58 protein-coding genes and 1 tRNA gene (1 of these 59 running past the window's edge) are annotated in these 57,671 nt (G+C 38.2%); 35 read left to right on the top strand and 24 right to left on the bottom strand.

The window, feature by feature from the left end; translation table 11 throughout:
- The 5 genes from MKL32_RS07130 to dapD form a co-directional block, all read right to left on the bottom strand.
- On the bottom strand, positions 1–8 hold the beginning of the coding sequence (locus MKL32_RS07130) for a diphthine--ammonia ligase (RefSeq protein ID WP_151834227.1). 679 nt of this gene lie to the left of the window's left edge; 8 of the gene's 687 nt are visible here — the first part of the coding sequence; its start codon is at positions 6–8; its stop codon lies beyond the left edge, outside the window.
- 90 nt (positions 9–98) lie between these two features.
- Positions 99–515 carry a hypothetical protein gene (locus MKL32_RS07125; protein WP_004913510.1) on the bottom strand — a complete coding sequence of 139 codons (417 nt, stop codon included), beginning with the start codon at positions 513–515 and terminating at the stop codon, positions 99–101.
- Positions 516–545: 30 nt separating this feature from the next.
- On the bottom strand, positions 546–1,214 hold the full coding sequence (gene queC / locus MKL32_RS07120; RefSeq protein ID WP_017397575.1) for a 7-cyano-7-deazaguanine synthase QueC: 669 nt from the start codon (positions 1,212–1,214) through the stop codon (positions 546–548).
- Between the two features lie 70 nt (positions 1,215–1,284).
- Positions 1,285–1,995 carry a 7-carboxy-7-deazaguanine synthase QueE gene (queE, locus tag MKL32_RS07115; protein WP_136695031.1) on the bottom strand — a complete coding sequence of 237 codons (711 nt, stop codon included), beginning with the start codon at positions 1,993–1,995 and terminating at the stop codon, positions 1,285–1,287.
- A 103-nt stretch (positions 1,996–2,098) separates the two neighbouring features.
- Complete coding sequence (gene dapD / locus MKL32_RS07110; protein WP_004913502.1) at positions 2,099–2,920, bottom strand: 2,3,4,5-tetrahydropyridine-2,6-dicarboxylate N-succinyltransferase; 822 nt, start codon at positions 2,918–2,920, stop codon at positions 2,099–2,101.
- 290 nt (positions 2,921–3,210) lie between these two features.
- On the opposite strand from dapD, the gene carO reads away from it, so the two are divergent.
- Positions 3,211–3,957, top strand: a complete 747-nt coding sequence (gene carO / locus MKL32_RS07105; RefSeq protein WP_004953045.1) for an ornithine uptake porin CarO — start codon at positions 3,211–3,213, stop codon at positions 3,955–3,957.
- Positions 3,958–4,060: 103 nt separating this feature from the next.
- On the opposite strand, the gene MKL32_RS07100 is transcribed toward carO, so the two are convergent.
- The 6 genes from MKL32_RS07100 to MKL32_RS07075 form a co-directional block, all read right to left on the bottom strand.
- Positions 4,061–4,984, bottom strand: coding sequence for a CysB family HTH-type transcriptional regulator (locus MKL32_RS07100; protein WP_004953047.1), 924 nt, complete (start codon positions 4,982–4,984; stop codon positions 4,061–4,063).
- Positions 4,985–5,060: 76 nt separating this feature from the next.
- The gene (locus tag MKL32_RS07095; protein ID WP_270900351.1) at positions 5,061–6,131 is read right to left on the bottom strand and encodes a sulfate/molybdate ABC transporter ATP-binding protein; all 1,071 of its coding nucleotides are present in this window, start codon (positions 6,129–6,131) and stop codon (positions 5,061–5,063) included.
- Positions 6,132–6,142: 11 nt separating this feature from the next.
- Positions 6,143–7,036: a sulfate ABC transporter permease subunit CysW gene (gene cysW / locus MKL32_RS07090; RefSeq protein ID WP_004959754.1), complete on the bottom strand. Its 894-nt coding sequence runs from the start codon at positions 7,034–7,036 to the stop codon at positions 6,143–6,145.
- Positions 7,033–7,866 (bottom strand): sulfate ABC transporter permease subunit CysT, encoded by an 834-nt coding sequence (gene cysT, locus MKL32_RS07085; protein WP_126131786.1) that lies wholly within the window; start codon positions 7,864–7,866, stop codon positions 7,033–7,035. Before cysT ends, cysW begins: the two co-directional genes overlap by 4 nt.
- A gap of 78 nt (positions 7,867–7,944) precedes the next feature.
- Positions 7,945–8,547 carry an RBBP9/YdeN family alpha/beta hydrolase gene (locus MKL32_RS07080; RefSeq protein ID WP_099948324.1) on the bottom strand — a complete coding sequence of 201 codons (603 nt, stop codon included), beginning with the start codon at positions 8,545–8,547 and terminating at the stop codon, positions 7,945–7,947.
- Between the two features lie 82 nt (positions 8,548–8,629).
- Positions 8,630–9,637, bottom strand: a complete 1,008-nt coding sequence (locus MKL32_RS07075) for a sulfate ABC transporter substrate-binding protein (RefSeq protein WP_004913484.1) — start codon at positions 9,635–9,637, stop codon at positions 8,630–8,632.
- Between the two features lie 251 nt (positions 9,638–9,888).
- On the opposite strand from MKL32_RS07075, the gene pabC reads away from it, so the two are divergent.
- From pabC to tmk, 3 genes are read left to right on the top strand one after another with little or no spacing between them, the layout of a single operon-like run.
- On the top strand, positions 9,889–10,701 hold the full coding sequence (gene pabC / locus MKL32_RS07070) for an aminodeoxychorismate lyase (RefSeq protein ID WP_004959746.1): 813 nt from the start codon (positions 9,889–9,891) through the stop codon (positions 10,699–10,701).
- Positions 10,702–10,703: 2 nt separating this feature from the next.
- Positions 10,704–11,780 (top strand): endolytic transglycosylase MltG, encoded by a 1,077-nt coding sequence (gene mltG, locus MKL32_RS07065; RefSeq protein WP_270900350.1) that lies wholly within the window; start codon positions 10,704–10,706, stop codon positions 11,778–11,780.
- A complete protein-coding gene (tmk, locus tag MKL32_RS07060; protein ID WP_270900366.1) occupies positions 11,780–12,379 on the top strand; it encodes a dTMP kinase in 600 nt (199 codons plus the stop codon). The genes mltG and tmk overlap by 1 nt, the downstream gene beginning before the upstream one ends.
- 220 nt (positions 12,380–12,599) lie before the next feature.
- Here tmk and nadB read toward each other — a convergent pair whose 3' ends face one another.
- Positions 12,600–14,237: an L-aspartate oxidase gene (nadB, locus tag MKL32_RS07055; protein ID WP_171191614.1), complete on the bottom strand. Its 1,638-nt coding sequence runs from the start codon at positions 14,235–14,237 to the stop codon at positions 12,600–12,602.
- 376 nt (positions 14,238–14,613) lie between these two features.
- On the opposite strand from nadB, the gene MKL32_RS07050 reads away from it, so the two are divergent.
- From MKL32_RS07050 to MKL32_RS07000, 11 genes are all read left to right on the top strand, one after another.
- Positions 14,614–15,990 carry a Do family serine endopeptidase gene (locus tag MKL32_RS07050; RefSeq protein ID WP_075696285.1) on the top strand — a complete coding sequence of 459 codons (1,377 nt, stop codon included), beginning with the start codon at positions 14,614–14,616 and terminating at the stop codon, positions 15,988–15,990.
- 115 nt (positions 15,991–16,105) lie between these two features.
- A complete protein-coding gene (locus tag MKL32_RS07045; RefSeq protein WP_075696286.1) occupies positions 16,106–16,564 on the top strand; it encodes an acyl-CoA thioesterase in 459 nt (152 codons plus the stop codon).
- A 161-nt stretch (positions 16,565–16,725) separates the two neighbouring features.
- Entirely contained in the window at positions 16,726–18,543 is a 1,818-nt protein-coding gene (gene lepA / locus MKL32_RS07040; protein WP_004913460.1) for a translation elongation factor 4, read from the top strand.
- Between the two features lie 21 nt (positions 18,544–18,564).
- The gene (lepB, locus tag MKL32_RS07035) at positions 18,565–19,428 is read left to right on the top strand and encodes a signal peptidase I (protein WP_004953077.1); all 864 of its coding nucleotides are present in this window, start codon (positions 18,565–18,567) and stop codon (positions 19,426–19,428) included.
- 23 nt (positions 19,429–19,451) lie between these two features.
- Positions 19,452–19,832 carry a DUF4845 domain-containing protein gene (locus MKL32_RS07030; RefSeq protein ID WP_004959732.1) on the top strand — a complete coding sequence of 127 codons (381 nt, stop codon included), beginning with the start codon at positions 19,452–19,454 and terminating at the stop codon, positions 19,830–19,832.
- Positions 19,798–20,496, top strand: a complete 699-nt coding sequence (gene rnc, locus MKL32_RS07025; protein WP_004913454.1) for a ribonuclease III — start codon at positions 19,798–19,800, stop codon at positions 20,494–20,496. The genes MKL32_RS07030 and rnc overlap by 35 nt, the downstream gene beginning before the upstream one ends.
- Positions 20,497–20,500: 4 nt before the next feature.
- The gene (gene era, locus MKL32_RS07020; protein WP_270900349.1) at positions 20,501–21,526 is read left to right on the top strand and encodes a GTPase Era; all 1,026 of its coding nucleotides are present in this window, start codon (positions 20,501–20,503) and stop codon (positions 21,524–21,526) included.
- A gap of 24 nt (positions 21,527–21,550) precedes the next feature.
- A complete protein-coding gene (locus MKL32_RS07015; protein WP_262578636.1) occupies positions 21,551–21,754 on the top strand; it encodes an NF038104 family lipoprotein in 204 nt (67 codons plus the stop codon).
- A 9-nt stretch (positions 21,755–21,763) separates the two neighbouring features.
- Entirely contained in the window at positions 21,764–22,471 is a 708-nt protein-coding gene (gene recO / locus MKL32_RS07010; protein WP_087540053.1) for a DNA repair protein RecO, read from the top strand.
- A gap of 54 nt (positions 22,472–22,525) precedes the next feature.
- Positions 22,526–23,254, top strand: coding sequence for a pyridoxine 5'-phosphate synthase (gene pdxJ / locus MKL32_RS07005; RefSeq protein WP_270900348.1), 729 nt, complete (start codon positions 22,526–22,528; stop codon positions 23,252–23,254).
- Between the two features lie 4 nt (positions 23,255–23,258).
- Positions 23,259–23,915, top strand: coding sequence for a tRNA-(ms[2]io[6]A)-hydroxylase (locus tag MKL32_RS07000; protein ID WP_262578640.1), 657 nt, complete (start codon positions 23,259–23,261; stop codon positions 23,913–23,915).
- A gap of 97 nt (positions 23,916–24,012) precedes the next feature.
- Here MKL32_RS07000 and MKL32_RS06995 read toward each other — a convergent pair.
- Positions 24,013–24,088 (bottom strand) — tRNA-Asn (locus tag MKL32_RS06995).
- Positions 24,089–24,323: 235 nt separating this feature from the next.
- On the opposite strand from MKL32_RS06995, the gene MKL32_RS06990 reads away from it, so the two are divergent.
- A complete protein-coding gene (locus MKL32_RS06990) occupies positions 24,324–24,746 on the top strand; it encodes a hypothetical protein (protein WP_004953089.1) in 423 nt (140 codons plus the stop codon).
- A 59-nt stretch (positions 24,747–24,805) separates the two neighbouring features.
- Here MKL32_RS06990 and MKL32_RS06985 read toward each other — a convergent pair whose 3' ends face one another.
- On the bottom strand, positions 24,806–26,038 hold the full coding sequence (locus MKL32_RS06985; RefSeq protein WP_004953091.1) for a pyridoxal phosphate-dependent aminotransferase: 1,233 nt from the start codon (positions 26,036–26,038) through the stop codon (positions 24,806–24,808).
- Between the two features lie 212 nt (positions 26,039–26,250).
- Here MKL32_RS06985 and MKL32_RS06980 point away from each other — a divergent pair, with 212 nt between their 5' ends.
- Positions 26,251–26,433 carry a hypothetical protein gene (locus tag MKL32_RS06980; RefSeq protein WP_270900347.1) on the top strand — a complete coding sequence of 61 codons (183 nt, stop codon included), beginning with the start codon at positions 26,251–26,253 and terminating at the stop codon, positions 26,431–26,433.
- Positions 26,434–26,502: 69 nt separating this feature from the next.
- Here the strand turns inward: MKL32_RS06980 and MKL32_RS06975 are convergent, their stop codons facing one another.
- Positions 26,503–28,134, bottom strand: coding sequence for a S8 family peptidase (locus MKL32_RS06975; RefSeq protein ID WP_204378801.1), 1,632 nt, complete (start codon positions 28,132–28,134; stop codon positions 26,503–26,505).
- A gap of 260 nt (positions 28,135–28,394) precedes the next feature.
- Positions 28,395–29,183 carry an A1S_2505 family phage non-structural protein gene (locus tag MKL32_RS06970; RefSeq protein ID WP_204378800.1) on the bottom strand — a complete coding sequence of 263 codons (789 nt, stop codon included), beginning with the start codon at positions 29,181–29,183 and terminating at the stop codon, positions 28,395–28,397.
- Positions 29,184–29,406: 223 nt separating this feature from the next.
- Here MKL32_RS06970 and MKL32_RS06965 point away from each other — a divergent pair, with 223 nt between their 5' ends.
- The 9 genes from MKL32_RS06965 to proB all read left to right on the top strand — a co-directional run bounded on the left by MKL32_RS06965 (position 29,407) and on the right by proB (position 39,713).
- The gene (locus MKL32_RS06965; RefSeq protein ID WP_204378799.1) at positions 29,407–30,099 is read left to right on the top strand and encodes an SDR family NAD(P)-dependent oxidoreductase; all 693 of its coding nucleotides are present in this window, start codon (positions 29,407–29,409) and stop codon (positions 30,097–30,099) included.
- A gap of 84 nt (positions 30,100–30,183) precedes the next feature.
- Positions 30,184–32,208 (top strand): excinuclease ABC subunit UvrB, encoded by a 2,025-nt coding sequence (uvrB, locus tag MKL32_RS06960; protein WP_004913427.1) that lies wholly within the window; start codon positions 30,184–30,186, stop codon positions 32,206–32,208.
- A 120-nt stretch (positions 32,209–32,328) separates the two neighbouring features.
- Positions 32,329–32,913 (top strand): lipocalin family protein, encoded by a 585-nt coding sequence (locus tag MKL32_RS06955; RefSeq protein ID WP_270900346.1) that lies wholly within the window; start codon positions 32,329–32,331, stop codon positions 32,911–32,913.
- A gap of 103 nt (positions 32,914–33,016) precedes the next feature.
- Positions 33,017–33,964, top strand: a complete 948-nt coding sequence (gene rarD, locus MKL32_RS06950; RefSeq protein WP_204378798.1) for an EamA family transporter RarD — start codon at positions 33,017–33,019, stop codon at positions 33,962–33,964.
- Positions 33,965–34,211: 247 nt separating this feature from the next.
- Positions 34,212–35,669, top strand: coding sequence for a glyceraldehyde-3-phosphate dehydrogenase (locus tag MKL32_RS06945; RefSeq protein ID WP_004953105.1), 1,458 nt, complete (start codon positions 34,212–34,214; stop codon positions 35,667–35,669).
- Positions 35,670–35,807: 138 nt separating this feature from the next.
- Positions 35,808–36,551: a hypothetical protein gene (locus tag MKL32_RS06940; protein ID WP_004959703.1), complete on the top strand. Its 744-nt coding sequence runs from the start codon at positions 35,808–35,810 to the stop codon at positions 36,549–36,551.
- Positions 36,551–37,231, top strand: a complete 681-nt coding sequence (locus tag MKL32_RS06935) for a hypothetical protein (protein ID WP_004913418.1) — start codon at positions 36,551–36,553, stop codon at positions 37,229–37,231. The genes MKL32_RS06940 and MKL32_RS06935 overlap by 1 nt, the downstream gene beginning before the upstream one ends.
- A 115-nt stretch (positions 37,232–37,346) precedes the next feature.
- The gene (cgtA, locus tag MKL32_RS06930; protein WP_004913416.1) at positions 37,347–38,564 is read left to right on the top strand and encodes an Obg family GTPase CgtA; all 1,218 of its coding nucleotides are present in this window, start codon (positions 37,347–37,349) and stop codon (positions 38,562–38,564) included.
- A 15-nt stretch (positions 38,565–38,579) separates the two neighbouring features.
- A complete protein-coding gene (gene proB / locus MKL32_RS06925; protein ID WP_004913414.1) occupies positions 38,580–39,713 on the top strand; it encodes a glutamate 5-kinase in 1,134 nt (377 codons plus the stop codon).
- A 42-nt stretch (positions 39,714–39,755) separates the two neighbouring features.
- On the opposite strand, the gene MKL32_RS06920 is transcribed toward proB, so the two are convergent.
- Together MKL32_RS06920 and MKL32_RS06915 are read right to left on the bottom strand one after the other, a co-directional pair.
- Positions 39,756–40,433 (bottom strand): HAD family hydrolase, encoded by a 678-nt coding sequence (locus MKL32_RS06920; RefSeq protein WP_004913411.1) that lies wholly within the window; start codon positions 40,431–40,433, stop codon positions 39,756–39,758.
- Positions 40,400–41,608 carry a DUF1615 domain-containing protein gene (locus MKL32_RS06915; protein ID WP_042890592.1) on the bottom strand — a complete coding sequence of 403 codons (1,209 nt, stop codon included), beginning with the start codon at positions 41,606–41,608 and terminating at the stop codon, positions 40,400–40,402. Before MKL32_RS06915 ends, MKL32_RS06920 begins: the two co-directional genes overlap by 34 nt.
- An 82-nt stretch (positions 41,609–41,690) precedes the next feature.
- On the opposite strand from MKL32_RS06915, the gene dusB reads away from it, so the two are divergent.
- Positions 41,691–42,716, top strand: a complete 1,026-nt coding sequence (dusB, locus tag MKL32_RS06910; RefSeq protein WP_004913406.1) for a tRNA dihydrouridine synthase DusB — start codon at positions 41,691–41,693, stop codon at positions 42,714–42,716.
- A 59-nt stretch (positions 42,717–42,775) separates the two neighbouring features.
- On the opposite strand, the gene oxyR is transcribed toward dusB, so the two are convergent.
- The 4 genes from oxyR to rubA all read right to left on the bottom strand — a co-directional run bounded on the left by oxyR (position 42,776) and on the right by rubA (position 46,146).
- Positions 42,776–43,681, bottom strand: coding sequence for a LysR family transcriptional regulator OxyR (oxyR, locus tag MKL32_RS06905; RefSeq protein ID WP_004913403.1), 906 nt, complete (start codon positions 43,679–43,681; stop codon positions 42,776–42,778).
- 6 nt (positions 43,682–43,687) lie between these two features.
- Positions 43,688–44,632, bottom strand: a complete 945-nt coding sequence (estB, locus tag MKL32_RS06900; protein WP_004913400.1) for an esterase EstB — start codon at positions 44,630–44,632, stop codon at positions 43,688–43,690.
- A gap of 89 nt (positions 44,633–44,721) precedes the next feature.
- Positions 44,722–45,903 (bottom strand): rubredoxin reductase RubB, encoded by a 1,182-nt coding sequence (gene rubB, locus MKL32_RS06895; RefSeq protein WP_004953119.1) that lies wholly within the window; start codon positions 45,901–45,903, stop codon positions 44,722–44,724.
- Between the two features lie 78 nt (positions 45,904–45,981).
- Entirely contained in the window at positions 45,982–46,146 is a 165-nt protein-coding gene (gene rubA / locus MKL32_RS06890; RefSeq protein WP_004678010.1) for a rubredoxin RubA, read from the bottom strand.
- 348 nt (positions 46,147–46,494) lie between these two features.
- On the opposite strand from rubA, the gene MKL32_RS06885 reads away from it, so the two are divergent.
- From MKL32_RS06885 to MKL32_RS06855, 7 genes are all read left to right on the top strand, one after another.
- The gene (locus MKL32_RS06885) at positions 46,495–46,932 is read left to right on the top strand and encodes an SRPBCC family protein (RefSeq protein ID WP_204378797.1); all 438 of its coding nucleotides are present in this window, start codon (positions 46,495–46,497) and stop codon (positions 46,930–46,932) included.
- 159 nt (positions 46,933–47,091) lie between these two features.
- Positions 47,092–48,618, top strand: a complete 1,527-nt coding sequence (gene lysS, locus MKL32_RS06880) for a lysine--tRNA ligase (RefSeq protein WP_204378796.1) — start codon at positions 47,092–47,094, stop codon at positions 48,616–48,618.
- Positions 48,619–48,791: 173 nt separating this feature from the next.
- Entirely contained in the window at positions 48,792–50,225 is a 1,434-nt protein-coding gene (locus tag MKL32_RS06875; RefSeq protein WP_270900365.1) for a capsule assembly Wzi family protein, read from the top strand.
- Between the two features lie 328 nt (positions 50,226–50,553).
- Entirely contained in the window at positions 50,554–51,462 is a 909-nt protein-coding gene (gene cysD / locus MKL32_RS06870; protein ID WP_004913386.1) for a sulfate adenylyltransferase subunit CysD, read from the top strand.
- A gap of 82 nt (positions 51,463–51,544) precedes the next feature.
- Positions 51,545–53,158 carry a sulfate adenylyltransferase subunit CysN gene (gene cysN / locus MKL32_RS06865; RefSeq protein ID WP_270900345.1) on the top strand — a complete coding sequence of 538 codons (1,614 nt, stop codon included), beginning with the start codon at positions 51,545–51,547 and terminating at the stop codon, positions 53,156–53,158.
- A 203-nt stretch (positions 53,159–53,361) separates the two neighbouring features.
- Positions 53,362–53,877 carry a hypothetical protein gene (locus MKL32_RS06860; RefSeq protein WP_004913382.1) on the top strand — a complete coding sequence of 172 codons (516 nt, stop codon included), beginning with the start codon at positions 53,362–53,364 and terminating at the stop codon, positions 53,875–53,877.
- A gap of 60 nt (positions 53,878–53,937) precedes the next feature.
- Complete coding sequence (locus tag MKL32_RS06855) at positions 53,938–54,201, top strand: ribosomal protein L7/L12 (RefSeq protein WP_270900344.1); 264 nt, start codon at positions 53,938–53,940, stop codon at positions 54,199–54,201.
- 30 nt (positions 54,202–54,231) lie between these two features.
- Here the strand turns inward: MKL32_RS06855 and MKL32_RS06850 are convergent, their stop codons facing one another.
- On the bottom strand, positions 54,232–55,557 hold the full coding sequence (locus MKL32_RS06850; RefSeq protein WP_004913375.1) for a hemolysin family protein: 1,326 nt from the start codon (positions 55,555–55,557) through the stop codon (positions 54,232–54,234).
- Positions 55,558–55,731: 174 nt separating this feature from the next.
- The gene (locus MKL32_RS06845; RefSeq protein ID WP_004913372.1) at positions 55,732–56,721 is read right to left on the bottom strand and encodes a LysR family transcriptional regulator; all 990 of its coding nucleotides are present in this window, start codon (positions 56,719–56,721) and stop codon (positions 55,732–55,734) included.
- Between the two features lie 168 nt (positions 56,722–56,889).
- Here MKL32_RS06845 and MKL32_RS06840 point away from each other — a divergent pair, with 168 nt between their 5' ends.
- On the top strand, positions 56,890–57,636 hold the full coding sequence (locus tag MKL32_RS06840) for an IS5 family transposase (protein WP_004912080.1): 747 nt from the start codon (positions 56,890–56,892) through the stop codon (positions 57,634–57,636).
- Positions 57,637–57,671 lie beyond the last annotated feature (35 nt).

Genomic DNA, 57,671 nt, shown 5'->3' with positions numbered 1-57,671 from the left:
TCGTACATGAATTTAGTCAATTTCTTTAGGTGGTTCAAATATTAACAGAACTAAAAAAAGCCTGCATAAATGCAGGCTTTAATCTGAACCATACAAGCTTACTTTTTAGGAGCTTGTTGCTGAGCAGCTTTCATTGCTTCTTCAGTTAATTTTTCTAACTTAGATACCAAAGGGGCGCCTAAGCAAGCTTGTAAATCTTTATTTTGCTGTTGGACAAACGCTAAAGAACTAGGGCTTTTCTTGGCATTAATTGCACTTTGAATTTCCCATTTTTGTGCTTCAGTTACTTTACCTTGTGCATCAATTTGGCAACTACAGAATTTACTTACTTCCGCAGAGGTTAGTTTTCCACCTTTAGCTGTTTGATCTTTACATACGTTGACTAATGCAGATTTTACATTGGTACTTTTATATGCTGCTTGTAATGGATTATCAGCTGCATGAGATGCTGTAGCAAAAAGAGCCGCAGCTGACATCATTGTTGAAAGAATAATATTTGATTTAGAAAACTTCATATAATGTACCTAATTTTTACCTTATATCGTTTATTCCGCATAGCGCGTAGGATCCGCGACACCTGCTTCGATAAAACCTTGCTGACGTAAACGACAACTGTCGCATTTGCCACATGCACGTCCTTGAGCATCTGCCTGATAGCAGGATACCGTTTGGCTATAGTCTACGCCATGTTCGATGCCTAAGCGTATAATATTCGCTTTGGATAAATGTAACAGAGGTGTTTCAATTTTAAGAGGTTTTCCTTCAACACCAGCTTTTGTTGCAAGTCTTGCAAGATTGGCAAAAGCGTCAATAAATTCTGGGCGACAATCTGGATATCCTGAATAATCAACAGCATTTACACCAATAACAATGGCTTCAGCGTCAAATACCTCGGCTGCTGCAAGAGCATAGGATAGAAAAATTGTGTTACGTGCTGGAACATAAGTTACAGGAATACCTTCTTGTAATTGTTCAGGTACATCAATGTTATGATCTGTAAGCGCGGAACCGCCTAAATTACCCAAATCGATATTAATTACACGATGTTCAACACCTGCTCGTTGTGCAAGTGCCTTAGCTGCATCAAGCTCAGTTGTAGAGCGTTGACCATACATAAAACTTAAAGCGATACAGTCATAGTTTGCTTGTGCCCAAGCGAGACATGTTGTCGAGTCTAAACCGCCAGACAATAATACGATGGCACGAGAACGCATATTATTTTCCATTATTCAACCTAAAATTATTCGTAGATGATTTGCCTCATTTGAGACAGTCACAAGATCATTAGCGACCAGATTCATCATTCCATAACAGCTTATGTAACTGTAATTGGAAGCGAACAGGGAGATGGTCATCTAAAATCCACTGAGCTAAATCACGTGCAAGAGCAGGCAGAGCAACAGTACCTTTTTCTACCGCGAAAGCAGGAGAGAACCATACTGTACTGACTTTATCTTGCAACTGGAAATTTTCCAGTTGTTGTTTAGACCATTCATAGTCGGCACGATTACAGATCACAAATTTAATCTGATCATGCTGTGTTAGATAGTCGAGATTGGTAAGTAAATTACGATGATCTTCATTAGACGTTGGTGTCTTTAGATCTAATACTTTCGAAACACGGGGATCGACTTTAGAAACATCTAAAGCTCCGCTTGTCTCAAGCGAAACGTCAAAACCGAGATCACACAAGCGTTGAAGTAATACAAGACAATTCGGCTGTGCAAGTGGTTCGCCACCAGTGACACATATATAAGGTGTTTTAAACTGGCTTGCTGTTTCAATGATATCTTCAAGTGATTGACGCTCGCCACCTTCAAAAGAGTACGTGGTATCACAATAGCTGCAACGAAGAGGGCAACCAGTTAAACGAATGAAGACAGTGGGTAAGCCAAATGTATTCGCTTCGCCTTGCAAAGAATAAAAAATCTCAGTGATACGCAAACCAGCAGCAGGATCAGAGACAGGAATTGCAGAGGAACGTAAGGAAGTCATAAAGAGTTACCACAAAATCAGCAAGCTATTAAAAAACAAAAATCTCTACGATCAGTGATAATCGTAGAGACGAGGAGCAGTATAAGCTCCGTGGTATTACATCTTAGTCAGCACGTAATAAATCATTTAAACTTGTTTTAGCACGTGTTTTCGCATCAACTTTTTTCACGATGATTGCTGCGTAAAGGCTATAAGTTCCACATTTAGAAGGAAGGCTTCCCGCAACTACAACTGAACCAGCAGGTACGCGACCATAGTGAATTTCGCCAGTTTCACGATCGTAGATCTTAGTCGATTGACCGATGAATACGCCCATAGAGATTACAGAGCCTTCACCAACAATTACGCCTTCTACAATTTCAGAACGTGCGCCGATGAAGCAGTTGTCTTCAATGATCGTTGGGTTTGCTTGTAATGGCTCTAATACACCGCCAATACCTACACCACCAGATAAATGTACATTTTTACCAATTTGCGCACATGAACCAACAGTTGCCCAAGTATCAACCATTGTACCTTCATCAACATATGCACCGATGTTGACATAAGATGGCATCAAGATCACATTTTTAGCTTGGAAGCTACCACGGCGAGCAACAGCTGGAGGAACTACGCGTACACCTGCTGCTTTAAATTGCTCTTCAGTCCAACCTGAATATTTAGTTGCAACTTTGTCATAAAACTGTAGATCACAAGCTTCAATAGGCTGATTGTCATTGAGTTTAAAAGAAAGTAAAACTGCTTTTTTTAACCATTGGTGAACAACCCACTCACCATCAATCTTTTCAGCCACACGAAGTGTACCGTTGTCTAAACCAGTTAATGCTTCTTCAACGGCTTGACGAATTTCTGTAGGGCAGTCCGTAGCTGAATAATTTGCACGGTCTTCAAATGCTTGCTCAATGATCGTAGAAAGCTGAGACATGATCTTCCTTCATCCAAAAAAATTTTGAAGATTTTACACTAAATTGAACCAAGAAGCTTTGAAAAAAGTCGTTACAATAAAGTGTTTTAAAATTAAGCAATAAAATTGTAATAAATTCGGATTTAATTGTTTTTTATCCATTATTTCGAAATATACAATTATTCTGAATTTGTATCAAAAAATAACAAAAAGTAATCAGTTTCTGTATAAAAAGATATCAATCATTCTTTTAAGATTTTATTACAGTAACAACTATACCTTAGATAAAAGTATTTTTTGAGGAGACTTCAATGAAAGCTTTGCGCGTTATTTTAGCTGCAGGTGCATTAACAGCGATTGCAGGTTCTGCTTTAGCAGCAGATGAACAAGTTGTGAAGGAATCAGGTTCTACGTTTCCTTCATACTTAGATCCAGTTTCAGTTCGTGCTGAAGTGGGTACTACAGGTTATGGTGGTGCGATTACTTATGATGCTAACCCTTATGTAGGTGTAACATTAGGTTATAACGGTGGTGACATTTCTTGGTCTGATGATGTCAAAGTAAATGGCTCTACTTACGACCTCGATATGGAAAATAATAATGTTTATTTAAACGCTGAAATGCGTCCATGGGGAACAAGTGATAATCTTTTTGCTAAATCACTGTATGTTGCCGCTGGTGTAGCGTATTTAGATAATGACTATGATTTAACTCGTAATGTTAATGCTACTCGTGCATTCCGTGTAAATAACCAAGACTTCTTAGCGGGAGCAGATGGCGTTAAGATTAATGGTAAGATGGAATACAAAAATGACATCGCACCATACTTAGGTTTTGGTTTTGCACCTAAAGTTTATAAGAATATTGGTGTGTTTGGTGAAGTAGGGGCGTACTACACAGGTAATCCTAAGGTTACTTTAACTTCAACAGGTACTGCGACTACTGAAGGTAACCAATCTCTAACAGAAGCGGTTAATGCTGAAGCTAATAAAATTGCTAATGACAACAAATATGAATGGTTGCCAGTTGGTAAAGTTGGTGTAAGTTTCAGTTTCTAAGCCGAACGAGCACATAGAGAAAACGAGCTGTAAAGCTCGTTTTTTTCGTTTAAAGATCCTTTTCCCAGATATAAAAAAATGGCGCTTTAAGAGCCATCTTTTTTTATTCCTCAGGGTAAGCGACTTTTTTAAGTGCTTTAATATCGGTTTTAGGTGAGCAAAGCGAGATAAACTCATAACCATAACCACGTAGTAAATGACCTTTTCTTACAGCAATCCACGTAGTGTTAGTACCAAAAATGTGAGTTTTTATTTGCTGTAAACGATAGTCACGTTCGGCATCATATGCGACATCATTGACGATCCCGACACCCATATTGAGTTCAACATAGGTCTTAATAACATCGGCATCTAACGCTGACATCACGATATCTGCATGCAAATGTGCATCTTCAAATGCTTTATCGATTTTAGAGCGACCTGTAAAACCTCCGTGATATGTAATCAACGGATACTCTGCTAAAAGATCGAGACTGATGTTGTCTAATTTCGTTAAAGGGTGGTCTTTAGGTGTAATAATACTGTGGTGCCATTCATAGTAAGGCACGCTTGCTAAGTTTTCCTCTGTGGTGAGAGATTCTGTCGCAATTCCAATATCAGCTTCACCTTGAAGTAGCATTTCAGCGATTTCAACAGGACTTGCTTGTTGTAAAACCAAATGCACTTTAGGAAAAAGCTTCTTAAATTGATTCACAATAGGAGGTAATACATAACGAGCTTGGGTGTGTGTCGTTGCAATTGTTAAAGTACCTTCATCAACTTTATTGAAATCGTCAGCAAGGCGTTTGATATTATCAGCATCAACTAACATGCGCTCGACAATACTCAATAAGGACTGTCCTGGTTCAGTGAGACCAAGTAATCGTTTACCTTTACGCACAAAAAGTTGTACGCCTAATTCATCTTCTAAATCTTTAATATGTTTACTGACACCAGATTGGGAGGTATAAAGTGCCGCTGAAGCTTCAGTTAAATTAAAGTTTTGACGAACTGTTTCTCGAATAATTCTGAGTTGTTGGAAGTTCATAATCATTATTTCCGCATATAGGATGAGGAACGGCTAAAGTTCCATATGGGTAGTTTAGCCGTCATCAAGTATTATTTTAAGCAACTTGCGTCGTTGGGTCTGCAAATAAATGAAGTTGAGCTGCACTAATCCAGACGGTTTGGTTTGGTCTGAATTGATGCAAATTAGCTTCTTCTACACTGAGTATAATTTCGATAGTACGCCCACTACGATCTTGTAATTCAGCGATCACTCTACCTGCAATCCAGACTTCACGTAAAAAAGTCGCTTGAACAGTATTCGGTTGAGGCTGCGCATGAATATGTAATTCATTTGGTCGAGCAAAAGCGATGACTTTTCCTTGCGGTGCTTGCAAATGATTTGGTAGTTGAATGCGATTATCTCCGATACGAATAATACCTTCATGATGTTCACCTTCAAAACGATTTGCTTGACCTAAGAAATCAAATACAAATGGTGTCGCTGGTTTTTCATAAACTTCACGAGGCGAACCAATTTGTTCTACATCACCTTTATTCATGACAATGATTTGATCAGCAACTTCTAAAGCTTCCTCTTGGTCATGGGTTACAAAGATAGAGGTGATGTGCAATTCATCATGTAGTGTGCGTAACCAACGACGCAGTTCTTTACGAACTTTAGCATCTAAAGCACCAAAAGGTTCATCCAGTAATAAAACACGAGGTTCAACTGCTAGAGCACGTGCTAAAGCGATACGTTGACGTTGACCACCGGATAGTTGTGCAGGGTAACGATCAGCTAAAAAGCCAAGTTGAACTAAATCAAGTAAACGCGTAACTCGTTTTTTAATTTCAGTTTCTGATGGACGTGTTGAACGTGGGCGAACACGTAAACCAAAAGCAATATTGTCATAGACGGTCATGTGGCGAAATAAAGCGTAATGTTGGAAAACGAAACCAACTTGTCGCTCACGTACATGAATGTCAGTTGCATCTTCACCTTCAAGCAATACTTGCCCGCCATCGGCTGATTCTAAACCTGCAATAATTCGCAAAAGCGTTGTTTTTCCGCAGCCCGATGGACCAAGTAAAGCTACTAGCTCGCCCTCTGGAAAATCTAAAGAGATATTTTTAAGCGCGTGGAATGCGCCAAAGTGTTTTTCAATATTTTTAACTTGAATACTCATTTGTACATTCCTCAGTGGCTAGATGGATTATGTTGATGTTCATTGCTTTGGTCTTGACGTATCTCTAACCAAGTTTTTAAAATCAAAGTGATGATTGCTAAGAATGCCAGTAAAGATGACACTGCAAATGCAGCACTGAAGGTATACTCGTTGTATAGAATTTCTACATGTAAAGGTAATGTGTTCGTTTCACCACGAATGTGTCCTGAAACGACCGATACAGCACCAAACTCACCCATTGCACGTGCATTACATAGAATCACACCATAGATCAATCCCCATTTAATATTTGGAAGTGTTACTTTCCAGAAAGTTTGCCAACCAGATGCACCAAGTACGATTGCAGCTTCTTCTTCTTCAGTACCTTGAGCTTCCATGAGCGGAATGAGTTCGCGTGCAACAAATGGAACAGTGATGAAAATAGTAGCTAAAACAATACCTGGAACGGCATATAGGATTTTGATGTCATTATCCATTAACCATCCGCCAACCCAACCTTGAGAGCCAAAAATTAAAACAATCATTAAACCTGCTATCACAGGTGAAACTGAGAATGGCATGTCGATAATGGTGGTCAAAATGGCTTTACCACGGAACTGGAACTTAGCTACAGCCCAAGCTGCTGCAACACCAAATACAACGTTAATCGGTACAGCAATCGCAGCAGTGATTAAGGTGAGCTTTACAGCCGATAGCGTATCTGAATCAGTTAATGCGTTTACATAGACTTCTAGACCCTGTTTAAATGCTTCGACAAAAACCAAAATTAGGGGTAGAACCAAGCAACTTAAGAAAAAGATTAATGCAATAGTAATTAGACTATAACGAACCCATGTCGGTTCTCGAGTGGCATCTCTTGCTTGTAATTTGAGTGCCAAAGCATTGCTGTTTGTATTCAAACTCATTGTGCAACTCTCCCTGTACGACGGCTTGCCCATGCTTGAACTAAATTAATTAAAAATAAGATGGCAAATGAGAGAATGAGCATGACTACAGCGATCGTTGTTGCGCCTGCATAATCATATTCTTCTAAACGAGAAATGATCATGAGGGGAGCAATCTCTGTTTTATACGGTTGATTGCCTGCAATAAAGATGACAGACCCATATTCACCAACACCACGAGCAAATGCTAAAGCAAAGCCTGTCAGTAACGCTGGAAATAAAATTGGAAGTATGACTTTGGTAATGGTCTGCCAGCGATTTGCACCAAGTGCAGAAGCTGCTTCTTCTAATTCAGATTCAATATCGCTGAGAACTGGTTGTACTGTTCGAACAACAAAGGGTAATCCAATAAATATCAGGGCAAGAGTAATACCAATAGGGGTATATGCAACTTGAATCCCTAACGGTTCCAAATATTGACCAATCCAACCTGTTGGAGCATATAAAGAAGTGAGTGCAATCCCTGCAACAGCTGTTGGTAGGGCAAAAGGTAAATCGACTAATGCATCGACAATTCTTTTACCTGGAAAACTATAGCGAACTAAGCACCATGCCAATAATAATCCAAAAAACACATTCACTAGCGCAGCAATCAATGCCGCACTGAAACTAAGTTGCAGTGACTTTAGGATTCGTTCTGAAGTTAAGATTTCCCATAAACCATCCCATCCGATTCCTAAAGATCGGATAAATACAGCAGATAAAGGAATAAGCACAATCAAAGATACATAAGCGAGAGTAAAGCCTAATGAGAGACCAAACCCTGGCAGCACTCGGGAACGCTGCGACATGACATTTCCTCAAAGAGAAATATTTGCTAAATAAGCAAATAAACGAAACTAAAATCAAAAAATACGGTGAAGATGGTGCTAGGCAAATTTCATATTAAAATTTGCGACCTTCATTAGAGCGGTAGGTAAGCTCTTTTTTTCAGGTAATAAATAATTCAGGATCTCAGGGAATGGACCAAACCCTGAAGCAACATTAATGTGGCCAACAGGTCCTAAATTAATTGGTGTTAATTTCCATGATTCTGCGAGCTGTAAAGCATCGACATAACCAAGCCATGGATCATTCTCACTAATTAATAACGTCGTTGGCACATCAATACTGAGTCCATGAAAATATGCTTTATAGTCAGTTAGACTATGACGAGCGAAACCTGCCTCACCAAAACGTGCTGGATTTGCGGGTGCAACCAAAACTAAATTTTTTACTTGTACATTTAGTTCAGGGTGCTCGGCGAGAGCCGCTACACTGGTTAAGCATCCAAAACTATGAGCAACGATCTGAACAGGTTCATTTACAGATGAAACAGTTTTGACAAACTGATCAACCCACTCTTGCAAGACTGGACGATCCCAGTGTTTCTGTTGAACACGAGAACTAGACATGAGTTTTTGTTGTAGCCAAGACTGCCAGTGTTGAGCCTCGCTGCCACCTACACCAGGAACAATTACGGTATGAGTCATGTCTAATCTCCTTAGAATCCTTCCCAACCTTGCTTTATGAAAGTGAGGAAGTCCCTCTTAGAAAAAGTGGGACTTAGTTGGATTATTTACCTGTGCTATTGATCTTGACGATTTGGTCGAAAATTCCACCATTATCAAAATGGGTTTTTTGTACTTTTGCCCAACCACCAAATTCTTTATCGATTGTTACTAGTTTCAGTGGTTTGAATACATTGCTGTATTTCTTTAATACCGCGGCATTGCGAGGACGATAGAAATTACGCGCTGCAATTTCTTGACCAGCAGGAGAGTACAAGTAATTCAAATATCCGCGTGCAATTTGGGCGTTACCTTTTTTCTGAGCATTTTTTTCTACTACGGCAACAGGTGGTTCAGCCAAAATAGAAAGAGACGGTGTGATGATTTCGAATTTACCTGGTTGCTCTCGAACGGCAAGGAAAGCTTCATTTTCCCAAGCCAACAACACATCACCGATACCACGTTCAGCAAATGTAGTTGTTGCGCCGCGTGCTCCCGAATCCAAAACTTTGGTTTGCTTATAAATTTGACGCACAAATTCTTGAGCTTTCGCGTCATTGCCGCCTTTTTGATGTTTTGCCCAAGCCCATGCACCTAAATAATTCCAGCGAGCACCACCCGAGGTCTTTGGATTTGGCGTGATGATTTCAACACCAGGTTTGACTAAATCACCCCAGTCTTTGATTTTCTTTGGGTTATCTTTTCGAACAAGGAATACAATCGTTGATGTATATGGCGTAGAGTTATTTGGTAATTTCTTTTGCCAGTCTGCTGGAAGTAATTTTGCATTTTCAGCAATTTCATCAATATCAGCAGCAAGTGCTAGCGTTACGACATCAGCATTTAAACCATCAATGACAGCACGTGCTTGTTTGCCTGAGCCGCCGTGTGATTGTTTGAAGTCAATATCTTGTCCTGTGCGCTGTTTCCAGTAAGCACCAAATTGTTTATTGAAATCTGTATAGAGTTCACGTGTCGGATCATAAGACACATTTAAAAACTCTTGCGCAGCAAAAGAAGAAACTGAAAGTAATGCAGCAATTACACCGACTTTGACCTGAGATAAACGCATGGAGACCCCTCAAAAATTAAATCATTGTTTGGAATATGGATGCAGCATAACTGCAGTTTTTTTGCAAAAAAAATAATTAAAATCGAATTTGATATGAAAAATTAAGAAATACATAAAAGAGATAAGTTATGCTGAATAACTGATAAATAAGAAATTTTTATTTTATGAGTGAAGTTGTTATAATTATTTAAAATCAATAGGTTATTAAAATTAATAGCTTCGATGAATGTATCCTAAAGGATCTTTAACTTATGCAATGCTATAAAAATGGGCAGTTGATTGATTCAATTCCTTTATTAGATCGTGCGTTTCACTACGGTGATGGGTGTTTCACAACAGCACGATTGGTGCATGGTGGAATGGAATTAAAAGAACTACATATTGCCCGTTTGAATTATGCTTGTAAAAATTTAAGTTTGGATGCTGATTTATCTTTTATAGACCAAGCATTAGATCAATTGCTACAACATGAAAAAAACTTGAATGGTACGTTGAAGGTTGTTATCAGTCGCGGAGAAGGTGACCGAGGATATAGTCTTCCTCTACACCCAGCCGATGTATATGTGTGGTTTTATCCTAAACAATGGCAACATTTAGAGCCTGAATGGATTGAAAGTGGTTTACTGAATCATGCTGTAGGTTTGCATATGCCTCATTTGGTTGGTTTGAAGACTTTGAATCGACTAGAGCAAGTTGTGTTGAAGCAAGAAGCCGATCAACGAGGTTGGCTAGAAGCATTAGTTACGGACGTGCAAGGGTATATTGTTGAAGGTGTAAGCAGTAATTGTTTTATTCGTATAAATGATCAATGGATTACTCCAGAACTTCGCTATAATGGCGTGCACGGTGTAATGCGTGCGCACATTCTATCTCGTATGCAACAAAATCATATTTCATGTGAACAACGTTGTATTGAAATGGATCAGATCGCGCATATCCAGAACATATTTTTCTGTAATGCTTTGCATCCGATGAAAGCCGTAGTTCGATTTCAAGCTCGAACAATGCAGCAGCAACCGTATCTTGATTTATTTAATTCTTTAAAACTTAGCCAGATTTACTAAATATGCCAAAACCTCCGAATCCAAGCAAAACTAAGAAAAAGCCTAAAGCCAAATCACAAGCTCAGTTTTCTATTAAGTTTTTTATCATTGCAGTCATCGCTTTTTTGATTGTGATCTTTGGTGTTTTCTGGTCAAGTTTATTCAAGAATTATCCTGTTCAAAACAAAAAACAGCTTTTGGTCATTTCTTCTGGAGATACCTATTCTGGTTTTATTGACCGTTTAGCTGAAGAAAATAAAGTGAATTTTCCGATTATTTTGAAACTCTATCAAAAGTTTATGATTCATGACACGATGAAAGCAGGTGTTTATGAAGTCACGCAAGGTATGAGTGTTCGTCAAGTTTTGGAAATGTTATCCAATGCTGAAAATGCTCAAATGAATCGAATTTTAGTGATAGAAGGCACGACATTTAAGCAATTGATTAACAATCTTAAAAAAGATTCAAATGTAACTAAAACAATATTGGATTTACCTCAGGATCAATTATTAAAAGAACTTGATATTCCTTATTCACATCCTGAAGGCTTGTTTGCACCAGATACATATTTCTTTGCCAAAGGCGAAACTGATAAAAAAATCTTAACGGATTTATATCATCGTCAAATGAAGTCTTTAGATGAAGCTTGGGCGAGTAAAGCAGCCAATCTTCCTTATAAAAATAAATATGAAGCATTAATTATGGCTTCAATTATTGAAAAAGAAACCAGTTTAGATCGTGAGCTAGAGCAAGTTTCAGGTGTTTTTGTGCGTCGTTTAAAAATTGGTATGCGCTTACAAACCGATCCAACTGTAATTTATGGTATGGGGGATCGTTACACAGGCAATATCACACGTAATGATTTAAGAACACCAACCGCATATAACACTTATACAATTAATGGTTTACCACCAACCCCAATTGCTTTACCAAGCAAAAAAGCGATTGAAGCAGCGATGCATCCAGACGATTCAAAAAATATTTATTTCGTCGCAACAGGAAATGGTGGACATAAATTTAGTGCTTCTCTAGCAGAGCATAATCGTGCAGTACAAGATTACTTGTCTGTACTCCGCTCAAAGAAAAATCAAGGTGAATGATGTTTATTAGTTTTGAAGGTACGGAAGGTGTAGGGAAAACCACTCTGATTCGTAAAATTCATCAGTACTTTGAACAGCAAGGTAAAGAAGTTGTACTGACCCGTGAGCCTGGTGGCACACCATTAGCAGAACAGATTCGTACATTATTATTGGCAGTAAATCATGATGAGCAAATGAGTCATGATACTGAGCTATTACTGATTTATGCTGCACGAGCTCAACATTTACAACAAGTGATTTTACCTGCGTTAGCGGCGGGGAAAATTGTGCTGAGTGATCGTTTTACTGATGCCAGCTTTGCTTATCAGTGTGCTGGGCGTGGTTTAAGTCAGGAAAAGCTGCAATTGTTAAATCAAACTTTTGTGGCAAAAATGCCGAATATTACCTTTTGGTTGGATGCACCTATTGAGTTGGGCATGACCCGTGCTCGAGAGCGTGGTGCCCTAGATCGTTTTGAACAAGAAAAATTGAGCTTCTTTGCCAAGGTACGTGCTGGTTATGAGACTTTGTGGCAAGCAGAGCCTGAACGGATCAAGCGTTTGGATGCAACACAAAATGAGGATCTTGTATTTGAAGAAGCATTGCAGTATTTGAAGTAAATACGATTATATACTCAACTTGCATTTTCGAAAAGTTTGGGTGATGTTTTGGTTTTATTTCTTATGCCTTACTTTTCAAGGATGAAAAGTAACAAAAATCCTTTGTTGAGCTGACGGTATATCCTTGATACCGCAGCTCAACGGGCGACATCCATGTCGCCTACCTCGATAGTAAATAATAACTATAAGTTATCTTGAAAATATCAAAAACTTGAAAGTATCACTCATTTACCAACGGCTGTTCCACCTTAAAGTTTGGCGGAGTTAACACGGTCTTACGAATTTCGTTTGAAAGCTCTGGGTAATCAAGCGTGTAATGCAAACCACGTGATTCCTTACGTTCCATCGCACAACGTACAATCATTTCGGAAACTAAAACGAGGTTACGCAATTCGATCAGGTTCTTACTGACTCGGTAATCTTGATAGTATTCATTGATTTCACGCTTCAACATCTCGATACGATGTAACGCACGTTGTAGACGTTTAGTCGTACGAACAATACCGACGTAGTTCCACATGGTTGAACGTAGTTCATCCCAGTTTTGTAAGATCACAACATCTTCGTCAGCATCAGTCACTTGTGATTCATCCCAAGATGGTACGTTTGGAAATTCAAAGCTCAGGTTATGTTTGCTTTGAATGTCTTCCGCTGCACTCATACCATAAACGAAACATTCAAGTAACGAGTTACTCGCCATACGATTTGCGCCGTGTAAACCTGTATAAGAAGTTTCACCAATCGCATACAAACCATCAAGATCAGTTTGGCTATTAGAATCAACAACTACACCACCACAGGTATAGTGAGCAGCAGGAACAACAGGAATCATGTCTTTGGTAATATCAATTCCGAGTTCAAGCAAGCGAGCATATAGCGTAGGGAAGTGTTCAATAATAAATTCAGGTGATTTATGTGTGATGTCTAACCACACATGACGAATACCTAGACGTTTGATTTCATGGTCGATGGTACGTGCCACAATATCGCGTGGCGCCAGTTCAGCGCGTTCGTCAAAACGAAGCATAAAACGCTCGCCGTCAGGTAGACGTAAGTACGCACCTTCACCACGCATTGCTTCAGTAATTAAGAAAGAGCGTGCTTTAGGGTGGTATAAACACGTTGGGTGGAATTGATTAAACTCCATGTTTGCTACACGACAGCCTGCACGATACGCCATCGCAATACCATCACCTGTAGCAATATCTGGATTAGATGTATAGAGATATGCCTTCATTGCACCGCCACATGCTAATGCAGTAAAAGGTGCTAAGAAAGTATGAACTTGCTCAGTCTTTTCATTAAGAGCATATAAACCTATTGCACGGTTGGTTTGATCTAGATGACCAAGTTTGTGCAAGGTAATAAGATCAATTGCAATGTAGTTTTCAAAGATAGTGATATTTTTACGTTCTTTCGCACGTTCAACTAGGGTCGTTGAAATGGCTTTACCAGTTGCATCAGCCGAGTGAATGATTCGACGCTGCGAATGGCCACCTTCACGGGTGAGATGAAGTTGTTCATCATCGTCTAGAGTGAACTGGACACCTTGTTTTAATAAGAAATCTACAGAAGGCTTACCACCTTCAACCGTATGTTTGACAGCATCTAGCTCACAAAGATGTCCGCCTGCAATCATAGTGTCATTAATATGTTGTTGAATCGAATCAGTCTCATCCAATACTGCAGCAACACCACCTTGAGCATAGTAAGTGCTAGCTTCAGTTAGTTCAGCCTTAGCTAAGATTGCAATGTTATAATGATGAGGTAAAGAAAGTGCGAGACTTAAACCTGCACCACCACTGCCTACAATAATCACGTCAAAATGATGAATTGTTTCTAAATCAGGCATGTCGATCTGCTTCAATATCAAACGTTCGCTAATGACACCGCTTTTTTGTAAAAAAGGCAAGTGCTATTCTGCTTAGAATTGCGCGAATTTTTAGCGAATAACCAGATAATTAGTCTATATGCCAAGAATTAAACTTTTCACACAGATTGAACATAAGTTACGTGAAGCAACATGGTTTTAATTTCTATTTAAGTAATTCAATAGAAACTCAAGCTGTAATTAGGAAGAATATATTTCTCCACATTTTCTCCATAATTTTATTTTTAAATTTGTCTGTATACCCCGAAAATACAAACATTTTTTAACGAAATAAAAATGTAGCTTATGATAAAACATTAGCTTAAATTTCTATTCGATCATCAGTATGTAGGTTCTTGCTTCTATGAAAAGTCGATATATACAACAAGGATTGTTCGCTGCGGTATTTACAGTAGCAGCTGTACAAGTAAATGCTGCGTCACCAGTAGATTTTTCAAACCTCGTAGAACAGGTTAGTCCTGCGGTAGTGAGTGTAAATGTTGTCAAAAAAATGACTCAGGAAGAGTTATTACAGCAACAAGTACCAGAAATACTACGTCGTTTTTTTGGTAATCAGATCATTATCCCGCAGCAGCAGGGACCACAAGAAAAAACTGCTTACGGCAGTGCATTTTTCATTAGTAAAGATGGTTATTTAGTTACCAACCATCATGTAATTGAGAATGCATCCAGAATTAGCATCACCCTAAATGATCGTCGTGAACTCGATGCAACCTTAGTGGGAAGTGACGAGCGAACAGATGTTGCTGTTCTCAAAGTGAATGGCAATAACTTTCCTGAATTAAAAATTGGTGATGTGAATCGACTCAAAGTTGGTGAGCCTGTTCTCGCGATTGGTTCGCCATTTGGTTTTGATTATTCAGCTTCAGCTGGAATTGTGAGTGCTAAGTCTCGAAATATGAGTGGTGAAACTTCTGTTCCTTTTATTCAAACAGATGCCGCTTTAAATCCAGGTAACTCTGGTGGTCCTTTGTTCAATCAACAAGGTGAAGTGATTGGTGTTAACTCGCGTATCTTCAGTGGAACTGGAGGTTATATGGGATTGTCATTCTCTATTCCTATTGATGTTGCGATGGATGTTGTTCAGCAATTAAAAGTGAATGGCAAAGTGACACGTTCTTATCTTGGTGTGATGTTGCAAGATATTGATCGCAACCTAGCAGAGGCATATAAATTACCAAAACCTGAAGGTTCTCTCATCACACAAGTTACACCTAAATCACCAGCTGAAAAAGCAGGTCTGAAGTCGGGTGATGTGATTTTGAAAATCAATGGAAATTCAATTCTGCGCACAAGTGATTTGTTAAATGTGCTTAATCGGGTAGCACCGAACCAAACGATTCAATTAGATGTTTTAAGAGATGATAGAACTCGTACTATATCGGCAACACTTGGCACCGCGCCAGATGATACGCCAGCTGCAGAAGATAAGAATAATCCAACAAGTGGTTTAGGGATGAGTATCCGTAATTTAACTCAAGCAGAGCAAACTCGCTTGGATGTTAATGGTGGAATTCTAGTTCAAGATGTTAAGCGTGGTGGATTAGCATCATTGTCTAATATCGTCGCGGGTGATGTGATTATTCAGGTGAACGGAACTCCGATCACAAACAGTCAGATGTTTGCAAAAACGGTAGCTGCTTTACCAAAAAATAGCGTTGCGCGAGTTGCAATTATTCGTCAGGGGCAACGTGCAATTTTAGGTTTACGCTTACCTTAAATAAGATTAATGGTCTTGAAACCACCCAAATTTTGGGTGGTTTTTATTTTTGAAATTGGAACTAGATTGCACTAGTGTATGCCATGATCGTTGAATTGAGTGATTAATAAGTAATATGAGCACAATTTTTGATTTAAAAATTCAAGTAGAAGCTAAGCATATAGATGTATTGGGTCATGTTAACAATGTGATGTATGTCCAATGGATGCAAGACGTAGCTGCAGCACATATCGAAGCTTTAGGTTTGGGGTTAAAACAGTATTTTGAACTTAAGCATGCGATGGTGGCAGTCGAGCATCATGTCCAATATCGGAAAGCTGCGCTTGAAGGTGAGGAAATTATTTTAAGAACTTGGCTAGACGATCTAAATGCACTGTACTCATTTCGTCAGTATGCATTTTATCGACCTAAAGATCAAAGCATTATTTTTATGGGTAATACTAAGTGGGCTTGTATTGAAATTTCGACAGGGCGTCCAAAACGTATGTCACCAAGCTTCACACAAGCATATCAACCGATTTCCGCTCAGCTCGATCCTATGGATTTCTCAGTTTTATACCATCAAGTGGATTAAGTTGCTTCGCGAGTAAGCTAAAGCGATAGGTTTTGAAAGCAAGATAATTATTTTGAATACTTTAAAATTGGCTTCTGTTATAATCGGCAACAATTTTGTTAAACCGTTTTGGCTTATAGCGACTAAAAAGTTATGAGCGTTCAATATTCTCAAGGTAACCCATGGCGCAAGCTAAAAAATCCGTAGATATCAAAAATATACGAAATTTCTCGATCATTGCTCATATTGACCATGGTAAGTCCACTTTGGCTGACCGTTTTATTCAAATGTGTGGTGGTTTGCAAGATCGTGAAATGCAAGCCCAAGTACTGGATTCAATGGAGCTCGAGCGCGAACGTGGGATTACCATTAAAGCTGCATCCGTTACTTTGTACTACACACATCCAAATGGTCAAGAATATCAGCTTAACTTTATTGATACGCCAGGCCACGTAGATTTCTCATATGAAGTATCACGTTCTTTAGCTGCTTGTGAAGGTGCATTACTGGTGGTCGATGCTGCACAGGGTGTTGAGGCTCAGTCTGTAGCGAACTGTTATACAGCAATTGAGCAGGGCTTGGAGGTATTACCAATCTTAAATAAGATTGATCTTCCACAAGCTGAACCAGAGCGTGTTATTCACGAGATTGAAGAAATCATTGGTATTGAAGCAACTGATGCTCCAACATGTTCAGCAAAAACTGGCTTGGGTGTAGAGGGTGTTTTAGAGCGTTTGGTTGACGTTATTCCAGCACCTGAAGGTGATCGTGAAGCTCCTTTACAAGCTTTAATCATTGATTCATGGTTTGATAATTATCTCGGTGTGGTTTCACTTGTTCGTATTAAACAAGGTCGTATCCGCAAAGGCGATAAAATGCTAGTGAAATCGACTGGTCAAACACATCCAGTTACCTCAGTTGGTGTTTTCAATCCTAAGCATACTGAGACCGATATCCTAGAAGCTGGTGAAGTAGGTTTCGTTATTGCGGGGATTAAGGATATTTTTGGTGCACCAGTGGGTGATACCATTACTTTATCATCGACACCTGATGTTGCCACTCTACCGGGTTTCAAAAAGGTTAAACCGCAAGTTTATGCTGGGCTTTTCCCAATTGATTCTAGCGACTTTGAACCATTCCGTGAAGCATTACAAAAGCTGCAAATTAACGACTCGGCATTGTTTTTTGAACCAGAAAGCTCAGATGCATTAGGTTTCGGATTCCGTTGCGGCTTCCTTGGTATGTTGCATATGGAAATCGTACAGGAACGTTTAGAGCGTGAGTATGATTTAGATTTAATTAGTTCAGCACCTACTGTAATTTATGAAGCACTCACCAAAAAAGGTGAAACCATCTATATCGACAGTCCATCAAAAATGCCAGATGGATCAACAGTCGAAGATTTGCGTGAACCAATTGCAGAATGTCATATTCTTGTTCCTCAAGAGTATCTAGGCAATGTGATGACTTTGTGTGTAGAGCGTCGTGGTGTGCAAAAGGATATGAAATTCCTTGGAAACCAAGTGTCTATCACATTTGAAATCCCAATGGCTGAAGTGGTAATGGACTTCTTTGATCGATTGAAGTCTTGCTCACGTGGTTTTGCATCGCTCGATTACAACTTCGTACGTTTTGAGAGTTCATCTTTAGTTAAGGTTGATGTATTAATTAATGGTGAGAAAGTTGATGCTTTAGCGATGATTTGTCATCGTCAGGATGCTCGCCATCGCGGAATCGCTTTGGTTGAAAAGATGAAGGATTTGATCCCTCGTCAAATGTTCGATGTTGCAATTCAGGCAGCGATTGGCGCACAAATTATTGCTCGTTCTACTGTAAAAGCGATGCGTAAAAACGTATTGGCAAAATGTTACGGTGGTGACGTGTCTCGTAAGAAGAAATTACTTTCAAAACAGAAAGAAGGTAAGAAGCGCATGAAGCAGGTGGGAAGTGTTGAAATCCCACAAGAAGCTTTCTTAGCTGTATTGAAAGTCGAACGATAAAGAAATAATTAGGACTCACCCATGGATTTTGATTTTAATTTGATTTTAGTACCTGCCACACTGATTTTTTTTCTAGTGTGGTTGCTTGATAAGTTTGTATTTAAACAGCGTGCAAATAAAGGTCGTGATCAGGAAAATTTTATTATCACATGGGCCTATGACTTCTGGCCAGTTTTAGCTGTTGTTTTGGTTTTACGTTCATTCTTATATGAGCCATTTAATATTCCTTCAGACTCTATGGTGCCAACCTTGGAGACTGGGGATTTTATTTTGGTCAACAAATTTGATTATGGCGTGCGTCTACCAATTGTGAACTCAAAAGTACTCGATGTCGGTGAGCCAAAGCGTGGGGAAGTAATTGTTTTTAGATATCCGCCACAGCCCACAATTAGCTATATTAAGCGTGTAGTTGGATTACCTGGAGACCATATCCAGTTTAAATCTGGGCAATTGATTATCAATGGTAAACAAATAGCCAAAGTTGCCACTGAAGTAAATCGAGAAAAAGATCAATTAGAAACACCGACTGTGTATTATTTTAAAGAGACTTTGGGTGAGCATCAGCATTTGATTCGTTATCTAGATGGGCGTAACCCGCTAGCAGAACAATATCAATTCGCTCAGTTAAAAGGTGCTGAAGCTTTAGTACCATTTGTTGCAAAAGCAAATGACGTATTCATTCAAAGTAATGGTCAAGATTGGGAAGTAACTGTACCGAAAGGGCAATACTTCGCAATGGGTGATAACCGTGATCAAAGTGCGGACAGTCGTTTTTGGGGATTTGTACCGGAAGAAAATTTAACTGGACGAGCATTCTATATTTGGATGCATAAAGAGCCTGGTTTTAATCTTCCAAGTTTTAACCGAAATGGTAAAATTGATTAATAAAAACACATAGGAAATATAAAATGCGTAAATCTCAGCAAGGGGCTTCGTATATTGCTATTTTATTTGGGGTGGTTCTTTTTGCAATTGCAGTTAAAGCTGCCATTGCGATATGGCCAGCGTATTGGGACGATAAAATCATCAATACTCAAATCGAAGGTGTATTAAAGGATAGTCCAGAAAATATCACACCAGCAAAGTTTGCTCAGCAAATGGATCAACGTCTAGATATGAATGGCGTTCGGGATTTGAGATTTAAAGATGTTGCAATCGTGACTTATAAAGATGATTTAATCGTTAAGAAAAAGTATGAAGTGCGTAAGCCTTTCATGCTTAATATTAGTTTAGTTATGACTTTTGAGAAGACTTTTGACCAAAAATCTGCCAAACAACAAGCTGAATGACGCTCGACTACAGAATCGAATAGGTCATCAGTTTCAACAATTTGATTTGTTAAAACTGGCATTGACTCATCGTTCTGTGAGCCATAAGCATAACTATGAGCGCCTAGAATTTCTAGGCGATTCATTATTAGGGATGATCATCGCTAATTATCTTTATCACACATATCCTAAAGAGAATGAAGGGCGTTTAACGCGAATGCGTGCGACTTTGGTTCGTCAAGAAGCTTTAGGCAAAATTGCGAATGACTTACAGCTGAGTCGGTCATTAATCTTAAGTACAGGTGAGCTAAAATCAGGTGGACATCATCGAGAGTCTATTTTAGCTGATACTGTGGAAGCAATTATTGGTGCGATTTATTTAGATAGTAATGACCTAAATCTACTGCAAAGCATTGTGTTAAAATGGTATGAGCCTTATCTAGATCATATCGAACCGACAGATCAGCTCAAAGATCCGAAATCACGCCTGCAAGAGTATTTACAAGCACGTAAAAAACCTCTCCCAGTTTACGAGGTTGTAGATATTCAAGGTGATGCACCTAACCAACATTTCAAAGTTGAATGCAATGTTGAAGGGATGCCAAAATTTATTGGTGAGGGCTCAAGTCGGCGTTTTGCTGAACAAACTGCAGCAGCCGAAATTTTAAAATTATTGGAGCAATAACCGAATGTCTCATTCAGATGAAAATAAGCCAGATGCAATTGTGTCGCAAGATGGTAATAATTTAATTGATCAGTTCTTTAGCTCGCAAGGAACAACAATTGCTTCCGACTTTAAAAGCGGTTTCGTTGCAATTGTGGGTCGTCCTAATGTTGGTAAATCGACATTAATGAATCACTTGCTAGGTCAAAAGCTTTCGATCACTTCACGTAAGCCACAAACGACACGTCATAAAATTGTCGGTATTGATTCACGTGAGAAATCTCAGGCTGTATTTGTAGATACGCCTGGGATGCACAAAAAAGAAGTGCGTGCGATTAATAAAATGATGAATCGTGCTGCACATTCAGCATTACGAGATGTGAATCTAGTTTTATTTGTGATCGATGCTCAAAAATGGACTCAAAATGATGAGTTGGTTTTAGAGAAACTTAAGAATGCAGAAATGCCAGTTATTCTGGTGATCAATAAGCTAGATACTTTTGAGAATAAGAATGAAGCGCTACCGTTAATTCGTGAGCGTGCAAAATTAATGGACTTCGCTGAAATTGTTCCAGTGTCGGCACTACGTGGTGCTAATCTAGAACATTTGCGGGACACTATTGAAAAATATTTGCCTTATCAAGCCCCTTTATATTCATTAGACCAAATTACCGATCGTTCTGAACGCTTTCTTGCGAGTGAAATTATTCGTGAGAAAATTATGCGTCAGTTGGGCGAAGAACTTCCGTATGATTTAACGGTACAAATTGAATCATTTAAAACAGAAGAAGCAACAGTAAATGAAAAAACTGGCCGTCTAAAGCCACCTTGTACTTATATTGATGCAACGATTTTTGTGGAGCGCCAAGGTCAAAAAGCAATTGTAATTGGAGACAAAGGTGCGAAACTAAAAAGTATTGGTATGGATGCACGTACAGACATGGAAAAAATGTTTGAACAAAAGATCATGTTGACGCTTTGGGTGAAAGTTAAAGGCGGATGGTCTGATGATGAGCGTGCGCTCAAAAGCTTGGGTTATAGTGATATCTAAGCAATAATTTACAAGGAAACAGGTATGAAAAAATCAATACATGTATTTGCTATCCTGATGTGTGTATTCATGTTACAAGGTTGTATTCACAAACTTGTAACCGTACCTGTTAAAGTTGCCTACAAGACCACTAAAGGTGCGGTAAAAGGCACTGCTGCTGTAGTTGGTGCAGTCATTCCTGATGGTGATGATGAAGAGCAGAAAGACAATGAGGAAGACAAGGATTGATCTTGTCATATGATGCGCAATGAAGTTCTACATGGTTATTTAATTCACCATCGTAAATACCGTGAAAAAAGTCATATTGTGCATTTGTTTACACAAGAATATGGGCGCGTGGATGGAATTTTAAGGCAAACGCCTCCTCCACAATACCAACCAATTCGCTTACAAGCTTCAGGTAAGTCGGAACTCAAAAATTTCACTAAATTAGAAATTCTAAATCAGCCGGTTTTTTTTCATGGCGATGCTTTTTTTGCTGGATTTTATTTAAATGAAATTTTATTGCGTTTATGTCCCCTAGAAGAAGCCATGTCGCAAACTTTTCAACAATACCAAGTGATATTGTTGCAGTTACAACAATTAGCTTCACATCCCCAAGCCTCAGTATTTTTGAAACAGATTTTACGTCAATTTGAACATGTTCTATTGCAAGAACTTGGTTATGCAATAGATTTTTCGATTGATGCAAATCAACAAGAAATTCTTGCTTTTCAGCATTACCAATTTCAACTGAATGATGGTTTTATGCCTGTTGCGCAAGCATCTAGATCTACGTTAGAAGGACGTTTAATCGCATCGATGCAAAGTTATGAGCTTGGACAGGATTTTGCTAACGAGCAATTGCAATTATTGAGTAAACTATATCGTCAGATGATTAGCGCATTATTGGGTGATCGCCCTTTAAAAAGTCGGCAATTGTGGATTCAAAATACTCAATCTTAATTCTCTTGAGGCAGTATCTGAACTGCTTTGTGTAATAACCTATAGGATATTTTTATGGCTGCAATATTGGGTGTAAACATTGATCATGTTGCGACATTAAGACAAGCACGTGGTACTACTTATCCTGATCCAGTTCAAGCTGCTTTAATTTGTGAAGAGGCAGGTGCTGAGGGGATCACTTTGCATTTGCGTGAAGACCGTCGTCATATACAAGATGATGATGTTCGCCGGATGCGTCCTTTATTGAAAACACGTATGAATCTTGAATTGGCTGTTACCGATGAAATGGTTGAGTTTGCCAAAGAAATTAAACCACAACATGTATGTTTTGTTCCAGAGCGTCGCCAAGAAGTAACGACTGAGGGAGGCTTGGATGTTGTAGGTCATTTTGATAAGGTCAAAGCGGCTACTGAGGCACTCAAAGCAATTGGTAGTGATGTTTCTTTATTTATTGATGCTGATTTTGCTCAAATTGATGCTGCAATAGCATGTGGTGCTCCTACCATTGAGATTCATACGGGTGCTTATGCTGATGCTGAAACTGAAGCAGAACAACATGCTGAATTGGAACGCATTATCAAAGGTGCTGAATATGCAGCAGCTAAAGGGCTAGTTGTGAATGCAGGACATGGTTTGAACCTAAATAATGTTGCACCCATTGCTGCGATTCCACAAATTCATGAACTCAATATTGGGCACTCAATTATTGCGGATAGTATATTTGTAGGTTTAGCCCAAGCAGTCAAAGATATGAAAGCAGCAATTCAGGCGGCTGAGAGATAATTGGATGAGCAATTTAAACTACGATGAGTTAATGCAACCTGTTATTGATTTCTTAGGGTGTACGACTCCTCAAGCTTGGTTAGATGAAGCTGTTAATCACTTAGATATCTTAATGCAAGACCATGCGAATTGTGAAAAAAAGGCTGCGGGAACAGCGATGAACTTAATGTTCCGTTATAGTTTCTTTACTGACCTGCAAGTAAAGTTAGCTCAATTAGTTCGTGAAGAAATGCTGCATTATGAACAAGTGTTAGAGTTCATGACTAAACGTGGTTTAGAGTGGAAAGGCTTAAGTGCAGGGCGGTATGCAGGGGAATTGCGCAAAGAAATTCGTACTTATGAACCTGAAGCTTTGATTGATGTGATGATCATTGGTGCATTTGTTGAGGCACGTTCTTGTGAGCGATTTTATTCACTCGCACCGAAGGTTGATGATGAGTTAGGCCGTTATTATCGATATTTGCTTAAATCAGAATCCCGTCATTTTGAAGATTATTTAGCGCTGGCTTTAGATGTAGCTAAAACAGCAAAATTGAAAGACCCTGAAGAAAATATTCAGCAACGGATTGAACATATCCGTGAAGTGGAAAAGAATTTAATTTTAAGTCCAGATGATACTTTCCGTTTTCATAGTGGCGTTCCTGCAAATATTGCCGCTTAAAAAATGAATTGCTCAAGATGCCTCTAGAAATAGGGGCATTTAAATTTTATATTTGCAATAAAAAAGCCTTTATCAAAGATAAAGGCTTTTTGAATCTTGGCTCTCCCACCTGGGCTCGAACCAGGGACCTGCGGATTAACAGTCCGTCGCTCTACCGACTGAGCTATGGGAGAATCTGAGTGCCATTATAGGCGGCTTTTAAAATCGGTCAAGCGAAAAACATCAAGTTTCTTATATTTTGATGTTGGGTGCTTTTTATTTGCACAGTTGAGCAAAGTCTATAAAAAAAACTTGAATTTTGATGAGGCTGTTGTTAGATTTTGATTTAACAAAAGTGTTTAGATCAGTCTAAACAGTGTGGATTTAACCCAACTTGCCAGCACTAAAATGGCTAAATCGGAGGTCGAAATGACTACTCTTCGTATTGAATCTATTTTTTCTAATTTTTCTTTCTATAAGCAAAATTATCTCAATATAATTAATGATCCTTCCCAATATTATCAAGTCGTAGAAAGTGCAAATATTCATTTCGCAAGTTTTAGTGATGAGCGCTTATATTTAGGTGATTTATTACAACTTTGGCTAAGTGATAAATGGACTGAGCATCAGCTTAAGACCTTAGCAAAATCGCATTATTTGTTGCCAACACAAGATGGGGTAAACGGTCAAAACTCTTTATTTCTTTTCGCTTTTAAAAAGAATAGTTTATTTAAACAAGCCTATGCATATGCTTGGAATACTTTAGAAAATAAAGTCCAAGAAATTGCTTTGAACGAAAGTTTCCCTTTCTATTGTCATTATTTGACATTAAGTCGTCCAAAACGGGTTTAATATTTCTGAAATAAAAAAGACCTGTACAAGACAGGTCTTTTTTATTTGTTTTTTAGGATTTAAGCTGTTTTCTCTGCTTCAATAGAAGCAATTGCTGCATCAACGCCTTCGATTGAATCAGCAGCATTTTTAATACGCGTTAGAGCATCTACCAACACTTCATCAGCAGTTGCATATGAAATACGCATAAAGCCACCTAAACCAAATGCATCACCTGGTACAACTGCTACACCAGTTTCTTCGAGCAACCATTCAGAAAACTCTGTGCAAGATTTTAAGCCTTTAGCACGAATCAATGGGCGAATATTTGCGTATGCGTAGAATGCACCATCTGCTGGTAAGCAAGAAATACCTTTGATTTCATTAAGACCATTCACAACCAAGTCATGGCGACGCTTAAATGCTTCAATCATCGGTTGAAGAACATCTTGTGGACCATTTAATGCGGCTTCAGCTGCAACTTGTGAAATTGAAGTTGGGTTCGATGTAGATTGTGATTGAATGTTTTTCATCGCACCGATTAGTTTTGCTGGACCTGCAGCATAACCAATACGCCAGCCTGTCATTGCATAAGCTTTAGATACGCCATTGAGTACGATAGTGCGGTCATATAAATCAGGAGCAATCGTCGCGATGTTGTAGAATTCATCTTCCCAGCGGATTGGTTCATACATATCATCTGAAGCAATTAAAACTTGCGGATGACGGCGTAGAACGTCAGCAAGAGCTTCTAACTCAGCTTTGGTGTAAATCATGCCTGTTGGGTTTGAAGGACTATTAAGTACTAGCAAACGAGTATTTGGTGTGATCGCAGCTTCTAATTGTTCAGGTGTGATTTTGAAACGTTGTTCTTCACCACATTTTACAATCACTGGCGTACCTTCAGCGATGATCACCATATCTGGATAACTTACCCAAAATGGTGCAGGGATGATGACTTCATCGCCTTTATTTAAGAGCGCAAGAGCCAAATTAAAGAAACTTTGCTTACCACCACAAGATACTAAAATCTGGTTAGGTTGATAATCTAAATTGTTATCACGTTTTAATTTCGCAATAATCGCCTTTTTTAAGCTTGGAGTGCCGTCAACTGCTGTGTATTTTGTAAAGCCTTTGTTAATCGCTTCAATTGCTGCATCTTTGATGTGTTGAGGTGTATCAAAGTCTGGTTCGCCTGCACCTAAACCAATCACGTTTTTACCAGCAGCTTTAAGCTCTGCAGCTTTATTCGTAACTGCTAGTGTAGGGGACGGTTTGATAGCATTTACACGATCAGATAGACGTACGTCCACGGCATTATTCCTTCTTATGGGATTAAAAAATAAAAAGCATTATATTTTAGCTCAAATAAGCTGAGGTGTGGTCGAAAGTTGCCTTAATCGAATAAAAAGTTACCAAATACTGGAGATTTATAGGATTTTGTTTTTTACATATTTTATTTTTATCAAAATATCAAAAATCCTTTACAATAGCCGCTAGAAATTTAGATTTCGAGAGAATTTTAATGAGTACGCGACAACCAAAAGCCAAAAAAGCTTTGGTGAAATTACCTTTCCCGATGCCATCTGCGCAAGATGACTCAGATGAGCAGTCAACACACAATCAGGTGAGACCAAAACCTGAGCAGTATGCTGATCGTACTTGGATGCCACCACGTGGCACACGTCGCTCAATGGGCAAGCGTTAATGAAGTCACAGTGTGATTGAAATAAAAAACCTCGCAGCTTGCGAGGTTTTTTCATAATGGTTCTATCTATTAACGATAAATGGTAACTGAGCTTACGATATTACTACTAGAAGCGTAAGTCATATTAGTACCTGAAATATTTTTGACGCTGTATTTGGTATTGCTCGTAAATCGGCTGATATTACCACTGTTCAATTGGCATTGACCTTGTGAATTTGTCGTGCAATTTACTGATGTTCCTCCAACACTAAAACCTCCACTTACTGTCGCATTTGCGATTGGTAAATTGTTTGAATCAGTCACAGTTGCAATGACATTAGCGCGCCATGTTCCTAACTTTGAAACGATTACAGAAGAACCAGTTAATTGGCTAATTCTAACAATCGAAGTCGGAGTAGTCGGCTGAGTTACGCTCGACACAGTGTTGTAAAGAAGCTTATTTGGACTACCAGCAACGTTTAATACAACATTCGCAGTAGCAAAACTGAGTAACTGAGTTGTTATTGTTTGAACAGTAGCTGTAGGGGAGCTTTCTAATAAAGTTGCAACGACACCAGCCACATGAGGTGATGCCATCGAAGTACCATTTAAATTGGCTGTCGCTGTGTTGCTACCAATCCATGCTGATGCAATATTGCTACCTGGTGCAAATAAGTCTACGCAGTTTCCGTAGTTTGAATAACTTGCACGATTATCACTACTGTCTGTTGCTGCAACTGTAATTGCTTTTGCCGCTCGTGCAGGTGAGCTATTACATGCATCGGTATTTGAATTACCTGCAGCCACTACAGTAACGAAACCGTTATTCACAAGATTATCAACAGCAGTATCTAATGTGCTGTATGCACTACCACCCAGCGACATATTCACTACAGCGGGTTTGCGACCATTTTGAATAATCCAGTCTAAACCTGATATGACGCCACTCATTGCACCAGAGCCATTACAGTCTAGAACGCGCACTGGGGTGATAAGACTATTTTTAGCTACACCATATGTGGTGCCTGCTAAAGTTCCAGCTACATGTGTGCCATGACCATCACAATCTTCTGTCCCTCGACCATCATTGATCGCACTAAAACCATTTTGAATTTTGCCTGTAAATTCCTGATGTGTTGACAAGATTCCTGTGTCTACAACATAGGCATTAACACCTGCACCAGTATTTTCATAACTGAAGCTTTTGCTGAGTGGTAGATTGGTTTGATCAATTCGATCCAAGCCCCATGAAGGATTCGACTGAGTGGTTAGATTGGTTTGTATGACAGCATCTTGCTCAATAAAATTAACCTGAGGATTTTTTTGCATTGCCTGAATAAATTGCTCACTTGCTGTTTCAGGAATGCTGATCGCAAAGCCGCGAACTGCTTTTGAATAAACAAATAGAATTTTTCCACCAAATTGTTGAGCGATATTTTTGGCAGCTGTACTCGGTAACTCGGATAATGTATTTAAAACCACAATATATTGATTTTTAATCGGTGTATTTGAATTTGTTGGAGCTTGAATCGTACTTTTTAATTTGGGTGTTGCGACTGATAATGAAGTTGTAGATAGAGAGTTTGTTGTACTTTGATAGATCGAGTTGTTTTTAACTGGAGCAGTTGGATTTGTATTGCTTTGATTAAACGCAGCATAACTTAAAACCATGATCGAAATTGCAGAGCTTGCAACAATAAATTTACGAGATTGAGCTTTCATTCAGATGTCCCTATTGATTAAGTTTAATCACACAATCTGATCCTTATTATGTGTGCTTTTTATTCATCAGATGTTGATTATAGGCGGATAAAGTATGAAAGAAATAAGTCAGTGTGATGAAAGCTAAAATTTTTTGTAATAATATTGATGTAAATCAAATATACACAAAGCAATGTGTATCAGTTATCAAATAGAGAACCATGTAAACCAAATCTTGTATTTGTCATTATTGTGGGATTTGGTTTAGCTGATCTTATCAATTAACGATTTACACTATGATCAATTTGGATATCTCCATTCCATAGGTGAATGAAGTCATCTTCATCAAATTCGTATAGTTCCATCAATGCAATAATCGTCCCAATGAAAATCATCGGTTTTTCGTCATTTTCATCAAAATTAAATAAGCTAGATAAATGTTTGAGCGTATCGTTAATTTCATATTCACGACCACGATCATACCGATCACATGGGTACATCGGTTCTTTTAAAATTTGTAATGCAATTTGTTGCTGTTCAGGTGACAACGAAGTCGTGTTGAGAGCTTCTTCATAAGATTCATAACCGTATTCATCAAAAAAAATAACTTCATTTTTGATAAAAGCTTTCATCCATTCTTGAGTCAATGTTGGGAAAAGTCTTTTGCGGTCAGGTTCTAAATAGGGTTTGAAGGATTGTGGGAAAATCACATTATTTGAAATGCCTTCAAACAATGGTGCAATTTCCGAAAATTTATAACCCGCACTTCCACATCCAAGAGCAGTCACAAAATACTTCATTTTGGGATGATTTTTCGTATAAATTTTAAAATCATTAACGTAATGTTCGATCTGTGTAAGAGGCATTTGTTGCAAATGTTCATTGAGCGTTGGAATAGCAAAACTTTGACCAGCCCAACCACGACCAACACCTTTTACCGCCGCAAAATGTTGTGCAGCTATACGTGCAGCTCCAGTATCATGAATACCTGCTAAATTACTTCCAAAAACAAAAACAGTGTCTTCTGGAAGCTCTGTAATGATTGTTTCGTCATGGTATTGATATGTCATTGGAATTCGTATTTTGCGTTGTCGTTGCAACCATGTTGCTATTGATTTGTAATAGGGTCAAGTAAAAAAATATTTAATTGTTATGCTAAGAATTTCAAATTCTTAAGTGCCTTTTTTATTTCAAATCAGTTAAGGGAATTGCGATAAAATTCTCGTGACATGAAATTCACATCTTATTGTCTAAGCTCAAGTTTGAAAAATGATTAATCTTTAGGTGATCCAAATGAGTATCGTTGTTGCTGGGGCTTCAGGTGGAATTGGTCATGCACTTTTTAAACAGTTAATTCATCAACCTATAAAGCAAGTTTATGCTATTAGTCGCCAGAAGCTTAGAGAATGTGATTTACAAGCTGACTTGTCAGACCCAGATCAAATAGACCATGTACGAGAATTTTTGGATCATATTCAGGTTTCAGAAATTTATTGTTGTGCAGGTGTGCTGCATGAAGATCTTAATATGCCTGAGAAAATGTTAAGTCAAATTCGAGATGAATGGATTTATAAATCTTTGTCACAAAACGTAATGACTCATGTCCATCTTGCACAAGCCTTAGCCCCAATTCTAAATAAAAATTATGATCTAAAATGGCTCTCCTTGTCGGCTAAAGTCGGGAGTTTGGAGGATAATAGCTTAGGAGGATGGTATAGCTATAGAATGACCAAAGCCGCACTGAATATGTTCATTAAAAATTTAAGTATTGAATGGGCACGTAAATCTTCAAATATTCTCGTGGCAAGTATTCATCCAGGAACAACGGATTCAGAATTATCTAAACCATTCCAACGCAATATTTCACCAGAAAAATTATATAGTGCTGAGCAAACTGCCGATCGGTTAATTGCCGTGATGAACAACTTATCTAAACATCAGCATGGGAAATTATTAAATTGGGATGGGCAGTTGTTACCTTATTAATAAAATGCAACTAAACTTGAAAAGCAGCAACTAGCCCAGATTGATTTGTTAAACTATTTTTAAATTTTATCAAAGAGTGTGCTTGTGAGCGAAAATCAACCTTTCGACTTAGTGACAAATTACCAACCCGCGGGAGATCAACCACAGGCGATTGAAAAATTAGTCAAAGGAATTGAGCAAGGTTTTCGCAATCAATTGTTGTTAGGGGTAACAGGTTCTGGAAAAACCTATACGATGGCAAATGTGATTGCTCAAACACAACGCCCAACCATCGTTATGGCACATAATAAAACCCTGGCAGCACAGCTTTATGGAGAATTTAAAGCCTTTTTTCCAAATAATGCGGTTGAGTACTTTGTAAGTTATTACGATTATTATCAACCTGAAGCTTATGTTCCTTCTTCAGATACGTTTATTGAAAAAGACTCAGCGATCAATGATCACATCGATCAGATGCGACTTTCTGCAACTCGTGCATTATTAGAACGCAGAGATGCAATTATTGTTGCTTCAGTATCGGCGATTTATGGTTTGGGTGATCCAAATGCTTATATGCAAATGCTATTGCATATCGTGCAAGGGGATCGCGTCAGCCGAGATGACATTATTCGTCGTCTAGTTGAAATGCAATACACACGCAACGAGTTAGAGTTTTTACGCGGTACTTATAGAATCCGTGGTGAAATTATTGATATTTTTCCTGCTGAATCTGATCAAGATGCCATTCGCGTTGAACTGTTTGATGATGAGGTTGACTCGATTCGATGGTTTGATCCTTTGACAGGTAAATTGGTGCGTAAAGTTCCTCGTGTAACAATCTATCCGAAAAGTCATTATGTAACACCAAAAGATCATCTAACCCGTGCGATTGATACGATTAAAGATGAATTAAAAGATCAGCTTAAATTTTTCAAAGACAATGATAAATTGCTCGAAGCTCAACGTATTGAGCAACGTACACGCTATGATTTAGAAATGATGCAACAGCTCGGGTATACCAACGGGATTGAGAATTACTCACGTCATCTTTCAGGTCGAGGAGCAGGCGAAGCACCACCCACCTTGTTTGATTATATTCCTGAAGATGCTTTGCTGATTATTGATGAATCGCATGTAACAGTTCCTCAAATTGGGGCGATGTACAAAGGAGACCGCTCGCGCAAAGAGAACTTAGTGAATTACGGTTTCCGTTTACCGAGTGCTTTGGATAACCGTCCTATGAAATTTGAAGAGTGGGAGCGCATTGTTCCGACGACGGTATTTGTCAGTGCAACACCAGCGCAATACGAGTTGGAAAAGTCAGAACAAATTGTTGAGCAGGTGGTTCGTCCTACTGGATTAATTGATCCTGAAATTGAAGTGCGTCCAGTGTTGACGCAAGTGGATGATGTTTTATCTGAGATTAACATCCGTAAACAAGTCAATGAACGTGTCCTTGTGACCACACTGACCAAGCGAATGGCTGAAGATTTAACTTCATATCTAAAAGAGTATGGTGTCAAGGTAGCTTATCTGCATTCTGATATTGATACGGTTGAGCGTGTAAAGATTATTCATGAATTACGCACAGGCGTGCATGACGTACTGGTTGGGATCAACTTATTGCGTGAAGGTTTGGATATGCCAGAAGTTTCTTTAGTCGCTATTTTAGATGCGGATAAAGAAGGGTTCTTGCGTTCAGAACGGTCATTGATTCAAACCATTGGTCGTGCGGCTCGTAATGTGAAGGGTAAAGCAATTTTATATGCTGATCGCATTACTGATTCGATGCGTAAGGCTATGGATGAGACTGAGCGTCGTCGCAATAAGCAAATTGAGTTTAATGAGCTTCACGGTATTACACCACGCAGTGCTGTGCGACAAACCATTAAAGAAATTGATACTGGCGAAGTGCTCAGTGATGATGAGATCGATGAAAAAGTGCTTGAGCAAGCTCAGTCAATCAGTGCTGATGAGCAACACTTACTCTCTGATCCAAAGTTATTTGCAAAACACATTTCTAAATTGGAAAAGGAAATGTTGAAAGCATCGAAAGAGTTACAATTTGAGCAAGCAGCTCGATTACGTGATGAGATTGTTCGAATGAAAGCGCATATGTTGCAGTCATAATTGTGGAGATAAATCCTGTTAGATGATACATATCGCAACAGTTTTTGTTTATAAATTGGGCTATGTTACTAAGCTAACTATATGACTATTTATAACAAATTTCTGTTTTGAGGATTTCCCATGCCATTTATTAAAACTTTTCCAAAAGCGAGTTGGCGACTAGCTAAAATTGCAGTGGGTGGTGTTGTTCTAACAGGTTTGGCTGCCGGCACAATTGCATATGCTCAAACAATGCCTTTAGCAACTGTTGATAAGGTGGAGTTGGATAAGTATTTGGGAGTATGGTACGAAGTTGCACGCAAACCTATGTTCTTTGAACGTAAATGTGCTTACAACGTTTCAGCGACTTATACACTTAATGAAAATGGCAATATTGTTGTTGATAATAAATGTTATGACAAAGATGGAAATTTACAGCAAAGTATAGGCGAAGCCTTTGTCGTAAATGCTCCATTTAACTCAAAATTAAGTGTGAGTTTTTTACCAGAAAGTGTTCGATGGATTCCTTTAGCACGTGGCGACTACTGGATTTTGAAATTGGATGAAGAATATCAAACAGTTTTAGTTGGTGAACCGAGACGTAAATATTTATGGGTATTATCTAGAACCCCTAATCCTAAAAAAGAAACCATCTTGGAATATTTAAACTATGCAAAATCTCTAGGTTTTGATGTTAGCGATGTAATTTTTCCCGACCATCGATAAATAAGTTATACTTATTCGAAACCATGCTTGCATGGTTTTTTTATTTTTATATAGTGGATAAGTCAAGTATTTATTAGAGCGTCTAATAACGCTGAGGTTCAAAATGTTTAAAGGAATAGCGTATTCTATTTTGGCTTCAGTAACGTTCGGTGTTTTATATTTTTATACTCAGTTTTTGGGTGCGCTCGATAGTGAGAAAACCTTTGGTTGGCGTATTATTGCGACATTACCTTTTTTAACTTTATTTATGTGGATGAGTGGTGATTTGGTTCATATCAAATCGATCTTTGAAAGAATATTAGCTAAGCCAAGTTTAATTCTATTATTAATAATTACTTCGATACTTACCTCAGCGCAACTTTGGTTGTTTTTATGGGGGCCTATGCATGGTCGGGGGTTACAAGTTTCTTTAGGTTATTTCCTGCTTCCTTTGGTTTTAGTGCTAGCGGGAAGTGTTCTTTATGGAGAAAAACTCTCAAAATTTCAGTGGGTCGCAGTTTTACTAGCTGTATTTGGGGTGGGGCATGAGGTTTGGCGACTGGGAAGTATTGCTTGGGAAACAGCATTTGTAGCGATAGGCTATGCCGCTTATTTTATTTTAAGAAAGCAGATACATACCGATAATTTGGGTGGTTTTTGGTGGGATTTATTGTTGATACTGCCAATTGCTATTTTTCTTACACATACAGGAGCAACACCGTATGTGAAGTTTTTAGAGTTTCCAAGTTTATTTTTTGTGGTTATTGGTCTAGGTTTACTTAGTGCAATTGGTTTGGGGAGTTACATTTTAGCTAGTCGATATTTGCCATTAATTATTTTTGGTCTATTGGGCTATTTAGAGCCTGTTTTGTTGGCGCTTGTGTCTTTGTTACTGGGTGAAAAAATTGGTGCGGAAGAGTGGCTGACTTATATTCCAATTTGGTTGGCAGTATTGGTACTAATTTTAGAAGGTACTTTACATCTCTTGGAGCAGAAACGACGTCAGAATCAACTTGAGGTCAAACTCAAGCACTACCCCAAACGTATAAAACCAAACGATGTAGTAGAATAATGAAGTAGGTGTAGTTATTTTTGTAAGCTATGAAGATTATGAGTGAGTGAATCGAGAAGAGTAATGCCTGAATACAAATGATTTTCTAATAATCATAAAAATAATTATAGGTATTTTATGAATTTATAGTCAATTGGGACAAAATCTTAGCCCGATTAGCAGCTTTTGATTCAATATTGATGATAATTCTATTACAATTGTGGCGTTTTAAAATTCACGCCCAGTATATAAATTAGAGGACGTAACTGTGAGCAAAGAAACTATCATTGCCTTACACGCAGAACACCAAGGTCGTTGGAAAAACCGTGAAGAAATCGCGGAACGCATGATTACCTTAATTGGTCAATTATACCGTGAGAAAAATATTGTTGTTTCTGTTTACGGTCGTTCTTTAATTAACCGTTCAGTGATCCAGATTTTAAAAACTCATCGTCGTACACGTATGTTAGACGTTGAGCTTTCAGTTGTTCACACCTTCCCAATCTTGGAAGCGTTGATGAAAGTTGAAAATATTGGTTCTGCAGAAGTTGATATCGGCAAACTTGCTGTTGAATATAAAAATCAAGGTGGTGATGTTGACGCTTTTGTTGCAAACGCTGTTTCTTCTATCCAAGGTAATTCAGAAGCTGCTGAGCCAAAAGATGTTGTGCTTTACGGTTTTGGTCGCATTGGTCGTATCTTAGCGCGTTTAATCATCAGTCAATCTGGTTTAGGTCGTGGCTTAAGTTTAAAAGCGATTGTTGTGCGTAAATCATCTGATGGTGACTTATCAAAACGTGCTTCTTTGTTACGTCGTGATTCAATTCACGGTACATTCGACGGCACAATCTCAGTTGATGAAGAAAACGAAGCAATCATTGCAAATGGTCAATTCATCAAAGTGATTTATGCATCAAGCCCAAGCGAAGTAGATTACACAGCTTACGGTATTGATAATGCTCTTCTTATCGACAACACAGGTAAATGGCGTGATGTTGATGGTTTAAGCCAACACTTACAATGCGCTGGCGTTGCTCGTGTTGTGTTGACTGCACCTGGTAAGGGTGACATGAAGAACGTTGTATTTGGTGTGAACCAAGCTGATATCTTAGATGAAGACAAAATCATCTCAGCAGCAAGCTGTACAACGAATGCAATTACACCTGTATTAAAAGTTTTAGATGACAAATACAAAGTATTAAATGGTCATGTTGAAACAGTTCACTCATTCACTAACGACCAGAACTTGATCGATAACTATCACAAAGCTGATCGTCGTGGTCGTGCAGCTACACTAAACATGGTTATTACTGAAACTGGTGCTGCTAAAGCTGTTGCTAAAGCATTACCAGCACTTAAAGGTAAATTAACTGGTAACTCAGTACGTGTACCTACACCAAACGTTTCTCTTGCGATCTTGAACTTAACGTTAGAGAAAGAAGTGGATCGTGAAGAAGTAAACGAATACATTCGTCAAATTTCGATCAACTCTAATCTACAAGGTCAAATTGGCTATACAAACTCAACTGAGGTTGTATCTAGTGACTTTATCGGTTCTCGTACTGCGGGTGTATTTGATGCGCAAGCAACAATCACTTCTGGTAACCGTTTAACTGCTTATGTTTGGTATGACAACGAAGTGGGTTATAGCTGTCAAGTTTTACGTATTGCTGAACAAATGTGTGGCGTGAGCTATGCAAAAGTTCCTGCTGAAACAAATGCATAATATTTGTTAGCAAAGCTATACAATAAAAGCCCAGTTTAGACTGGGCTTTTTAATTGACTGTAGAGAATCTATGCAGATTAAAACATTAAAATAGACGAAAATAATCACAAAGGGATAGGATTAGTTAGGATTACTTCATTGTTGCAGTTTAGACGTTTATTGGCGATATTTGGTCTTATCATTGTTGCAAACCTATGTGGTGTTTATATTGCAATGTGGGTATTTAAACACTTCAACATTTATATACCTTTAAAAGATCAAGATGTTGCGATTGATTTACAAGAACCATTGCAAGTCCGCGTAAAAGTAAAAGATGCACTTAATGTAGATGTTGATGGTCGAGTCAATGCAAAAATCCCAATAGATGAGCAGCTTAATGTTCCTTTAACACAAACACTTACACCAAGAGTTTATTTTGATAATCTCGTACCAATTAGTACAACTATTCCAGTTAAGGAAACGATTCAGGTAAATCAAAATTTACCAATTGATACCAAAGTTCAAGTTAAAATATTAGGTAATGATGTCACGTTGCCATTAAAAGGCACGATTCCATTAAAACTTGCTGTGCCGATAGATATCCAAGTTCCTTTACATCAAAAAGTTCATTTGAAATTTGATGCGCCTGTACGAACAGTGCTTAAAGAAAATCTAAATATTCCTCTAAAAGCACAGCTTGATGCCAATATTCCAATTCAAGGAAAATTAAACGTACCGATTACTTCTGAGTTAAGTGCATCAGTAGATGTGAAAAATACACTTCCTGTAAAAATTGCAGACGGTGAGTTGAAAATTCCACTATCTACAATGTATTTAGATCGTGTGAAAACTCAACCTGTTGATGAGCCTGCATCACCTCATGACGTTAAAATAGGTGAGTAATGGATATCACCAAATCACTTAAAAGTTTATTGATCAGTTTTGTGATTCTCACTACGTTAGTGGCGATTTTATTTTGGTTTTATCTGAATATTCAGGCATCTTTGATTGTATCGGCTGAACAAGCTGATATTCGATTGCCTGAATCTTTAGGAACTAAAATTCAGGTAGGGGAACATTTACGAGTTCGGTCTGAAGGTCAATTACAAACTACTTTAGATATTGATCGCACATTGCAATTGCCGTTAAAAGGAAAATATTTAGCTGATTTGAGTTTTGAAGTTGAAACACCAATTACGGTCAACATTAATTATCAGACGATGTTGAAAGTGGATGAGCTTATGCCTATTGAAACATCCACTGATTTAATTTATCAAAATAAATTATTGCCTAAATTTCCACTCAAATTGAATGTGCCAGTTAAGTTAGACATACCATTTGAATTAAAGCGGACATATACCATTCCAGTTAAAATTGTGTTTGATGGTCCCGTTCATTTTGGATTCGATGAATCGGTTACACTTCCTGTAAAACATCAATTTAAGCCAAGCTTTTATATGAATGATGCTATCAATATGAGTAATATTTCCTCATTCAACGCAATCATGTATAACTCAGTGCAAGACACAAAAGCGAATTTAGATATGAAAATGGATTTGCCATTGAAGAATGTAAAGCCTTAAAGGTAACAAAAAACTCTTTTTTAGCGTTTGATATGCATTTGCTGATTATTCTATTCGAGAAATTTATTAAAATGTGGCAAAATAGTTCGCTTTTAAGATTTTAGAGGATTGGCACATGCGCTTTGTTGATGAAGCAGTCATAACCGTAGAGGCTGGCGACGGTGGCAATGGCGTAGCCAGTTTTCGCCGTGAAAAATTTGTCCCTTTTGGTGGCCCTGATGGGGGCGATGGGGGACGTGGCGGAAGTATATATATTCAAGCCGATGATGATACCAGCACCCTAGTTGATTATCGTTACACACGACGTTTCCGTGCTGAACGTGGTAAGAATGGTTCAGGTGCGAACTGTTCAGGTCGTGGTGGCGAAGACATTATTTTAAAAGTACCTGTTGGTACAACAATCGTAGATACCGAGTCAGGCGACATCATTGGTGATTTAGTTGCTGACGGTCAACGTGTAAAAGTGGCAAACGGTGGTGATGGTGGTTTGGGAAATACTCATTTCAAATCATCTACCAATCGTTCACCACGTAAATGTACACACGGGATCAAAGGTGAGTACCGTGAAGTTCGTTTAGAATTGAAAGTTTTAGCAGATGTAGGTTTACTCGGTATGCCGAATGCTGGTAAATCGACATTTATTCGTGCTGTAAGTGCGGCAAAACCAAAAGTTGCTGACTATCCATTTACAACGATGGTTCCGAATCTTGGTGTTGTAGATGCAGATCGTCATCGTTCATTTGTTATGGCTGATATTCCTGGATTAATCGAAGGTGCAGCTGAAGGTGCAGGGTTAGGGATTCGCTTCTTAAAGCACTTGGCACGTACACGTATTCTTCTGCATATTGTTGATGTACAACCAATTGATGGTTCAGATCCAGCTTATAATGCACGTGCAATTTTAGCTGAATTAGAAAAATTCTCTCCGACATTAGCAAAACTTCCGATTGTTCTTGTATTAAATAAACTTGATCAACTTCCTGAAGAATCGAGAGATGAGTGGTGTCAGCACATTCTTGATGAATTGCAGTGGACTGGTCCTGTATTTAAAACTTCTGGTTTGATGGCAGAAGGTACTAAGGAAGTTGTTTATTACTTAATGGATCAAATCGAGCAACAACGTGAGCGTGAAGTTGAAGATCCAGAGTACGCTGCAGAAATTAAAGCATTACGTGAACAGCTTGAAGCTGAAACGCGTGAACAAACCATCGCAGCAAAAGAAGCATATCGTGCTATGCGTAAAGCTCAGCGTGAAGCTGACTTGGACGATGATGAAGATTTTGATGATGATGAAGATGAAGGCGGCGTAGAAAGTATCTACGTTCGTGATTAGTGAACCGAGGATAAAATGATAGAAGTGGTCGATGGGCAACGTCAGCTCAATGCGTGTAAACGAATCGTTGTTAAAATCGGATCATCTCTACTCACTGCAAATGGTCAAGGTTTAGATCTGAATGCGATCTCCCACTGGGCGAAGCAAATTGCTGATCTACACAATGCTGGACACGAGATCATACTCGTGTCTTCAGGAGCAGTTGCAGAAGGGATGGTACGCATGAAGCTTGCGAGTCGACCCACTGATCTACCCAGTTTGCAGGCTTGCGCTGCAATTGGTCAAATGGGACTGATTCATACATGGTCTAGCGTACTTGATCAGCATGGTATCCAAACTGCGCAAGTACTCCTTACACATGATGATCTAGCTGACAGACGTCGCTATTTAAACTCATGTGATGCTCTACAGAATTTAATCGATTGGCGAGTCATTCCTGTAATTAATGAGAATGATACGGTATCAACTGACGAAATTCGTTTTGGTGATAATGATACTTTAGCAGCAATGGTTGCGGGGCAAGTTCAGGCTGAATTGTTGATTATTTTGACTGATCAACAAGGGATGTTTGATTCAGATCCACGCAGTAATCCTAATGCTAAATTATTCTCATCTGTTCGTGCATTAGATGACACGCTGTTTGAAATGGCAGGCGGTGGTGGCGTACTTGGTCGTGGTGGTATGGTTACCAAGGTTCGCGCAGCTCGCCTTGCTGCAAAATCTGGTTGTCCAACTTTAATTGCCAGTGGTGAAAGTGAAAATGTACTTGCTCGTTTGATGGCGGGTGAAATGTTGGGCACTTTATTTACGACTGATAATGACCGTGTCACAGCACATCAGCAATGGTTGGCTGCGCATTTGCAAACAGCGGGTCGTTTAGTTATAGATGACGGTGCAGTTGAAGCGATCAAACTTAAACATCGTAGTTTATTACCTGTAGGTGTCAAGGCGATAGAAGGGCATTTTGATCGCGGTGATGTTGTTGAATGTGTAGATAAGAGTGGCGCTAGAATTGCCGTTGGTCGTGTGAATTTTAGTTCGCGCTCAGCTGAAATGGTTAAGGGACTGTCTTCCGAAAAAGTCTACCAAGTACTTGGTGAAGCACGTTCACTAGAAATGATCCATCGTGATCACATGGCGATTTATTAATTTACTCTGCTGTGTAAAAAGCTCGCTTCAAGCGAGCTTTTTTTATATTTTTTTAACTTTTTTCCACATGTCATGGTCTTGAGAATCATCGACTTTTGGTAGTGGCTTATCTTCGCCAACCATATAGGTAAAATCAGCAATAGATAGCATTTCTAAGTCTTCTTCACTGTTACCATACGCATAAATATGTTGATAATTAGAGAGATTATATTGATCCAATATACGTCGTTTCTTCTGCTCTCGACTACAATCTTCTGACTGATAAAAACCAGTTAAATGACCATTTTGTATTTCAGTTACTGTACAAATAAGTTCGATATTTAAAAATTTACAAACATATTTAAGGTATAAATCAATTGAAGCTGAAACCAGCACAATATGATCGCCACGTTGTTGATGTTTATGCAATTGTTTCATTAAATTTGAATCAAGTTTTTTAATTATTTTTTTTGCATAATCTTGCGATAGTTGATCTACAAAATCGACGGGAATACCTTTGAACATGCTTTGATAAAGTTTTGGTCTCATTGCATGTGCTGGATATAAATTTAAATAATAGGCTTGAATCCATGGCAGAATTTTCAAGCCATTTTTTACAATATGACGTTTTGAAAGGGTATAAAAGATAAACCCACTAAAACTATCTTTGGGATATAAAGTCCCGTCAAAATCGAAGAGTGCAAGATTTATAGTTTGATTCTTTTTGCTTTTAGCATGCATTGCTCATAACGCCCGTTAACACGACTTGCAAACCAATTTGTGTTGTAATCACGACTCAATTTAGGCCCTGAAATGACCACTTGAGGCATGACAGCATACATTGGTTCTTTGTTGGTTTTCTTTTGATAAAGTTTTTGAACAGCTAAGTAAGTTTGAGTATCTTCAAATTTTTTCTCTTTTTCTTTTTTCAGATCGGCACGAATTTGTCGTGGAGTTACCAATACATTATTTTGAGCAAAAACAGCAATTAATTCTTTTTCAGTTTGGCTTTGTGTAGATCTTACATCACCGTCTTTATTGTATAGGAGTAAGTCACCATCTAAACTAATTTCAGCTTCTGTTAATGCACCTAGCATTTTTTGGAAGGCAGCATTACGGCTCGAATACATTCCAGAGTTATAATCTGCAAATCGATAAATTGCTTCATCATAATTAGCAGGGTATTCCATTAAACGATGAATACCGTAGTATAGACCGCCATACTGAGTGTAAAGATCATTGCGTAACTCGGCTATGCCTCCAGCTTTACGTTTATGCTCTTTTGCATAATTGATATGTACTTGCATTGAGCCTAATGTGGTGATTGGATTTAACTTCTCACCAATGTCTTGCCCAACCAGTTTGGCTGCGCCTGTTAATGCACTCACATGATAATGTTGAGCCATGTAATCGAAAATTTCTCGATAGAGTAAGTCTAATTCGCGTTCAGTTTGTACTTTACGCATCTGGCTCATATAGTTGTTTTCTGGTGAAGGTTGGTTTTTGAGTACATCTTCAAAATAACCAGCGACTGTGCCACCAATTTTTTCGCCAAGTTTTGCTTCGAACTTTTCTTTTAGTCTTGAGTTAATTTCCTCAACCGCTTTTGCACCTAATCCAGGTACTGTAGGGTCAGCAACAAAGTTCGATTCTTGATCGACTACAGCGACAATACTACATACATTTTGCTTAGTTTTAGGAATGCTTAGCTCTTGCATAATATCGAAAATATCTTGAGACCAAGATTCACGATCATTTACACGTGCAGGAATGACCTTTCTGATTTGATCAGCCTCCATCTCAGGATCTTTGTCACTTGACCACCAAGCATTATCACCACAAGCGGCTAAGCTTATGCACGCAGTTAAGATGCTAATAGTCTTGAAAAAGGGATGAGTCGAAGTCGATTTATTCATAATCAGTGCAACACCGCATAAAAAGATGAGCTGAATGGGCGAATGAAGTATACTATGTTGATCAGAATTTGTAAGAAAATATATGTATATTGGTCCATATCAACTGTCAAATAATTTGATTGTCGCACCTATGGCGGGTGTAACCGATAGGCCGTTCAGAACCTTATGTAAATACTTTGGTGCAGGTCATGCGGTTAGTGAAATGATGACCGCTGATAAAACGCTTCGCATGAGCAAAAAAAGTTTGTACAGAGCTAATTTTGACGGTGAACTTGCTCCAATTTCAGCACAAATAGCGGGCTCTGATCCAGAGCAACTTGCTGAAGCTGCACGATATCAGGTTGCGAATGGCGCGCAAATCGTTGACATTAATATGGGATGTCCTGCGAAAAAAGTATGTAATAAACTCGCGGGTTCGGCTTTACTCCAAGATGAAGATCTCGTAGCAAGGATTTTAGATGCTGTCGTTGCAGCAGTGGATGTGCCTGTAACTTTAAAAACACGCCTTGGCTTTTTAAATGGTGAGGAAAATATTCTTCGTGTCGCGAAGCGTGCCGAGGATGCAGGTATAGCAGCTTTAGCTTTACATGGTCGTACACGTGAAGATATGTATTTAAATACCGCTCGCTATGAATTAATTCGTGAAGTTAAAAAAAACATACATATTCCCTTGATTGCGAATGGCGATATCGATAGTCCTGAAAAGGCTAAATATGTCTTGGATTATACTGGTGCTGATGCTGTTATGATCGGGCGTGCAGCTCAGGGACGACCATGGATTTTTAGAGAAATCGCACATTATCTTGAGACAGGGGAACACTTGGCGGCCCCAGAAATTGTAGAAGTGAAACAAGTTTTAATGGGGCATTTAGCCGAACTATATCAATTTTATGGTGAATACTCAGGATGCCGCATAGCCCGTAAACATATTGCTTGGTATACGAAAGGTTTACGCTCTAGCAACGAATTTCGTCAAAACATGTATAAAGTTGAAAATACAGCTGATCAAGCCAAAGTGGTTGAGTCTTATTTTGACCAATTATTAGATCAAGGTCGACGCATGAGTGATGTACAGGTTGAGCAAGTAAATTTATTGGAAATAAAATAGAAATTTTTACTGTTTTTCTTTAAAAAAATGCCTGTAATTCATATTACAGGCATTTTATTTTATTCTAGATGCGCAGTGATTTTCTTCAAAATCTGAAAAATCACATCGAACTCGCTTTGTAGAGGAGTACTTTTGCGAGTTACTAAAGCGAGTGTGCGGCTTGGGGCATCACCGATCGATTTGACAGCAATCTCTTCATTAAACTGAATCATACTGTTCTTCAAAGCAATCTCAGGTAATAAAGTAAAACCTAAATCAGAAGACACCATTTCAACAAGCGTTGGTAGTGAACTCGCTTTTAAACGGTGATCATTTTTACGTTCGCCGACTGGGCAAGCACTCAGTGTATGATCACGTAAACAATGTCCTTCTTCTAAAAGCATGAGACGTGTTAAATCCAAATCATCTAACGAAGTTGCTTCAGCCGCATTCTTATCTTTTTTATTGTAAACAACAAATAAGTTTTCTTTAGCGATTTCAGCAACTTTTAAACCACGAGTATCGAATGGCAAAGCAAGAACGATCATATCTAAATTGCCGTGTTCTAATTTTTCGACAATTTTCTCACTTTGTGCTTCATGTAGATGAAGTTGTATTTTAGGAAGTTGACGATGAACTTCATCTAAAAGTTGCGTCAAGATAAAAGGTGCGATTGTAGGAATAATTCCAAGATGCAAATCACCTGTTAATGGTTCGCTCATTTCTCGGCTTAGGCGCATCAAATCTTGTGCATCAGCTAGTAATACACGCGCACGGGCAACAACCTGTTCACCTAGAGGAGTCAAACGGACGTTTTGACGATCACGCTCAACTAAGACGCCACCTAAAAGACGCTCCAATTCCATAATGCCACCCGATAATGTTGATTGGGTAACAAATGATCGACGAGCTGCTTCAGTAAAATGTAAAGTTTCTGACAACGTAACTAAATATGATAGCTGTCTTAATGAGGGTAATGCAGCCATAGTGTCCTAGTGTGATGATTTAAAGTGATGTGCAAACAAACCACTAAGTTGAGGAATGAAATGTGCAGGAATATCATGCCCCATTCCATGAATTAATTCAAACTTAGCACCAGAAATCGCTTTTGCAACCGCTTTCCCATGACTTGGCGGTAATAAGCGATCTTTTGAACCGTGTACCACTAATGTTGGTTGATTAATAGTCTTATTGAGTGGCAGCAATGAACCTGTACATAATATTGCTAAAAATTGTTGAAGTACACCCGCTGGGTAGAAACTACGACGATATAGTTTACGAATAGTCTGAATTGCTTCTACTTGGTTAACGTATCCAGGAGAGCCGATAATATGAAATACTTTTAAACTATGATTGACGATCGCATCTTCATCATGAGCTTCAGGTTTTCCAATTAAGCTAAAGAGCTGTTTCGGAAAAGGTGGTGGTAAAAACGGCTGATTATTACTTGTAAATAAAAGACCGATTTTCTCAACTTTTTCTGGATATTTAGCTGCTACGATTTGTGAAATCATGCCACCCATAGAGGCACCGATAATATAGGTTTTTTCTAAACCTAGCTGATCTATTAGCATAGCTACATCGTCAGCCATATCATAAAGCGTGTAGGGCGCACCTTCATTCGTTAATCCGACCATGAATCGACTCATGAGTTTCATGGTATTCAGCCGTTGTCCTTTATGACGAACTTTTGAAGATAAACCAATATCACGATTATCGAATCGAATAACACGAAATCCTTGATCAATTAGGGATTTGCAAAAAAAATCTGGCCAAAACAGCATTTGCGCGCCTAAACCCATCACCAACAAAATTGTTGGATGCTCAGGATTTCCCCCAACTTCAACATGTAACTCAATGCCATTACCCAAAGTAACTTTGGTTTCTTGCATAAATGGAGCATAAGGAGAGACATTAAATTGAAGTGCGCTGTTCATGGTATTCATTCCAAGTTGAATTGTTTTTATCTACTTTCGGAAGAGAGTTTATTGGAACTCATTTCTCAATAAACTCTCTTATTTAAACCTTAAGCTTGAGCAGGAATCAAGTCCGGTACGAGTTTAGTTAAAGTTAAACGCTGTTTACCAGCAGTTGCACCTAATAAAACAAAACCTCTTAATGTCCCTTCAGCATCAGTTGCTTTAGCAAGCATACCATCATCAAACTCTTCAGTTTCCCAATTCACTTCAACATCAATTGGTGCAGGTAAAACAGTAAGAGGTGCAGCTGGTGTTTTTACCGCAACTGGCATAGCAGGGTAATGAACATTTGTGCTTTGACCACTTAAAGTTTTTGCTAAAGCACGTGCTTGTTGCATGATAGGCATGACGTATGGAAGCAAAGTTCCATTTACTTCAGCACAGTCACCCACTGCATAGATATCAGCTTGATTGGTCTCTAGTAGTGTATTTGTGATAATACCTCGACTAGTTTGAATATCGGCAGCTTTGGCTAAAGCAGTGTTTGGTTGTAAACCGATAGCAGAAAGAACAATATCTGCAACCAAAGTTTGTCCATTCGCCAAAGTCACAGCGTAGTCTTCACCATCATTAATTTTGGTAACTTTCTCAACTGTAGTTGAAAGTGCAAATTTAATCCCAGCTTCTTCTAAGTTGGTTTTAAATGCTTCAGCAACATGAGTTGGTAATAAGCGTCCAAGTGGTTGAGGTGCTAAATCAATGACCGTAACGTCATAGTTACTATGTAATAAGTCATTCGCAAATTCACAGCCAATCAATCCAGCTCCGAGAATCACTACGCGTTTGTCTTTGCGCTTTGCTAGATTTTCACGGAATACACTATAGTCAACCAATGAGTTGACCACGTGAATATCTTCACTACCATCGCCTGCAATTGCTAAACGAATCGGATTTGCACCCACTGCAAGAACTAATTTTGAATAGGCTTGTTTAAAAATCTCACCATTTTTTTCTAACGTGATTTCATGGTTTTCTGGATGAATTTCTTTTACCAAAGTTGCCGCTTCAATACGCATATTGAGTTGGGCTGCCATTTTAGCAGCATCACCTAGAGCAATTTGTTCAGGTGCTTTATTACCTGCAAAAGCATTGGATAATGTTGGTTTAGCATAGTTTACCGCATCATCCGCGCAGATCATCATGAGTTCTTGTTCAGGACTCAATTTACGGAATTCTCGTGCAACAGTATAACCAGCCATGCCTGATCCGATGATGACGATAGGATGCATTACATTCTCCAATTTTTTTAATTTAAAAATAAAACATAAGAAAAAAAGACCATGATGATCATGGTCTTTTAGTTCTATTTAGATTTCAACCATTTCAAAATCAGCTTTTGAAACGCCGCAATCTGGGCAAGTCCAATCATCTGGGATGTCTTCCCATTTTGTCCCTGCTGCAATGCCGTCTTGTGGCCAGCCTTCTGCTTCGTCATAAATCCAACCACAAACGATACATTGATATTTTTTCATGTGACTCTCCAAACTGATAGGTATGCTCAAATTGCCTTTCAGTAAAACTATTCCATAATGTCGTTACGATCGCTGCAATAGAACTAACTTGTGTTGATCGGGAGTTAGATTTTTACGCAGAACGACATTTAAGTAAAGTAAATGCAAGAGTTTAATCATTTATGTAAAAAGTGGTATGGCAATTTGGGCCGAAAGTCTTGTTATTTGAGCAATTACTCTAATTATTTTTATATCGAGGACTTTATTATTTGCTGAAAATAATGAAACGTATAAGTTTGGTTTGAATAAAAAACATACATTTGAAAATCAGTTATGATGAATTATCACAATAATAAGGACGTTATATTTATGAAAACGCTGAGTTACAACATTAAAATTTATGCGACCCCTGAAAGAGTCTGGGACATATTATGGGGAACTGAAACCTATAATGTTTGGACAAAATTCTTTTCTTGTGATTCTCAAATGAAGTCTGATTGGAAAGTAGGTGGTAAAACCTATTTTACTGATGGTGATGGAAATGGGATGGTATCGACAATAGAACGAATAGATGAGCCGAATGAAATTGTTTTCAAGCACCTCGGGATGATTAAAGATGATCAAGAGGATTTTGATAGTGAGGATGTGAAAGCTTGGGCTGGCTCTTTGGAAAAATATTTGTTGGTTGATTACAATGGAGAAACGCAACTTCATGTAGAAGGCGATATTCAACCTGAATACGAAGAAATGATGAATAATGGTTTTGATCAAGGATTGGCGATGGTTAAACATTTAGCAGAAAAATGAGACTAATTCGGCTTGGGTTTTTGTTCTAAATTTGCAAAGTATCAGTTTGAAAATTTGATAAAATCTTCATTTTTTTGAATTGTCTGGTTGAAACAATACGAAAATGGGTTGTGATCTGCTATTCTATGTCACTTCATTTTTTACTTAATCGAGGCAGAGATGACGCAACAAAACGCTCAATCGACTTCTGAACAGACACTTTCCGAAAACGATTTAATCGCACAGCGTCATGCCAAATTAAAGCAAATCCAAGATACTGCCAAACAAACTGGCAAAAGCCCTTGGCCAAACACATTTAAACGTGAGCACTATGCTGCTGATTTGCAAGAGCAATTTAAAGATTTAGATAAAGCGCAAATTGAAGGCGGTGAAAAGGTTTATGTAAAAGTTGCTGGTCGTGTCATGCTGAACCGCGGATCATTTATGGTGATTCAGGATATGACTGGTCGTATCCAACTTTATGTTGATCGTAAAGGTTTAGCTGCTGATATTTTAGAAACAATAAAAAGCTTAGACCTTGGCGATATTATTGCTGCAGAAGGTTATATTGGTCGTTCAGGTAAGGGTGACTTATATGTGCATCTTGAAGGTTTTGAATTACTAACCAAATCATTACGCCCATTACCAGATAAATTCCACGGTTTAACTGACACCGAGGCAAAATACCGTAAACGTTATTTAGATCTTATTGTCAACGAAGAAACAAGAAAAACATTTGAAATTCGTGCCAAAGTTGTTGCAGGTATTCGTGCATTTTTAACCAATGAGCGTTTCATGGAAGTTGAAACGCCAATGATGCATGTTATTCCTGGAGGTGCATCTGCAAAACCATTTGTAACACACCACAACGCTTTAGATATGGAACTTTATTTACGTATTGCGCCTGAGCTTTACTTAAAACGTTTAGTGGTAGGTGGTTTTGAACGTGTATTTGAAATCAACCGTAATTTCCGTAACGAAGGTGTTTCAACTCGTCACAACCCCGAATTTACGATGATTGAGTTCTACCAAGCATATGCTGATTATAAAGATCTGATGGCATTGACTGAGAATATGCTTGAGAAACTTGCAATCGATATCTTGGGTACAACAGATGTACCTTATGGTGAAGAAGTATATAGCTTTAAAGGTCCATTCAAGAAAATCTCAATGTTTGATGCGATTCTTGAACACAATCCAGATTTCACGCCTGAAAATGTAAATGACCGTGATTTCTTGGCTAAGTTTACTCAAGAAGTATTAAAAGAGCAGGTTAAGCCAGGCTTTGGTTTAGGTAAGTTACAAACCATCGTGTTTGAAGAAACAGTTGAAACTAAGCTGCGTCAGCCAACATTTATCACCGAATATCCTGCTGAAACCTCTCCACTTGCACGTCGTAATGATGATAATCCACATATTACTGATCGTTTCGAGTTTTTCATCGGTGGACGTGAGTTAGCAAATGGTTTCTCAGAATTAAATGATCCAATCGATCAAGCAAAGCGTTTCCAAGCCCAAGTTGCTGAGAAAGATGCTGGTGATGATGAGGCAATGCATTACGATGCGGACTTTATTGAAGCACTAGAATACGGTTTACCGCCAACAGCAGGTGAAGGTATTGGTATTGATCGTCTCGTTATGTTGTTTGCGAATGCCCCAAGTATTCGTGATGTACTTTTATTCCCGCATATGCGTCGTAAAGATTAAACATTTGACTGATTAATAAAAGAAGCCACTCTTAAGAGTGGCTTCTTTGTTTTCTGCGTTAAGAAATGTAATTGTTTGGTTAGAGGATTGAAATGTGTCTCTAAAAAAACGATTATGTGCTCATAAATAAAGTTGAGAACAGTTTGGACATGTTTCTAAAAAAATAGCTTTCTATCGCATTATTTGCCTCGTTTTCATCCACTATTTTTGCGCAAGGCTTAGTGCTCAACGATGAAAATTTACGTACTGATCTAAATTGGTTAAACCAGCAAGGTGTCATTCAAATCAGTACATCTACATGGCCGTTAAGTGGTGATGAAATTCAAAGAGCGTTGTCACAAGCGAAAGTGACTAATAATACACAGCAAAAAGTTGTGAACTCTGTGATAAACACTTTGCAGGCAGACAATGCAACTGTAAAAGTGGGTTTGCATGCTGGTACGGATTTAAAGACAGTTCCTCAAGCATTTGGTGATAACCAAAAATCTCAATATCAAATCGCAGCTGAATTGAATGCTGGTGGTGACAATTGGGATGCTAAACTTCGTGTAAATGGTGAAAAAGATCCATTAATTGATAATGGAAATGATGCAAATGTAGAGGGTTCTTATATAGCAGGTAAGCTTTGGAATCAATGGGTTATTGCAGGTCAAATTCCAACTTATTGGGGACCAGGGCATGATGGTAGCTTAATTCGTGGCGATGCAAGTCGCCCTGTATATGGTGTGACTGTACAACGTGCAGTTCAAGATGCTTTTGAAACAAAATGGTTGTCTTGGATTGGACCTTGGCAATATCAGGCTTTTGCAGGTCAATTAGATGACTATAAAGCTGTACCAGATGCAAAATTGATTGGATTACGTTTAACTGCACAACCTTTGCCGTATCTTGAATTGGGAGCTTCACGTACAGTTCAGATTAGTGGTAAAGGTCAGCCAAATAGTTTTAAAGCTTATTGGAATGCAATGATTGGTAAAGACAATGGTTGTGATGATAGCGGTTGTACTGGTGATGAAAATGCATCAAACCAAATCGCTGGTTTTGATGGGCGTTTATTACTGCAACCGTTGTTGAATGTTCCAATGAGCTTATATACTCAATTTGTCGGTGAAGATGAGGCTGGTGGTTTACCAGCTAAATATCTTTACCTAGCTGGTGCTGATTTCTCTTCGAGTTACAAAAATATGCCATATCAACTTTATGCTGAATGGGCAGATACACGAACAAACGGAAAAGCAAAGGGAATTTCTTATAACCATCATCAGTACACTGATGGTTATTATCAACATGGTTTCCCATTAGGTCATGCAATAGGTGGCGATGGACAAATGTACTCAGTCGGCGGTGATATTCGTTTTGATGTAATGAATCGCTTAAGTGGGCGTGCGATCTATGCCAAAGTGAATCAATCTAATTTGACGATTAATGCTGCATTTCCAAAAGATGATACTGTGAAAGGTTTAGACTTGACTTGGACACACTATTTAAAGCCAACAATTCCACTTAAGATTAATGGTTGGGTAAGTGATTCAGATTTAAATGGCAATGATGGTGGTGTTTCTGTAGGTGTTGAAATTCCATTAGAACGTAACATGTTCCGTTTCTAATTTTAAACATCATAATCCCAAGAAAAGAAGCTGAAACAGGTTTCTTTTCTTACTCTAGAATTAAAATAGACGGTTTCACTTTTATAATGAAGTTATATATTCATATCATAATTTTGCATATTGATATGAAAAAACAAGCTAAAGAACTCTCTCTAAATTATTATAATGAATAAACCTTACTAGATCATTAATTAAGTTCTGGTAATAACATCGATATCACGAAAAATTGGAGTTGTTATGATACTCGTTCCTCCACACGGTCTTCCAAGTGGTGGTGTAAGACCGCTTATAGATTTTATGGGTAGCATGAATAAAGGAGGAAGTGTACATGACTGAGAATAGATTAACTCACCTCAAACAGCTTGAGGCTGAAAGTATTCACATCATCCGTGAAGTTGCTGCTGAGTTTGAAAACCCTGTGATGCTTTACTCGATTGGTAAAGATTCGGCGGTTATGCTTCATCTAGCATTAAAAGCTTTCTATCCAGCGAAACTCCCATTCCCATTACTACATGTGGATACGGGTTGGAAATTTAAGGACATGATTGCTTTCCGCGATAACATGGCGAAAACACATGGCTTTGATTTGATTGTTCATCAGAACAAAGAAGGACGTGATGCTGGGATTAACCCATTTGATCACGGTAGTTCAAAATATACGGATATCATGAAAACTCAGGGCTTAAAACAAGCCTTGGATAAATACCAATTTGATGCTGCCTTTGGTGGTGCACGTCGTGACGAAGAGAAATCACGTGCGAAAGAACGTGTTTATTCATTCCGTGATACGAAACACCGTTGGGATCCTAAAAACCAACGTCCAGAACTTTGGAATCTTTACAACGGTAAAGTAAACAAAGGGGAAAGCATTCGAGTATTCCCATTATCTAACTGGACTGAGTTAGATATTTGGCAATATATCTATCTAGAAAACATTCAAATTGTTCCTCTTTATTTCTCAGCTGTTCGCCCAGTTGTAGAGCGTAGTGGTACGTTGATCATGGTAGATGATGAGCGTATGCGTTTAAAAGAGGGTGAAGTTCCACAAATGAAATCGGTGCGTTTCCGTACATTAGGCTGTTATCCATTAACAGGTGCAGTCGAATCGGAAGCAGATACCTTGCCTGAAATTATTCAGGAAATGCTTTTGGCCACTAGTTCAGAACGCCAAGGTCGAATGATTGACCATGATGAAGCTGGCTCGATGGAAAAGAAAAAGCAGGAAGGTTACTTCTAATTTCCTAAAGTAAATCTCTTTTAGAAAGAAGGATTTAGGGAAATTAAAAATGATTTCTAAAGAATATGTGGAGTTTTGAGCAATGTCTCATCAATCAGATCTTATTAGCCAAGACATCTTGGCGTATTTAAAACAGCACGAAAATAAAGACCTGCTACGCTTTTTGACTTGCGGTAACGTGGATGATGGTAAATCAACGCTTATTGGTCGTTTACTTTACGATTCAAAGTTGATCTATGAAGATCAATTGCAAGCAGTTACTCGAGACAGTAAAAAAGTAGGTACAACAGGTGATGCACCTGACCTTGCACTACTTGTAGATGGTCTACAAGCTGAACGTGAACAAGGTATTACTATTGATGTTGCGTATCGTTATTTCTCAACTGAGAAACGTAAGTTCATCATCGCGGATACACCAGGGCATGAGCAATACACGCGCAACATGGCGACTGGTGCTTCAACTGCTGATCTTGCAATCATTTTGATTGATGCGCGATATGGTGTTCAAACACAAACACGTCGTCATACCTTCATTGCAAGTTTACTCGGCATCAAAAATATCGTAGTTGCGATCAATAAAATGGATTTGGTTGAGTTTTCTGAAACTCGATTCAATGAAATTCAAGTTGAATATGATGCGTTTGTAAATCAGTTAGGCAACCGCCGTCCAGAAAATATCGTCTTTGTTCCAATTTCAGCACTCAATGGCGATAACGTTGTAAATCCATCTGTAAGTACACCTTGGTACAAAGGTCAAACACTGATGGATATTCTTGAATCAGTGGAAATTAAACGTGAATCGAATAAACATGAATTCCGTTTCCCTGTTCAATATGTGAATCGTCCAAACCTTGATTTCCGTGGTTTTGCAGGAACGATTGCGCTTGGTGAAATCAAAGTAGGCGATGAAATCGTAGCACTACCGTCAGGTAAGAAATCAACAGTTAAAGAAATTGTAACTTTTGATGGAAATCTTGAAAGTGCTGCTGCTGGTCAAGCAGTGACTCTTACATTGAATGATGAAATTGATATTTCACGTGGTAATGTATTGGTTCGTGCAGGCGAGCAACCTTTAATTTCACGTAGCGTTCGTGCTTCAGTTGTTTGGATGACTGAACATCCTTTAGTTAAAGGCAAACTTTATAACGTGAAGATTGGTACTCAAACTGTACCAGCTAAAGTTACAGCGATTAATTTCCGAGTTAATGTCAATACACTTGAACATACACAAGTTGAAGAGCTTGAGTTGAATGCAATTGCTGATGTGGTTATTGAGTTTGATGCACCAGTTGTATTTGATCAATACCAAGACAGTCGTTATACAGGTTCATTTATCTTTATTGACCGTTTAAGCAACGTTACGGTTGGTGCAGGTATGGTTGAAGCTGCTGTTGAGTGGACTGCGCATAGTAATCCAGTTACTGCAGAAGATCGTGCTGCTCGTTTAGGTCAGAAACCTGCGGTGATAGGTATTTCTGCACAATTAATCGAAAATGCTCAAGCCTTAGAAAGTTTATTGATCCAACAGGGTGTAGTGGCGATTGCAAAATCTACATTATCAGTTGATCAGATCAATTTGTTACGTGAAACAGGTGTTGTTGTCATTACAACTATCGTTGAAGGTACGGATACAGACCTAACTGTTGAAACTGTTGAAGAAGCAGCAGAACAAATTGTTGAATTAGTTCGTTTATAATTATCTGAACTGATTTATAAAAGCCCGCGAAAGCGGGTTTTTTTTATAGATTATAAATGCTTAGGCGTTAAGTAAATTATTCATCCAGAGTACAATTAACTTTTTATTTCATCTTTTTATGCTTTACATAAGAATATTTTAGTTCTGTTTTAATTTTACTTTTATGCGACAATAGCGCTTTGAATTTTTGTATTTGGACTCCCATGACTGAACAATCTCCTGAGTATTTAAGCGATATCGAAATTTTAGACATTTTACAGTCTATGAAAAAAGATGAGCTTGATGTTGAAGCTAAAGAGATCATTCGTAATGGTGGGAAAGTTGGTCGTCAAGAAGCACACAAAAATGCTTTGGTTGCGCTGAATAATAGTTTTGAAGAGAAGTTTGTAGAGGCTGTTACTTTAGCTTTGGGGCTAAATGCAGGACAGGCCAAAAAAATACGTTATAAAAAAGATCGTATCCGAATCTTAAAAGTACGTGGTATTGATTATTTAGCAATTGATGGGGCAGAAACAGCTCAAGTTTTATCTCAGGTTTCTCAAGCTATCACACGCGAAGATGCAATTGTGACAGAAGGTTTGCATAATATTTTCCCCTTTTGGAAAGAAGGTTGGCCAATGGTGCAATTTGATAATGCATATAAAATTTTATCAGAAGATATTCTTATTCATTATCAAGCGACATTAGATGAACTAATTTCTTTGTATGGTGGTAACTAAATAATTATCATATAAAATTTTTATAAATTAATGGATTAGAATAACAAGGATGTTTGGCACATGACTCAAATGGAAGAGTTACCACATGAAGCTTTAATTGCATTAAGGTCAGGTAAATTAATTGATGCGATAAAAATAACACGTGAAAAAACGGGTCTAGGTCTGAAAGAGTGTAAAGATTTAGTAGATCGTTATTTAGATACTCACCCAAATGAGCAAGTATTTATACAAGAACAATTGGCTCAACGTAGTCGCAGTGGTATTCAGTTTTTAGTTACTGTTCTTTTTTTAATCGCTATGCTTGTTTGGTTTATTTTTAAATAAAAAGCCCAATATTGGGCTTTTTTATTTACATTATTCTTCGTGATCTTTTAAAGCATTCTCTTGATTTGGCATAATCTGAGTTACCAACAATTGGTCAATTTTATAATGATCAATATCGACGACTTCAAATTTAAATCCTGCATATTCTACCGCATCCGCAGGGCGAGGGATCTTACGCAAACGATACATGATGAAACCAGCGATCGTTTCGTAGTTTTCATTTTCTGGAAACTCTTCAATTTCTAGAACGTGTTTTACATCCTCAATTGGTGTGCTGCCATCAATTAACCAAGAGTGATTATCACGTTTAATAATTTGTTGCTCTTCATCCATTGGTGTGACCCAATCACCCATAACGGTAATCATAATGTCGCTCAGGGTGATAACACCAACGACTAAAGCATATTCATTGATAACAACAGCAAATTTTTCTTTAGTTGAGCGAAAACGGTCTAGTAGTTCAGATAAGGTGAGTGTGTCTGGAATAATGAGTACATTACGAATAGTTGATTCATTCAATTGTGTGAAGGATTGCTTGTTTAAGATACGAATTAAAATATCTTTAGCGTCGACATAACCAATAACTTGGTCGATATGTTCATTACACACAACAAATTTTGAATAAGGATATTCAGCTAGCTTTTGACGGATGCTATCTTCATGTTCCGTCAAAGTAAAATAAACCACGTTTTCACGTGTAGTCATACTTGAGGGAACAGTTCGTTCTTCAAGTTCAAATACATTTTCAATAAAGTGATGTTCTTGCTTTTGTAATACGCCTGCTTGTGCACCTGCATCCATTACTGCTGAAATATCATCAAAGGTAATGTTGTCATCACGAATGGTATTTACCTTAAATAAGCGAAATAACAAGTTTGCAATCGCATTAATTCCCCAAGCTAAGGGTTTGCAAACCTTGATAAAAACTTGAATGGGATCAATAACGCTAATTGCAATTTTTTCTGGAGCGATCATTGCCAAGCGTTTTGGCATTAAATCAGCAAATAAAATGAATAGTGAAGTGACCATAGTAAATGATAGGGCAAAACCAATGGTTTCTAACCAAGGACCAGCATAAAAACCTTTAATCATTTCTACAAAAAATGGACGAAAAGCTGCTTCACCTAGAATACCACCCAGAATCGCAACTGCATTTAAACCAATTTGTGATGCGGCAAAGAAATCAGCGGATTGTTCTTGTAAATCCAAAACTTTTTGTGCGCGGGTTTCACCTGATTCTGCGAGGATTTTTAATTTAACTTTTCGAGCACCTGCAAGTGCAATTTCAGTAAGTGATAAAAAACCAGCTGCTGAAATCAGTAGAATAATAACTATAATATTTTGGAAGAGACTCACATATCACCTGTGGTTCATCATTATTATGAATATGTTGTAACACAAAAAAAGCACTGAGGTAACTCAATCTTTACCTCAGTGTAATAATCTTATTTATGAAAACAGCATATTCTCAAAAGAAGTAGAATTTGCTGATATTTCAACAAACTCGCAATATTTTTACAATAGCTTGTTTTAGTATTGTGAAAATTGTGAATTATTTATAAAAAATTCACGGTTTTCTTCCTCAATCATTTGGCGTGCGACAAATAAAATTAATTGTCTTAACCAACGATGTGCAGGATGGTGGTGGAGTAAAGGGCACCATGCCATTTTTAATTCAAATTCTGGAATATAAAATGGAGGGTCTTTGATGACTAATTTCGGATTTTGAGTTTGAAGGCGCGCCATACGTGTTGGTAGCGTCGCAATCAAATCTACATTTTGAGCTAAAAGCGCTGGCATTTGATAATGACGTGTAAATACTGAAATTTTACGTCGTTGACCAATCCGCTCTAAGGCTTGATCAATCCAGCCCAAACCAGCTTGTTTATCAGGGTTAACACCAAAACCCACGCCCATGCCAGTTTTAGAAACCCAAATATGTTGAGCATCTAAATAGCTTTTTAAATTGAGGTGGGTGACAGCTGGATGTTTGTCATTAAGGATACAGCTAAAGCTATCACGCCAAACTAACACTTGGTGGAAGCTTTGAGGAATTTCATTAAAACGGTTAATTGCTAAATCAACTTTACCTTGTTCCATATCACGATATGAAACATCACTTGGAGTTAAAAAGTCGAGTACAACGTTTGGTGCTTCAGAACGAAGAGCTTTAACTAATCTCGGTACTAAAGTTGCTTCAGCATAGTCCGATGTCATGATTCGGAAAACGCGATTACTTGTATAGGGTCTAAATTCAGTTCGCGGCTCTAAGATCATTGATAGATCAGAAAGGGCATCACGAATACGGGGTTGTAGTTCTAAAGCACGTTCAGTTGGAGTCATACCTTCTGAAGAGCGAATAAGCAGGGGGTCATTGAATAGATTACGCAATCTTCTTAGAATATTACTCATGGCAGGCTGAGTAACGCCTAATTGTTCTGCTGCGCGTGTGACATTTTTTTCACGAAGTAGTACATCAAGATAAATTAATAAATTGAGATCGACCCGCTCCAGATTCATAAAAAAAATACCGAGAATAAAATATTTAAATTGTGTTGAATTATGACATATCTAAAGGCTTTTGTGTAATTTAATCCGCCAAAAAGCATAGGGTGTGTTGACACTTTTAGCTTAAAAAAATAGCGAAGTAGTAAAATCAAATCGCCAAACCCAATTTTACTATTCGCTATGCCTCGTACCATGCTGACAGATCAACACTGGCAAAAGTTGAAAACTATTTTGCGTAATTTATCTATTCATCACAACTCAAATTTACGTAATTTTATTGAAGCTATTCTCTATAGAATTAGAACAGGCTGTCCGTGGCGAGATATTCCTTCCTATTTCGGTCAATCAAACTCTATTTTCAAACGTTTTAATCGTTGGTCAAGCAGCGGTAAGTTGCTTAGATTATTCAAATTATTAGCATCATGCCCCGATATGGAGTGGATTTTTATTGATGGCTCTCACGTACGTGCTCATCAACATTCTGCCGGTATAGCGAATCAATCCATTTCTAAAAGTGTAGGAGGAAACTCCTCAAAAATACATTTGATTGTTGATTCACATGGCAATCCTATTGATTTCATGATTACCGATGGCACTACACATGACATCAAAGTTGCACCTGATTTAATAGCAACATTAGATTTAAAAGAGACAGAAGTGGTATGCGCAGATAAAGGCTATGATTCAGAACCACTGCGTGAGCAGATCAGAAAAACAGGAACAAAAGCGAATATACCAAAGAAAATAAATAGCCAATCGAACAATGATCATATGGACTGGTATTTATATAAAATCAGGCATTTAGTTGAAAATATGTTTTGTAGATTAAAACAATTTAGAGGGATAGCTACTCGATATGACAAGCTCAAAAGAAATTATCAAAGTGCTGTTGCCTTAGCCTGTATATTTTTATGGCTACCTTTATAGGTTTAATTATGAACAGTAAATGTCAACAGACCCTA

This window comes from Acinetobacter sp. AOR34_HL (genome assembly GCF_027854795.1).
GTDB classification, from domain to species: Bacteria; Pseudomonadota; Gammaproteobacteria; order Pseudomonadales; family Moraxellaceae; genus Acinetobacter; species Acinetobacter junii.
Note: the sequence above shows the minus strand (reverse complement) of the source record. Positions and strands in the feature narration are given on the sequence as shown.

Excerpts from the sequence above, each read along its gene's own strand:
- cysD (WP_004913386.1), top strand. The coding sequence starts at position 50,554 with ATGACTGAGAATAGATTAACTCACCTCAAACAGCTTGAGGCTGAAAGT.
- proB (WP_004913414.1), top strand. The coding sequence starts at position 38,580 with ATGATAGAAGTGGTCGATGGGCAACGTCAGCTCAATGCGTGTAAACGA.
- MKL32_RS06885 (WP_204378797.1), top strand. The coding sequence starts at position 46,495 with ATGAAAACGCTGAGTTACAACATTAAAATTTATGCGACCCCTGAAAGA.
- MKL32_RS06840 (WP_004912080.1), top strand. The coding sequence starts at position 56,890 with ATGCCTCGTACCATGCTGACAGATCAACACTGGCAAAAGTTGAAAACT.
- MKL32_RS07050 (WP_075696285.1), top strand. The coding sequence starts at position 14,614 with ATGAAAAGTCGATATATACAACAAGGATTGTTCGCTGCGGTATTTACA.
- estB (WP_004913400.1), bottom strand. The coding sequence starts at position 44,632 with ATGAACAGCGCACTTCAATTTAATGTCTCTCCTTATGCTCCATTTATG.
- lepA (WP_004913460.1), top strand. The coding sequence starts at position 16,726 with ATGGCGCAAGCTAAAAAATCCGTAGATATCAAAAATATACGAAATTTC.
- dusB (WP_004913406.1), top strand. The coding sequence starts at position 41,691 with ATGTATATTGGTCCATATCAACTGTCAAATAATTTGATTGTCGCACCT.
- cysW (WP_004959754.1), bottom strand. The coding sequence starts at position 7,036 with ATGAGTTTGAATACAAACAGCAATGCTTTGGCACTCAAATTACAAGCA.
- dapD (WP_004913502.1), bottom strand. The coding sequence starts at position 2,920 with ATGTCTCAGCTTTCTACGATCATTGAGCAAGCATTTGAAGACCGTGCA.
- MKL32_RS06975 (WP_204378801.1), bottom strand. The coding sequence starts at position 28,134 with ATGAAAGCTCAATCTCGTAAATTTATTGTTGCAAGCTCTGCAATTTCG.
- mltG (WP_270900350.1), top strand. The coding sequence starts at position 10,704 with ATGCCAAAACCTCCGAATCCAAGCAAAACTAAGAAAAAGCCTAAAGCC.
- rarD (WP_204378798.1), top strand. The coding sequence starts at position 33,017 with ATGTTTAAAGGAATAGCGTATTCTATTTTGGCTTCAGTAACGTTCGGT.
- MKL32_RS07030 (WP_004959732.1), top strand. The coding sequence starts at position 19,452 with ATGCGTAAATCTCAGCAAGGGGCTTCGTATATTGCTATTTTATTTGGG.
- MKL32_RS06965 (WP_204378799.1), top strand. The coding sequence starts at position 29,407 with ATGAGTATCGTTGTTGCTGGGGCTTCAGGTGGAATTGGTCATGCACTT.
- MKL32_RS06990 (WP_004953089.1), top strand. The coding sequence starts at position 24,324 with ATGACTACTCTTCGTATTGAATCTATTTTTTCTAATTTTTCTTTCTAT.
- lysS (WP_204378796.1), top strand. The coding sequence starts at position 47,092 with ATGACGCAACAAAACGCTCAATCGACTTCTGAACAGACACTTTCCGAA.
- pabC (WP_004959746.1), top strand. The coding sequence starts at position 9,889 with ATGCAATGCTATAAAAATGGGCAGTTGATTGATTCAATTCCTTTATTA.
- MKL32_RS07095 (WP_270900351.1), bottom strand. The coding sequence starts at position 6,131 with ATGAGTATTCAAGTTAAAAATATTGAAAAACACTTTGGCGCATTCCAC.
- MKL32_RS06845 (WP_004913372.1), bottom strand. The coding sequence starts at position 56,721 with ATGAATCTGGAGCGGGTCGATCTCAATTTATTAATTTATCTTGATGTA.
- pdxJ (WP_270900348.1), top strand. The coding sequence starts at position 22,526 with ATGGCTGCAATATTGGGTGTAAACATTGATCATGTTGCGACATTAAGA.
- cysN (WP_270900345.1), top strand. The coding sequence starts at position 51,545 with ATGTCTCATCAATCAGATCTTATTAGCCAAGACATCTTGGCGTATTTA.
- queC (WP_017397575.1), bottom strand. The coding sequence starts at position 1,214 with ATGCGTTCTCGTGCCATCGTATTATTGTCTGGCGGTTTAGACTCGACA.
- carO (WP_004953045.1), top strand. The coding sequence starts at position 3,211 with ATGAAAGCTTTGCGCGTTATTTTAGCTGCAGGTGCATTAACAGCGATT.
- MKL32_RS07125 (WP_004913510.1), bottom strand. The coding sequence starts at position 515 with ATGAAGTTTTCTAAATCAAATATTATTCTTTCAACAATGATGTCAGCT.
- MKL32_RS06920 (WP_004913411.1), bottom strand. The coding sequence starts at position 40,433 with ATGCATGCTAAAAGCAAAAAGAATCAAACTATAAATCTTGCACTCTTC.
- MKL32_RS06955 (WP_270900346.1), top strand. The coding sequence starts at position 32,329 with ATGCCATTTATTAAAACTTTTCCAAAAGCGAGTTGGCGACTAGCTAAA.
- MKL32_RS07000 (WP_262578640.1), top strand. The coding sequence starts at position 23,259 with ATGAGCAATTTAAACTACGATGAGTTAATGCAACCTGTTATTGATTTC.
- queE (WP_136695031.1), bottom strand. The coding sequence starts at position 1,995 with ATGACTTCCTTACGTTCCTCTGCAATTCCTGTCTCTGATCCTGCTGCT.
- rubB (WP_004953119.1), bottom strand. The coding sequence starts at position 45,903 with ATGCATCCTATCGTCATCATCGGATCAGGCATGGCTGGTTATACTGTT.
- oxyR (WP_004913403.1), bottom strand. The coding sequence starts at position 43,681 with ATGGCTGCATTACCCTCATTAAGACAGCTATCATATTTAGTTACGTTG.
- recO (WP_087540053.1), top strand. The coding sequence starts at position 21,764 with ATGATGCGCAATGAAGTTCTACATGGTTATTTAATTCACCATCGTAAA.
- MKL32_RS06860 (WP_004913382.1), top strand. The coding sequence starts at position 53,362 with ATGACTGAACAATCTCCTGAGTATTTAAGCGATATCGAAATTTTAGAC.
- MKL32_RS07100 (WP_004953047.1), bottom strand. The coding sequence starts at position 4,984 with ATGAACTTCCAACAACTCAGAATTATTCGAGAAACAGTTCGTCAAAAC.
- MKL32_RS06935 (WP_004913418.1), top strand. The coding sequence starts at position 36,551 with ATGGATATCACCAAATCACTTAAAAGTTTATTGATCAGTTTTGTGATT.
- MKL32_RS06915 (WP_042890592.1), bottom strand. The coding sequence starts at position 41,608 with ATGAATAAATCGACTTCGACTCATCCCTTTTTCAAGACTATTAGCATC.
- MKL32_RS06980 (WP_270900347.1), top strand. The coding sequence starts at position 26,251 with ATGAGTACGCGACAACCAAAAGCCAAAAAAGCTTTGGTGAAATTACCT.
- cgtA (WP_004913416.1), top strand. The coding sequence starts at position 37,347 with ATGCGCTTTGTTGATGAAGCAGTCATAACCGTAGAGGCTGGCGACGGT.
- era (WP_270900349.1), top strand. The coding sequence starts at position 20,501 with ATGTCTCATTCAGATGAAAATAAGCCAGATGCAATTGTGTCGCAAGAT.
- rubA (WP_004678010.1), bottom strand. The coding sequence starts at position 46,146 with ATGAAAAAATATCAATGTATCGTTTGTGGTTGGATTTATGACGAAGCA.
- lepB (WP_004953077.1), top strand. The coding sequence starts at position 18,565 with ATGGATTTTGATTTTAATTTGATTTTAGTACCTGCCACACTGATTTTT.
- MKL32_RS07080 (WP_099948324.1), bottom strand. The coding sequence starts at position 8,547 with ATGACTCATACCGTAATTGTTCCTGGTGTAGGTGGCAGCGAGGCTCAA.
- cysT (WP_126131786.1), bottom strand. The coding sequence starts at position 7,866 with ATGTCGCAGCGTTCCCGAGTGCTGCCAGGGTTTGGTCTCTCATTAGGC.
- MKL32_RS07075 (WP_004913484.1), bottom strand. The coding sequence starts at position 9,637 with ATGCGTTTATCTCAGGTCAAAGTCGGTGTAATTGCTGCATTACTTTCA.
- tmk (WP_270900366.1), top strand. The coding sequence starts at position 11,780 with ATGTTTATTAGTTTTGAAGGTACGGAAGGTGTAGGGAAAACCACTCTG.
- MKL32_RS07015 (WP_262578636.1), top strand. The coding sequence starts at position 21,551 with ATGAAAAAATCAATACATGTATTTGCTATCCTGATGTGTGTATTCATG.
- MKL32_RS06855 (WP_270900344.1), top strand. The coding sequence starts at position 53,938 with ATGACTCAAATGGAAGAGTTACCACATGAAGCTTTAATTGCATTAAGG.
- MKL32_RS06970 (WP_204378800.1), bottom strand. The coding sequence starts at position 29,183 with ATGACATATCAATACCATGACGAAACAATCATTACAGAGCTTCCAGAA.
- MKL32_RS07045 (WP_075696286.1), top strand. The coding sequence starts at position 16,106 with ATGAGCACAATTTTTGATTTAAAAATTCAAGTAGAAGCTAAGCATATA.